At 52.3% G+C, this 57,671-nt stretch carries 37 protein-coding genes (1 of these 37 running past the window's edge); 34 read left to right on the top strand and 3 right to left on the bottom strand.

Annotated features, from left to right (window positions below):
• Window positions 1-2,247, top strand: partial view of a choice-of-anchor Z repeating domain-containing protein gene (locus PXY01_RS07555; RefSeq protein WP_127568933.1) — the 3' portion only. 648 nt of this gene lie to the left of the window's left edge; only the last 2,247 of its 2,895 coding nucleotides appear in the window; its start codon lies beyond the left edge, outside the window; its stop codon occupies window positions 2,245-2,247.
• Between the two features lie 76 nt (window positions 2,248-2,323).
• On the opposite strand, the gene PXY01_RS07550 is transcribed toward PXY01_RS07555, so the two are convergent.
• Entirely contained in the window at window positions 2,324-4,228 is a 1,905-nt protein-coding gene (locus PXY01_RS07550; protein ID WP_127568931.1) for a glycosyltransferase, read from the bottom strand.
• A gap of 328 nt (window positions 4,229-4,556) precedes the next feature.
• On the opposite strand from PXY01_RS07550, the gene PXY01_RS07545 reads away from it, so the two are divergent.
• The 14 genes from PXY01_RS07545 (at window position 4,557) to PXY01_RS23260 (ending at window position 21,250) form a co-directional block, all read left to right on the top strand.
• Window positions 4,557-4,754, top strand: coding sequence for a cold-shock protein (locus PXY01_RS07545; RefSeq protein WP_015847290.1), 198 nt, complete (start codon window positions 4,557-4,559; stop codon window positions 4,752-4,754).
• Window positions 4,755-4,925: 171 nt separating this feature from the next.
• Window positions 4,926-6,137, top strand: coding sequence for a flagellin lysine-N-methylase (gene fliB, locus PXY01_RS07540; protein ID WP_127568929.1), 1,212 nt, complete (start codon window positions 4,926-4,928; stop codon window positions 6,135-6,137).
• Between the two features lie 177 nt (window positions 6,138-6,314).
• Window positions 6,315-6,860, top strand: a complete 546-nt coding sequence (hpf, locus tag PXY01_RS07535) for a ribosome hibernation-promoting factor, HPF/YfiA family (protein WP_127568927.1) — start codon at window positions 6,315-6,317, stop codon at window positions 6,858-6,860.
• Between the two features lie 262 nt (window positions 6,861-7,122).
• Window positions 7,123-9,636, top strand: a complete 2,514-nt coding sequence (secA, locus tag PXY01_RS07530) for a preprotein translocase subunit SecA (protein WP_127568925.1) — start codon at window positions 7,123-7,125, stop codon at window positions 9,634-9,636.
• A gap of 165 nt (window positions 9,637-9,801) precedes the next feature.
• Window positions 9,802-10,918 (top strand): peptide chain release factor 2 gene (gene prfB / locus PXY01_RS07525; protein ID WP_127568923.1). Its coding sequence is split into 2 segments (ribosomal slippage): window positions 9,802-9,873 and window positions 9,875-10,918, totalling 1,116 coding nucleotides; the frame shifts between segments, so codons are not numbered across the junction.
• Window positions 10,919-11,227: 309 nt separating this feature from the next.
• Entirely contained in the window at window positions 11,228-12,130 is a 903-nt protein-coding gene (locus PXY01_RS07520) for a YitT family protein (RefSeq protein WP_127568921.1), read from the top strand.
• Between the two features lie 261 nt (window positions 12,131-12,391).
• Window positions 12,392-13,444: an N-acetyl-gamma-glutamyl-phosphate reductase gene (argC, locus tag PXY01_RS07515; RefSeq protein WP_127568919.1), complete on the top strand. Its 1,053-nt coding sequence runs from the start codon at window positions 12,392-12,394 to the stop codon at window positions 13,442-13,444.
• Between the two features lie 136 nt (window positions 13,445-13,580).
• The gene (argJ, locus tag PXY01_RS07510) at window positions 13,581-14,804 is read left to right on the top strand and encodes a bifunctional ornithine acetyltransferase/N-acetylglutamate synthase (RefSeq protein ID WP_127568917.1); all 1,224 of its coding nucleotides are present in this window, start codon (window positions 13,581-13,583) and stop codon (window positions 14,802-14,804) included.
• Between the two features lie 27 nt (window positions 14,805-14,831).
• Complete coding sequence (gene argB, locus PXY01_RS07505) at window positions 14,832-15,617, top strand: acetylglutamate kinase (protein WP_127568915.1); 786 nt, start codon at window positions 14,832-14,834, stop codon at window positions 15,615-15,617.
• A gap of 38 nt (window positions 15,618-15,655) precedes the next feature.
• Window positions 15,656-16,873, top strand: a complete 1,218-nt coding sequence (gene argD, locus PXY01_RS07500) for an acetylornithine transaminase (RefSeq protein WP_127568913.1) — start codon at window positions 15,656-15,658, stop codon at window positions 16,871-16,873.
• Window positions 16,874-16,930: 57 nt separating this feature from the next.
• The gene (argF, locus tag PXY01_RS07495; protein ID WP_127568911.1) at window positions 16,931-17,887 is read left to right on the top strand and encodes an ornithine carbamoyltransferase; all 957 of its coding nucleotides are present in this window, start codon (window positions 16,931-16,933) and stop codon (window positions 17,885-17,887) included.
• A gap of 92 nt (window positions 17,888-17,979) precedes the next feature.
• On the top strand, window positions 17,980-19,215 hold the full coding sequence (locus PXY01_RS07490) for an argininosuccinate synthase (protein ID WP_127568909.1): 1,236 nt from the start codon (window positions 17,980-17,982) through the stop codon (window positions 19,213-19,215).
• Between the two features lie 287 nt (window positions 19,216-19,502).
• Entirely contained in the window at window positions 19,503-20,918 is a 1,416-nt protein-coding gene (gene argH / locus PXY01_RS07485) for an argininosuccinate lyase (RefSeq protein WP_127568907.1), read from the top strand.
• A gap of 146 nt (window positions 20,919-21,064) precedes the next feature.
• Window positions 21,065-21,250, top strand: coding sequence for a putative holin-like toxin (locus PXY01_RS23260; RefSeq protein ID WP_373864284.1), 186 nt, complete (start codon window positions 21,065-21,067; stop codon window positions 21,248-21,250).
• Between the two features lie 149 nt (window positions 21,251-21,399).
• Here PXY01_RS23260 and PXY01_RS07480 read toward each other — a convergent pair whose 3' ends face one another.
• Window positions 21,400-22,872, bottom strand: coding sequence for a VanW family protein (locus PXY01_RS07480; protein ID WP_127568904.1), 1,473 nt, complete (start codon window positions 22,870-22,872; stop codon window positions 21,400-21,402).
• Window positions 22,873-23,175: 303 nt separating this feature from the next.
• On the opposite strand from PXY01_RS07480, the gene ftsE reads away from it, so the two are divergent.
• The 12 genes from ftsE (at window position 23,176) to PXY01_RS07420 (ending at window position 42,283) form a co-directional block, all read left to right on the top strand.
• Window positions 23,176-23,862, top strand: a complete 687-nt coding sequence (gene ftsE / locus PXY01_RS07475; protein ID WP_127568902.1) for a cell division ATP-binding protein FtsE — start codon at window positions 23,176-23,178, stop codon at window positions 23,860-23,862.
• Window positions 23,852-24,769 carry a permease-like cell division protein FtsX gene (gene ftsX, locus PXY01_RS07470; protein ID WP_127568900.1) on the top strand — a complete coding sequence of 306 codons (918 nt, stop codon included), beginning with the start codon at window positions 23,852-23,854 and terminating at the stop codon, window positions 24,767-24,769. The genes ftsE and ftsX overlap by 11 nt, the downstream gene beginning before the upstream one ends.
• A 12-nt stretch (window positions 24,770-24,781) precedes the next feature.
• Complete coding sequence (locus PXY01_RS07465) at window positions 24,782-25,996, top strand: murein hydrolase activator EnvC family protein (protein ID WP_127568898.1); 1,215 nt, start codon at window positions 24,782-24,784, stop codon at window positions 25,994-25,996.
• 200 nt (window positions 25,997-26,196) lie between these two features.
• Window positions 26,197-27,663 (top strand): S41 family peptidase, encoded by a 1,467-nt coding sequence (locus PXY01_RS07460; RefSeq protein WP_127568896.1) that lies wholly within the window; start codon window positions 26,197-26,199, stop codon window positions 27,661-27,663.
• A 205-nt stretch (window positions 27,664-27,868) separates the two neighbouring features.
• Window positions 27,869-29,380: a PDZ domain-containing protein gene (locus PXY01_RS07455; protein WP_164744333.1), complete on the top strand. Its 1,512-nt coding sequence runs from the start codon at window positions 27,869-27,871 to the stop codon at window positions 29,378-29,380.
• A 129-nt stretch (window positions 29,381-29,509) separates the two neighbouring features.
• Window positions 29,510-31,699: an alpha-galactosidase gene (locus PXY01_RS07450; protein ID WP_127568894.1), complete on the top strand. Its 2,190-nt coding sequence runs from the start codon at window positions 29,510-29,512 to the stop codon at window positions 31,697-31,699.
• A 626-nt stretch (window positions 31,700-32,325) separates the two neighbouring features.
• Window positions 32,326-32,787: a MarR family winged helix-turn-helix transcriptional regulator gene (locus PXY01_RS07445; protein WP_127568892.1), complete on the top strand. Its 462-nt coding sequence runs from the start codon at window positions 32,326-32,328 to the stop codon at window positions 32,785-32,787.
• Window positions 32,788-32,813: 26 nt separating this feature from the next.
• Window positions 32,814-36,029 carry an MMPL family transporter gene (locus PXY01_RS07440; RefSeq protein WP_127568890.1) on the top strand — a complete coding sequence of 1,072 codons (3,216 nt, stop codon included), beginning with the start codon at window positions 32,814-32,816 and terminating at the stop codon, window positions 36,027-36,029.
• Window positions 36,030-36,480: 451 nt separating this feature from the next.
• Window positions 36,481-38,484 carry an excinuclease ABC subunit UvrB gene (gene uvrB / locus PXY01_RS07435; RefSeq protein ID WP_127568888.1) on the top strand — a complete coding sequence of 668 codons (2,004 nt, stop codon included), beginning with the start codon at window positions 36,481-36,483 and terminating at the stop codon, window positions 38,482-38,484.
• Window positions 38,485-38,532: 48 nt separating this feature from the next.
• A complete protein-coding gene (gene uvrA, locus PXY01_RS07430) occupies window positions 38,533-41,424 on the top strand; it encodes an excinuclease ABC subunit UvrA (RefSeq protein ID WP_127568886.1) in 2,892 nt (963 codons plus the stop codon).
• A 148-nt stretch (window positions 41,425-41,572) separates the two neighbouring features.
• Window positions 41,573-41,851: a spore coat protein GerQ gene (locus PXY01_RS07425; RefSeq protein WP_127568884.1), complete on the top strand. Its 279-nt coding sequence runs from the start codon at window positions 41,573-41,575 to the stop codon at window positions 41,849-41,851.
• 210 nt (window positions 41,852-42,061) lie between these two features.
• The gene (locus PXY01_RS07420; protein ID WP_127568882.1) at window positions 42,062-42,283 is read left to right on the top strand and encodes a hypothetical protein; all 222 of its coding nucleotides are present in this window, start codon (window positions 42,062-42,064) and stop codon (window positions 42,281-42,283) included.
• Window positions 42,284-42,460: 177 nt separating this feature from the next.
• Here PXY01_RS07420 and PXY01_RS07415 read toward each other — a convergent pair whose 3' ends face one another.
• Window positions 42,461-43,429: a sugar phosphate isomerase/epimerase family protein gene (locus PXY01_RS07415; RefSeq protein ID WP_127568880.1), complete on the bottom strand. Its 969-nt coding sequence runs from the start codon at window positions 43,427-43,429 to the stop codon at window positions 42,461-42,463.
• A gap of 286 nt (window positions 43,430-43,715) precedes the next feature.
• Here PXY01_RS07415 and PXY01_RS07410 point away from each other — a divergent pair, with 286 nt between their 5' ends.
• The 7 genes from PXY01_RS07410 to ligA all read left to right on the top strand — a co-directional run bounded on the left by PXY01_RS07410 (window position 43,716) and on the right by ligA (window position 57,371).
• Window positions 43,716-45,419, top strand: a complete 1,704-nt coding sequence (locus PXY01_RS07410; protein ID WP_164744332.1) for a copper amine oxidase N-terminal domain-containing protein — start codon at window positions 43,716-43,718, stop codon at window positions 45,417-45,419.
• Between the two features lie 217 nt (window positions 45,420-45,636).
• Complete coding sequence (locus PXY01_RS07405; protein WP_127568876.1) at window positions 45,637-46,752, top strand: S1C family serine protease; 1,116 nt, start codon at window positions 45,637-45,639, stop codon at window positions 46,750-46,752.
• 31 nt (window positions 46,753-46,783) lie between these two features.
• Window positions 46,784-48,706, top strand: coding sequence for a copper amine oxidase N-terminal domain-containing protein (locus PXY01_RS07400; RefSeq protein ID WP_127568874.1), 1,923 nt, complete (start codon window positions 46,784-46,786; stop codon window positions 48,704-48,706).
• Between the two features lie 138 nt (window positions 48,707-48,844).
• Window positions 48,845-51,355 (top strand): U32 family peptidase, encoded by a 2,511-nt coding sequence (locus PXY01_RS07395; protein ID WP_127568872.1) that lies wholly within the window; start codon window positions 48,845-48,847, stop codon window positions 51,353-51,355.
• A gap of 156 nt (window positions 51,356-51,511) precedes the next feature.
• Complete coding sequence (pcrB, locus tag PXY01_RS07390; protein WP_127568870.1) at window positions 51,512-52,219, top strand: heptaprenylglyceryl phosphate synthase; 708 nt, start codon at window positions 51,512-51,514, stop codon at window positions 52,217-52,219.
• Between the two features lie 370 nt (window positions 52,220-52,589).
• Entirely contained in the window at window positions 52,590-54,974 is a 2,385-nt protein-coding gene (gene pcrA / locus PXY01_RS07385) for a DNA helicase PcrA (RefSeq protein ID WP_127568868.1), read from the top strand.
• A gap of 375 nt (window positions 54,975-55,349) precedes the next feature.
• Complete coding sequence (ligA, locus tag PXY01_RS07380; RefSeq protein ID WP_127568866.1) at window positions 55,350-57,371, top strand: NAD-dependent DNA ligase LigA; 2,022 nt, start codon at window positions 55,350-55,352, stop codon at window positions 57,369-57,371.
• The last annotated feature ends 300 nt before the right edge of the window (window positions 57,372-57,671 follow it).

Below are 57,671 nucleotides of genomic sequence, written 5' to 3'. Positions count from 1 at the left end.
AATGATAATCCGGATACAAGTGGTCCGAACATTCTGCTCAAAGAAATGGCTACAACGTCAAGTCACCACCATTTCGTTCTTGGATCGTCCGGATTGAGTGATATCTATGCGGCGATCGTTCAAGAGATCGGGATGGCAAGCGCATACGATGTAACGGTGACGGATATCGTAGGCAGCGACTTCGAGATCATTCCAGGCTCTTATGATAACAACATTCCTAAGCCAACGGTTGACGGTAATACACTGACTTGGACGTTTAATGAATTGAAGAACAGCACTCTTACTTTCAATTACAAGATTCGTCCAATCAGCAAAACGAAAACAGGCAAGCTTCCTGCCTCGTTAAGCACTTCTATGATTACGTATAAGGACTATGCAGGAGCAAATCGTTCCAAAGCTATTCCAGTTGTGAACGTTGATGTGAAGCTTCCGGCACCAGTCGTAACCTCCGTAACGGAGTCGTCTGGCTCACCAGCAGGCGGAGAAACGGTCACGATTACGGGTCAAAACTTCTTCCCTGGATTAACGGTAACGTTTGGTTCTACTGCTGCCACTGATGTAGTTGTCGTAAGTGATACTGAAATTACGGCTACTGTACCAGCCGGTGCACAAGGCACGGTTGACGTGAAGGTAAGAAACGTTGATGGTCAATCGGCAACAGGCTCTTATCAATATATTATCGATCCGACGATCAGCTCCATTACTCCAACGAACGGTCCACTTGCCGGCGGAACGCTGGTTACGATTAATGGTACCTACTTCATGAAAGGTGCAACCGTACTGTTTGGAGATAAAGCAGCAAGAGTTTCGACTAACAGCGCTAATCAGCTCAAAGTTGTCACACCGACTGCAGATGAGGCTGGAGCAGTGGACGTGACGGTGAATAACCCTGACGGCACGAGCGTAACGCTGACAGGTGGATATACGTATGATCCGGCTCCTTCGACGGATCCTGAAATTACGTCGATCAGCCCTAACTCGGGACTCGTTACGGGCGGCAATACGATCTATGTTAACGGTAAAAACTTTAAATCCGGTATGAAGGTTGTTATTGGGGACAAAGAAGCAGTAACAACTTACGTCTCGACTACACAACTGCGGGCAACGGTTCCGGCAGCTGACCAAGCGGGCACAGTAGATGTTTCCGTCCGTGATCTTAACGATGTATTGTGGACTTTAGAGCAAAGCTACACGTACAACGCAATCGTTTATCCTGAACCAACGATTACGTCTATCGCTCCGACAAGCGGATTGATTTCCGGCGGCAATACGGCGTATGTTTATGGTACGAATTTTGTAAGTAAAGTTTCTAAAGTCTTTGTTGATGGCAAAGAAGCAACAACGACATACGTCAACTCGACAACGCTTCGCATTATTGTTCCAGCTGGAGATGCAGGCGGTCTAGTGGATGTGAAGGTAACGAACGAAGACAAAGAAGCAGTACTGCCACAGGCATATGAATATACAGTGCCGGAAATTTCGCAAGTGACGATTACGGAAATTACACCAAGTCAAAGTGATATTAACGGAGGCATCCTCGCTTATATTAATGGTGAGAACTTTGCTTCGGGTGCAACCGTTACATTCGGCGGTGTCAAAGCATCTGCCGCTTACGTGAATGCTAACCAGCTTCGGGTTACAGTGCCTGCAGTGACCACTCCGGGAGTGGTTGATGTAACGGTAACGAATAAAGATGGCGGCTCGGACACGTTGACTGGCGGATTCGAATATACGCCGTTACAGGTTAAAATTACGGGCCTCAGCCCAGACAATGCTAGCCGTGCGGGCGGTTCCATCATCTACGTGAATGGCTCTAACTTTAATACTTCAGCTGTTGTAAGCATTAATGGAGTAAACGCAACGACAGCATATGTAAGCACTAAGCAGCTTCGTGTAACGGTGCCAGCGAGCACAGCAGTAGGACAAGTGCCGCTCGTTGTGACGCTGTCAAACGGTGAGACGGCTACGACAACGTTCACGTACAACGACTTGCCTAAAGCAGCTGCGCCTACATTGACGAGTCTTTCGTCAACCAGTGTGAAAGTTGGCGGAACGATGTACATCTATGGTAAAGACTTCAAGAGCGGTGCAAAAGCTTACTTCGGTAACGTACAAGCAACTACCGCTTATGTCAATTCGACGACGTTACGTGTAACGGTTCCTTCTGGCAATACAGGTGCTGTTGATGTGAAAGTCGTCAATCCAGACGGTCAAGAGAGCAATACGCTGACCTTCACTTATCAATAATGAAGTAACATGAGCAGCAGAAAGGACTGAGTCGATTAGCGACTCAGTCCTTTTCATACGTAAAGGGATGAAATAACTATAGGCGGAATAGGTTGGCTATAGGGCTCATCTCCGGATATACATGCAAATATTTTTGCGTAAACTGTCGTGCCTGGTCTTGGCTGCAATAGTTGAGCACCCAGCCGATTAAGTCGAAGGATGGAGCTTCCTCTAGAGCTGCCTCCATGAACATCAGGCCTTGATCGACCTCGCCGTTAAGAAAGTGCCATTGACCAACGGCAGAGTAGCTCTCGGGTGCGAGTGCATGGTTGTCTAACAGCAGTGCATACAAGTCGATAGCGATCTCACGGTAGCCGAGCTCATATAGTCGATTGGCCAGATTATTCACCGTCTGCGCATCGGCAATGGACTGGAATAGGCTGGAGTAGAGCTCGTTATACTCATATCTTAGCAATTGAATTAACACTTCACTGAGCAGTTCGGCGCCATCGGAGTTAAGCTCTGCTTGATAGCCAGGGCTTGCCTGTGATTGTTGGTAGAAAGTCCATAGAGCCTGACACTTTTCTGCTCGATCCTCCGTCTGCTTCAGGTAAGAAGCATCCTCATAGATGAGTGCGGCTGTCAGCGCTAATGGAGCTTGAAGCCCTTGGCACTGGTCAACTGAAATGCCCGCTGGTTGATGCTGCAGTAACGCATACGCTAACGCATCGTTCGGCGACAGCGATATCGGCAGGCGCTTGTAGTAATGCTCACTTAGTGACCGACTGCCAGAGCGCAAAGCGGCAAGAAACAATAAAGTGTCACGGTTACTATTGCCGCGATAAAGATTTTCGAAAATATGGATGATACCGGAATCCTGTTCATGCTGAAGCAGAAGGTTCATCAGATGCTGTAAAATTCGATAATTGTTCGGTTGAAGCTGCAGCAGCTGAACCCAATATCGTACCGCTTGAGCGCTGCGCTTCGATTTGAACTGAAGCATACCGAGTAGCTGAAGCGGCATAACGGTTCCATAGGCCGGACGTACCTTCCAGTAGGTTTCAGAACGTCGTGAAGCCGCCTCAGCTATTGCTAGCGCTCGCTCCAAGGAAGCTTGCGCTTGCTCATGCATGCCTAATTGATCGAACAATACCCCTTTGTAATAGTGATAATCCACCCAGTTCGCTCCAAGCCTCAGCCCAGTCTCAATTAATTGGTAAGCTTCGGGAAAGTGATTGGCTCGAAGCTCGGAAGCAGTGAGGCTGTCCATCAAGTGGGCATACCAATTGTCGGAGGGGACAGTTTTCGACCAGCTTGCTCTGTACAACTGCAATGCTTCATCATGCCGATTAGAGCTGTTGTACTGATTGGCAAGCGTATAGCAGTAATAGGGGTCTTGCAGCTTTTGCTCGGTCTTCATCGATTCTAATATACTCAAATTGCGTTCTGACTTATTCTGGCTAACAACTCGCTGCTCGGTATAACCGTCATGATAAATTGGACATGGCAGATCGACAAAAGAGAGTGAAGCCGATCGGGGAGTCAATTGCTCGTGAATCGGACTGCTGTATCGGAGCTTATCATGATTCGGGAATATACGGGCGCCAGGAGATATCATGACATTGTTAGGGTCTGGCGATGTACCCATGAAGTTATGAATAGGCAAAATGAATGCCGTGAACGAGCTCTTTAATAGGGGAGTTTGTTTAAGCGTCTCACGAATCGATTCATGGTCAGACGACTGCACGTATTCGTCGGCATCCAGCACGAGAATCCAGTCGGAGACGGCGTGGCGAAGTGATTCATTTCTGGCTGCGGAAAAATCATTCGTCCATGTGAAGTCAAACACCTTATCCGTATATTGTCTGGCGATTTGCTTGGTCTGATCCGTGGATCCTGTATCTACAACGATAATCTCATCGACAAGCCCCTGTACGCTATCAAGACAGCGCTGAAGCACTTTTTCTTCGTTCTTAACGATCATACATAGAGAGATAAGCATAAGAAGTGTTCCTCCAATAAACAGCTAATATATCGTTATATCGGTATTTCATTCGTACTAGTGTAGCAGAATTTCGAGGTGCAGTGATTGGCATGCCAGTCTATCGCAAGCGAGGTGCGTGCTGCAGCGGCGGGGGAAACCGGACGAGACTCACATGATTTAGATGGATCATACATAAAGTGTAAGATGGAGGGTTATTTGCAAATAGAACTGTAATGAATTCGCTTTCAAAAAAGTGATTGACAATTATATGAAGTCGAGTTATATTCAAAATGTGGGCCTTACTCAAGGCCGGTCACAGCATTTGAAGATGAAGGGAATGTTACGCATGCAAGGTAAAGTGAAATGGTTTAACGCAGAGAAGGGCTATGGATTCATCGAGACGGAACAAGGCGGCGACGTATTCGTCCACTTCTCCGCGATCCAAGCTGAAGGCTTCAAAACGCTGGAAGAAGGCCAAGCTGTAGAATTCGACATCGTCGAAGGCGCACGCGGTCCACAAGCTGCTAACGTAGTAAAACTGTAATTATTCGGCTCGATGATCGGGCCAACTTCATAGATGGTGTCATCACCAGACATGAACGACGAAACCCTGGGTAACCAGGGTTTTTAATTTTTTATAGAGCACTGTACATTCAGAAAGACTTTAAACCGAAATAGTAAGTACAGAAGGATGGCTGGAGGGGGGGGATTTGACATGAGAACAATGCTTCCGCAATATATGAGGCAGTTTACATGTACCGGACCTGAATGTGAAGATACATGCTGTGCAGGTTGGAGTATATTGGTTGATAAGAATACATATAAGAGTTACCAGAAAGTGTCGGAACCGACGTTGAAGCAACGATTGAGACAGAACGTCAAACGTATTGAAGGGTCTTCGTCCGATCTGAATTATGCTGTCATGAAATTGGACGGGAATGGAAAGTGCGCGTTTCTGTCGGAGGATAAGCTTTGCAGTATTCAGGCAACACTGGGCGAGAGTTATTTAAGTCCGACCTGTGCGAATTATCCGCGAACGATTAATATCGTAGATGACACAATAGAGCAGAGCGCTAGAATGTCATGTCCAGAGACAGCTAGACTCGCTCTCCTGAACCCCAATCCGATGGAGTTCGATATCGTTGACTCCGATCGGAAATATAAAGCGACTAATCATCAGGTTAGAACAACCTCAATTGATACGATTGAGAACTACTTTTGGGACATCCGAATATTTGTTATTTCGCTGCTCCAGAACCGGACGTATAAGTTGAACGATCGGATGATGATTCTTGGATTATTCTGCGAGAAGCTGGATGGAATTATAAGCAGCAACAAGACTGCGCTCATACCTTCCTTAATTGAGGAGTTTAAAGGAAGTATAGCCAATAACAGCTTCGCGTCTATCCTGAAGCAAACGCCTCAAGCTCATCATATATCCATGCATTTGTTAAGCAAAATGATTGAGCTAAGGAGTGGAAAGGGGCAATTAGCTGCTCGCTATAAGGTACTTCTAGATGAGGTAATTAGAGGGTTCGAACTAGGGAGTAATGATACGGAATATATTCTCCGTCGCTATAAAGAAGGGCTAGAGATCGTATTCGCTCCTATTCTGAATGAGCATGAATATATATTCGAGAACTACATAGTTAATTATGTGTTTGAAAGTCTGTTTCTATATAAGAAGGGACTCTCTCCGTTCCAGAATTATATTCAATTAGTATCATTCCTGTCGATCATGAAATTTCATATTGTCGGCAGAGGCTTAGAGCGCGGCACAGTGAGTCCGGAAGATTGTGTGAACATCATTCAGATTTTGTGCCGATCGTTAGAGCATAATGAGGGCTTCCTGAAGCAATTGGTTAGCTTTGTGGAGGAATTAAAGCTGAACCCGTTAGCGTTAATGGTCATTTTATTAAAGAACTAATACAGCAATTTATGAAATGTGTGAAAACACGGCGCTTACGAAGTGTCGTGTTTTTATGCATATGCAGCATGGAGTATTCTACAATTATTTTCAGAAAATTCACAACTAACAGAAAATACTGGTGTTCGAGACTCCGCTCATATGTTATAATGAGGTCAAGTAAAGGAGGAGTGCCCCATGAAATACAACGTTCGAGGTCAACAAATCCAAGTGACGGAAGCGCTTCGCGAATACGTGGAGAAGAAAATTGCCCGCCTGGAGAAGTATTTTGAAGCACCGATCACCTCCGAAACCAGCGTTACCTTATCGGTAACCAAAGGATATCACACCGTAGAGGTTACGATACCGCTGCCGGGCGTTATGCTCCGTGCGGAAGTTAAGAGTGAGGATATGTATGCTTCGATTGACGGCGTGGTGGACAAACTGGAGCGTCAAATCCGTAAACATAAAACGAAAGTGAATCGCAAGTACCGTACCGAAAGCGGCTTAAGATCGTATTTCAAAGAATCGGGCTCGACTGCAAGAGCATTGGATGAGGAAGAAGACTACGAGGTCGTTCGGACGAAGCAGGTGACGCTGAAGCCGATGGATGTCGAGGAAGCGATTCTGCAAATGAATATGATCGGCCACAGCTTCTTTGTCTTCGCTAACGCGGATACGAAGGAAGTAAACGTTGTATATAGACGCAACGACGGCAGATATGGGCTAATCGAGCAGAGCTGATTGTCGGGTTCATGCTCCTAGCTGAACAATATGGACAGCCTCTTTTCCATTCAGGAGAAGGGGCTTCATTACGTTTAGAGGACAAAATTCATCTGTCGGATGCTGGAAACTAATGCAAGCGGATTGCGACAAGGTTCTCAAACTGTTACAATTTAGGCATTGAGAGAAAGCGTAACCGCCCTCATAACATCCGATTGATGTCGGCGGTCTGCAAGGAAGAAGCGTATTGAATAAGGTACGATGAAAGGTAGGGCGGTTGCTGATGCTCGGATTGGTCAAAAAAATATTCGGCGATGCGAACGAACGCGAGATTAAGCGTTGTATGAAGGTCGTCGAAGAGATTAACTCGATAGAGCCTCAATTTACAGGGCTATCGGACGAGGCGCTGCGCGGGAAGACAGCAGAATTCCGTGAGCGCCTTGCGAAAGGTGAGGAGCTTGACGATCTGCTGCCGGAGGCGTTCGCTACGGTTCGCGAAGCGGCGAAGCGTACGCTTGGTATGCGTCATTTCGACGTGCAGCTGATCGGCGGTATGGTGCTTCATGAAGGTAAGATTTCCGAGATGAAGACAGGTGAAGGTAAGACGCTCGTCGGTACGCTGCCGGTTTATTTGAATGCATTGCTGGGCAAAGGCGTTCACGTTGTTACCGTCAACGATTACTTGGCACAGCGCGACAGCCAGCTGATGGGTCAAGTGTACGAGTTTCTCGGCTTGACGGTTGGCTGCAATCTTCATGGCCTGTCGCACGCTGAGAAGCAGGAAGCTTATGCTTGCGACATCACATACGGTACGAACAATGAATTTGGTTTCGATTATTTGCGCGATAATATGGTCCTTTATAAGGAGCAGATGGTACAGCGGCCTTTGTATTATGCCATCATTGACGAAGTGGATTCCATCCTTATTGACGAAGCAAGAACGCCGCTTATCATTTCCGGACAAGCTGCGAAATCGACGGAGCTTTATTTTGCAGCCGATCGTTTCGTCAGCCGTTTGAAGGAAGAAGAAGATTATACGGTTGACATCAAGCTCCGGAACGTTACGCTGACGGAAGCCGGCGTGGAGAAGGCAGAGAAGGCGTTCGGCATCGATAATCTATTCGATCATGCCCATGTTCTGCTCAATCACCACATCCAGCAAAGCTTGAAGGCGCATGCGATTATGCGTCGTGACGTCGACTACGTCGTACAGGATGACGAGGTCGTCATCGTCGACGAGTTCACGGGTCGTCTCATGGCTGGACGTCGTTATAGCGACGGTCTGCATCAAGCGATCGAAGCCAAGGAGCAAATTAAAGTACAGAACGAGAGCATGACGCTCGCAACGATTACGTTCCAGAACTACTTCCGGATGTATCGCAAGCTGGCCGGCATGACCGGTACGGCGAAGACAGAAGAAGAAGAGTTTAAGAAAATTTATGGCCTTGAGGTCATTCAAATTCCGACCAACCGTCCGAACATTCGGAAGGACGCGCCAGATGTCGTGTACAAATCCGAGAACGGCAAGTACAAAGCGGTTGTCGAAGAGATCGTGAAGCGCCACGCGAACAAGCAACCGGTGCTCGTTGGTACAGTATCAATTGAGAACTCCGAGCGCGTATCCGAAATGCTGAAGAAGCGCGGGGTCCCTCACAAGGTGTTGAACGCGAAATACCATGCCGAAGAGGCAGAGATCATCTCGCGCGCAGGCCAAGCGGGCGCGGTTACGATTGCGACGAACATGGCGGGTCGCGGTACCGACATTCTGCTGGGCGAAGGCGTAGCCGAGTTGGGCGGCCTGCATATTATCGGTACGGAACGGCATGAGAGCCGTCGGATCGACAATCAGCTGCGCGGTCGTGCAGGACGTCAAGGTGACCCGGGTTCATCACAATTTTATCTGTCGCTTGAGGACGAGCTGATGCGCCGGTTCGGCGCTGAGAATATAATGGGCATGATGGAGCGTCTCGGCTTTGACGAGGATCAGCCAATCGAAAGCCGTATGATCTCGCGTGCGGTTGAGTCTGCGCAGAAGCGGGTCGAGGGCAACAACTTCGACATGCGGAAGATTGTCCTGCAGTATGACGACGTAATGAACCAGCAGCGCGAGGTTATTTATAAGCAGCGCCGTGAGGTACTGAATTCCGAGAACATCCGGACGATCGTGACGGATATGATTAAGCCGGTCATCGAACGTATTGTCGAAGTTCATTGCGCGGAGGACATTCCGGAAGATTGGGATCTGCAGGCAATCGTAGATTATGCGCATAACAACCTGCTCCAAGAAGGTACATTGACGGCTGAAGAGCTGTGGGGCAAAGAGAAGGAAGAGATTATTGAGCTCTTGAACAGCAAGGTCGAGGCACTGTATGACGAGCGCGAACAGCAGATCGGCGTTGAGACGATGCGTGAGTTCGAGAAGGTCGTCGTGCTCCGCGCTGTAGACTCCAAGTGGATGGATCATATCGATGCGATGGATCAACTCCGTCAAGGTATCCATCTGCGCGCGTACGGCGGTACCGATCCGCTTCGTGAGTATCAATTCGAAGGCTTCGAGATGTTCAAGGAAATGATCGAGAACATCCAAGAAGAAGTTGCGAAGTATATTATGAAGGCGCATGTTGAGAACAATCTCGAGCGCCAAGAAGTGGCGAAGGGGCAGACGGAATCAGGCGGCGGTGGCGAACCGGCGGCGAAGCGTCCGGCGAAAGCTTCTGAAGCGGACCGAATCGGCCGGAACGACCCATGCCCTTGCGGCAGCGGCAAGAAATATAAACTTTGCCACGGCAAAGCGTAAGCTTAAGCGGATTGCGGGTATCATCCCGCATGGCAATGCGTATAGCAGCACTTTCAGATGGCGGACGCGCGAAGAGGATCGCGCTGTCCGCCTCTGTTCACGTCCGGTATTGCACGGCATATCGTGTAGAGGGTCCGGGAATTATGATTTTGAGGTGAAGCAACCATGTTGGACGTTAAGGTAAAGCAAGACCTGCGCGATATGGCGAAGCGACTCCAAGAGCTCAGGGGGTCTCTTTGACTTAGATCTTAAGCAAGAGATGATCGCGAATTTCGAGGAGAAGATGACGGCGCCGGATTTCTGGGATGATAACGATAAGGCGCAATCCGTCATTTCGGAGCTGAACGCAATTAAATCGACCGTAGAGAAGTACGAGAAGCTGACGGCCGATCATGAGGATCTGATGACGATGCTGGAGCTGGCAGAGGAAGAAGGCGACGAATCGCTTGAGGCCGAGCTTGCGGAGAGCGTAAGCGGGCTTGTCGAACGAATCGGCGAATTCGAATTGACGCTGCTGCTCAGCCAGCCGTATGACAAGCTGAACGCGATTCTCGAGCTTCATCCGGGCGCAGGCGGTACGGAGTCGCAGGACTGGGGCCAAATGCTGTACCGGATGTATACGCGCTGGGCGGAGAAGAACGGCTTCAAGGTCGAGGTGCTCGATTTTTTGCCAGGTGACGAGGCGGGCATTAAGAGTGTTACAATCTCGATCAAAGGGTATAACGCATACGGCTATTTGAAAGCGGAGAAGGGTGTGCACCGTCTCGTCCGCATTTCGCCGTTCGATGCGTCGGGACGACGTCATACGTCGTTCGTGTCTTGCGACGTCATGCCGGAGATCGAGGACGACATTGAGATCGAGATTCGGCCGGATGATCTGAAGGTTGATACGTACCGCTCCAGCGGTGCAGGCGGCCAGCATATTAACAAGACGGAATCAGCGATCCGGATTACGCATATTCCGACGGGCATTGTTGTGGCTTGCCAGACGGAACGCTCGCAAATTCAGAACCGCGACCGCGCGATGAAGATGCTCCGTTCCAAGCTGTACGAGCGTAAGATCGAGGAGCAGCAGAAGCAGCTGGCCGAGATCCGCGGCGAGCAGTCCGACATCGCCTGGGGCAGCCAGATTCGCTCCTATGTATTCCATCCGTACAGCATGGTCAAGGACCATCGTACAGGCGTGGAGACAGGCAACGTCGGCGCTGTCATGGACGGGGACCTGAACGCCTTCATCGATGGCTATCTGCGCAGCCAGATCAGGCAGGAGCCGGGGGAATAGAATACGGAGTGCGTATAACGCTCTCCCTGCACAGAACTTCTTGGGCGGCTCGACCTCCAAGAAGTTGCTTAGGAGTGAAAGTAACCCGACAGGTGGTCAACCTGTGGCGGGTTACTTTTTTTATTGCAAAATGATTCGCTTATATTGTCGTAGGCGTACGTATAACCTTTCGCCACATGCGAGTGTAACAGCTCGCATGTGGCTTTTTTATTTTATACTGCTGCATACATTTCCAGCAGTATGCCGAGCGATAATAGAACGAGGCACATATTATGGTCCTACATACCCGACCAAGGAGGCGTCTACATCATGAAACAACCTGCATCCACCTCCTCATCGAAGCCGCGCCGCCGGTTCACTGGCAGCGGGCCGTCCGATCCGCGCGCGCAAGCTCTCAAGAGCATCGTTCAGCTGCTCGCTGGTGCATTCATTATTGCCATAAGCTTCAACTTGTTTCTTGTTCCGAATGGTATCGCCTCCGGGGGCATATCAGGCTTGTCTATCATTGTTCAGCAAGTGCTGGGTATCCAGCCTGCCTATACGCAATGGGCGCTCAATATACCGCTCTTCTTCGCCGGCTGGTGGCTGCTTGGCCAGAAATTCGCATTAAGGACGCTGCTCGGATCGATTGTGCTGCCTCTGTTCGTGCTGCTGACAGCGCAATGGCCGCCGCCAACCAGCAATGAGCTGCTCGCGGCTGTATACGGCGGAGTAGGCGTCGGTATCGGTCTGGGGCTTGTATTCCGGGGGCGCGGCTCGACCGGGGGCACCGACTTAGCCGCGCAAATTTTGCACAAATATACGGGCTTGTCGCTCGGCATCACAGTCGTCTTCTTCGATGGGCTCGTTATCGTGCTGGCAGGCATTTTTATTGCACCGGAGAATGCACTCTACGCCCTGATCGCTTTATTCGTAACGAGCAAGACGATCGATCTCGTCCAGACGGGACTGGCGCTGTCGAAGGTCGCCTTTATTATTAGCGACAAGTCGGAGGAGCTGGCCGGAGCGGTGCTGACCGATCTTGACCGGGGATTGACGGAGCTGGAAGCGCACGGCGGCTACACCGGCCAGAGACGGATGGTGCTGATGGTCGTCGTCAGCCAGAACGAGGTGGCGAAGCTGAAGCAGCTCGTACGGACGGTCGATCCGAAAGCATTCGTCATTATTAGCAACACAGCGGAAGTGGTCGGGCAAGGATTCAAAATGGAATAACTAAAAATGTGATAACAGCGCGGCTTCCGCCGCGTTTTTGTCGTTGTATTTATATGAATGCGGATGTATAATAATACGAAACAATGAATCGAAACGGATTTTCCACTTTGCAGCTGAAACATGGTACAATGAGGAATTAGGAATAGCCCTAAACGTCTTAGTCCTGTCACGGTCACCAGTAGCGCTGACTGTATCGCGGCAGACTATACGATACTATAACAATTAGATTATCGATTTCGATAACGGATGGGAGAGGCGTTAATGAGCACGAATAAAATAAATGCAGCGATCATCGGCTCGACCGGCTATGGCGGTGTAGAATTAATCCGTTTGCTGGCCAGCCACCCGCATGTCGAGGTGACGTCGGTTACTTCTTCTTCTAGTGAAGGAACGCCTATTGCAGAAGGGTATCCACATTTGACAGAGATCCGTACTGACCTGCTGGACGGGATCGATCCGAAGGCGATTGCCGCGAAGGCGGACGTCGTGTTTCTGGCGACGCCTGCAGGCGTTGCGGCGAAGCTGACGCCGGACCTTCTCGAAGCGGGACTGAAAGTGATCGATATTTCCGGCGACCACCGGTTGAAATCAGCTGCTCTCTATGAGCAGTGGTATAAGAAGACGCCAGCTGACGAGAAATATCTCGAACAGGCTGTCTATGGCTTGGCCGAAGTATACGGCGAACGCGTGCAAGGCGTCGACCTGCTGTCGAACCCGGGCTGCTTCCCGACCGCTACGCTGCTCGGCCTAGTACCGGCTGTAGCGGCAGGATGGATCGATCCGGCGACGATCATTATTGATGCGAAGTCCGGCGTATCCGGTGCGGGCCGCGGCGCGAGCCTCGGTACGCATTACTCTGAGCTGAACGAGAATTTCAGCGCGTACAAGGTGAATAAGCATCAGCACATTCCGGAGATCGAGCAGGTGCTGTCTGACATTGCCGGCAAGCCGGTGACGACGACGTTCACCACGCATCTTGTACCGATGACGCGCGGCATTATGTCCACGATGTATGCGACGGTCTTAGGTAAATATAAAGATGCCGATTTCGTCGAGCTGTACCGCCAATATTATGAGGGACGCAAATTCGTTCGGGTGCGCGGCGTCGGCCAATGGCCGAAGACGAAGGAAGTATGGGGCTCGAACTACTGCGATATCGGCTTTAGCGTGGATGAGCGTACGGGTCGGGTGACGATCATCTCCGTCATCGATAACCTCGTCAAAGGCGCAGCAGGTCAGGCGATTCAGAACCTGAACCTGATGATGGGCTGGGACGAATCGCTCGGCCTTAACTTTGTTCCGGTTTATCCATAAGTTCCAAAAAGGCTGTGGCGACCTGCTCATAGAGTCAGGGAGCAGCCACTCTCTATAACATAGATGCGACGAACCAGATAGTGGCGAACTATGATGGGACGTCTGCCATTTGCACAATCAAAGGAGAAGAAGAAAGATGGCACAATTCGAAATCGTAGCGGACGGCTCCGTTACGACGCCCCGCGGCTTCCGAGCAGGCGGCTTGCACTGCGGCCTCAAAAAAACGACGCGTCATGACTTGGGCGCTATTATATGCGAAGTGCCGACATCGGCAGCCGGCGTCTATACGACGAATGCATTCCAAGCGGCGCCGATACTCGTGACGAAGAACAGCATTGGCGAGGAAGGGCTGCTGCGCGGCGTTATCGTCAACAGCGGCAACGCGAATGCCTGCACCGGCAAGCAGGGCGAGGCTGACGCTTACGAGATGCGCGCGAAGTTTGCGGAAGCGATCGGCGTTCCTGCCGCACATATCGCTGTTGCATCGACAGGCGTTATCGGCGAGAACCTGAAGATGGACTGCGTACGCAGCGGCATTGAGCAGCTTCCGGCGAAGCTGTCCGCTGACAAGGCGGGCGCGAACGATTTTAACCAGGCGATTCTAACGACCGACCTCGTCGAGAAAACAGCGTGCGTCAAGCTTGAGCTGGATGGCAAGACGGTGCATATTGCAGGCGCGGCTAAGGGCTCCGGTATGATTCACCCGAACATGGCGACGATGCTCGGCTTCGTGACCACGGATGCGAACATTGGCAGTGCGGAGCTGACGCAGCTGCTTCGCCAAGCGACCGACCTGACGTTCAACATGATTACGGTCGACGGTGACACGAGCACGAACGATATGCTCGTTGCGATGGCGAGCGGCCTTGCGGGCAATGAGAAGCTGACGCCGGCCCATGCGGGCTGGGACGCTTTTGCAGCTGGTCTCCGTTATGTGTGCGAGGTGCTTGCCAAAGCGATCGCGCGTGACGGTGAGGGCGCAACGAAGCTCGTCGAAGTACAAGTGCGCGGTGCTGTAAGCGATGATTCGGCACGGGCTATTGCGAAGACGGTTATTGGCTCGTCGCTTGTGAAGTCGGCTGTATTCGGTGCAGACGCGAACTGGGGCCGTATTATTGCAGCAGTCGGACGCGCGGGCCAGCCGGTCAACGTAGACACGGTTGATATTCGCCTCGGCGACATCGTGACGCTGGAGCAGTCCCGTCCGGTCGGCTTCGATGAGGATGCGGCACTCGAATATTTGAAGGGTGACACGGTCGTTATTCACGTCGACCTGCATAACGGCGAAGGCTCGGCAACGGCATGGGGCTGCGACCTGACGTATGATTACGTCCGGATCAATGCGGCTTACCGGACATAAGCGAAGGGCGAAGGAGAACGGACGAATATGGATCAACGGTTTGTCATGAAATGCGGCGGCAGCACGCTTGCGGCGCTGCCGGACAGCTTTTTTGCAGAGCTTAGAGAGCTTCAACAGTCGGGTGTCCGTCCGGTTATCGTGCACGGCGGCGGTCCGGCCATTAACGATACGCTCGGCAAGCTCGGCATCGAGACGGAGTTCGTGAACGGGCTTCGCAAGACGAGCGATGAAGTGCTCGACGTCGTCGAGATGGTGCTGGCAGGGAAGATTAACAAAGAAATCGTACGTAAAATCGGACAAAATGGCGCGAAGGCGCTCGGTCTATCCGGCGTCGACGGCAAGCTCATACAAGCGAAGCCGGTCGCGAACAGTCATGAGATCGGCTTTGTAGGTGACGTTACGGAAGTGAACGCGGCTGTCATCGAAGGCGTGATGGCGATGGGCTATATTCCGGTCATCGCTCCAATCGGCATTGACGATGCAGCACAGCGCTACAATATTAACGCGGATACGGCGGCCGGTGCGGTTGCGTCGCATCTCGGCGTCGAGCGGATGATTGTTGTTACAGACGTGCCAGGCATTCTGAAGACGGTCGATGGCGAGAAGCAGGTGCTGCCAACCGTTACGGTGGCGGAGATTGAAGAGATGATCGCAAGCGGCGAAATTTACGGCGGCATGATCCCGAAGGTTCGGGCGGCGATTCAATGTATTCAAGGGCGTGTAAGTGAAGTTGTGATCGTTAAAGGCGACGAGCCGGGCGTTCTAACCCGTGCCGTGCTTGAAGGCGGTATTGGGACGCGTATTGTGCGTTAGGTTATATTTTGCTAGGGCAAGTGAGAGGAGCAGTGAACATGAGCGAAGCGGTGAAGAAAGCGTCAGCTCAGAACGGACTAACGGCGGCGGGTGATGCGCTGCTGCCGACATACGCCAGATATCCAATTTCGCTGGTGAAAGGCGAAGGAAGCTGGGTATGGGATGATCAAGGCAACAAATATCTCGATTTCGTCAGCGGCATTGCCGTGACGAACTTAGGCCATGCTCCGAAGCGGGTGAAGGAAGCGCTTGTGAAGCAGCTGGACGAGCTGTGGCACGTCTCGAACCTGTTCCATATTCCGAATCAGGAAGAAGCAGCACGACTGATTACGGCGAACAGCGGAGCGGATGCGGTCTTCTTCTGCAACTCCGGCGCAGAGGCGAACGAAGCGGCGATCAAGCTCGCGCGCCGCTACCAGCAGAGCGTGCTGGGCAACGGTCGTTATGAGATTGTAACGTTCGCGCAGTCGTTCCATGGACGGACATTGGCAACGCTGACGGCAACGGGACAGCAGAAGGTAAAGGATGGGTTCGCTCCGCTTCCGGAGGGCTTCACCTACATTCCTCTGCACGATTTGGCGGCGCTTGATGCAGCTGTAACCGATAAAACGGCTGCTGTTATGCTCGAGCTTGTCCAAGCGGAAGGCGGCGTATTCCCGGTTGACCCGGCTTACCTGCACCGGCTCGTGAAGCTTTGCCGCGAGCGCGGCGCGCTGCTTATTATCGATGAGGTTCAGACGGGCATGGGAAGAACGGGTAAGCTGTTTGCGCATGAGCATTACGGCGTTGAACCGGATATTTTCACCATGGCTAAGGGTCTCGGAAGCGGCTTCCCGGTTGGCGCAATGGCGGCGAAGGAGCAGCTTCGCTCGGCATTCGGTCCGGGCAGTCACGGCTCAACGTTCGGCGGAACTCCGATCGCGACAGCAGCGGTGAAAGCAACGATCGAGACGATTGTTGAAGAGAACTTGCCGGAGCGTGCAGCGAATCAGGGCGAATACTTGAAGAGCCAGCTTCGCTCGAAGGTTGCGCATAACGATTTTGTGAAGGACGTTCGCGGTCTTGGCCTGCTGATTGGCATTGAATGTGCGGAGCCGGTCGCTCCGATTATTGAGGAAGCGCAGCAGAAGGGCTTGCTCGTGCTATCCGCAGGACCGAATGTGCTGCGTCTGCTGCCGAACTTGCTCGTATCGAAGGAAGAGATTGACCAGGCGGTAACGATTCTGGCAGAACTGCTGAACAAGCGGCTGAAATAGGCGGCATATCGATCGACAGCAATGGCTCATTGCTGACGTTATAGGAGGTATTAGACGATGCAGCATACATTGAATGAGGAATTGGCAGTATCGCTCAAGGGACGTGACTTTATCGCCTTGGCAGATTACTCTCCGGAGGAGATTCGCTACCTGATCGATCTAGCGATTGAGATTAAGCGGAAGCAGAAGGCCGGCGAAGTGTATCAACCGCTCAAAGGCAAGACGCTCGGCATGGTGTTCGAGAAGTCGTCGACGCGTACGCGCGTATCGTTCGAGGTCGGTATCTATCAGCTGGGCGGCCAGGGGCTGTTCCTTAGCCGCAACGATCTGCAGATTGGCCGCGGCGAACCGATCTGGGATACGGGCCGAGTGCTGTCCCGTTATCTCGATGGCATTATGATCCGCACGTTCGCGCACAAAATCGTCATCGATCTGGCGCGCAGCTCGACGGTGCCGGTCATTAACGGCTTGACGGATGCAGCGCATCCTTGTCAAGCGCTGTGCGACTACCAGACGATTCTGGAGCACAAGGGCAAGCTTGAAGGACTGAAGATCGCCTACATTGGCGACGGCAACAACATGACGCACTCGCTGCTCATGGGCGCCGCAAAGCTGGGCATGAACATGTCCGTCGCATCGCCGGAGGGCTACGAGGCGGACCCGGATATCGTCGCTCAGACGAAAGCGGTCGCTTCCGCAACAGGCTCTGATATTCAGATTTGCCGCGATCCGCGTGAAGCAATTGAAGGCGCGGACGTCGTCTACACGGACGTATGGGCGAGCATGGGCTTCGAAGCGGAGCAGAAGGAGCGCGAGATCGCGTTCGCGAACTATCAAGTGAACGAAGACCTCGTGAAATACGCGAAGAAAGACTATCTGTTCATGCACTGCCTGCCGGCGCACCGCGGCGAAGAAGTGAGCGAAGGCGTTATCGACGGCGCGCATTCGATCATTTATGACCAAGCAGAGAATCGTCTGCATGCGCAGAAGGCCATTATGGCTGCCATTATGTAAGCAGCATCGGATGCGGTCGGCATCTCCTGTAGTGCCGCAACCCGCGCCGATTGAGATATTATTATTTCGATCATAGAGGAGCGTTAGCAATCATGGCAAAACAAAAAATCGTCCTTGCCTACTCGGGCGGACTAGACACATCGGTTATTCTCAAATGGCTCAAAGAAACGTATGATGCTGAGATCATTACGTTCACGGCTGATATCGGTCAACGTGAAGAGCTTGACGGCCTTGAGGCCAAAGCGCTCGCAACCGGCGCATCGAAAGTGTACATCGACGATCTGCAGGATGAATTTGCCAAAGACTTCATCTTCCCTATGTTCCAAGCTGGCGCGCTGTATGAAGGCCAATACCTTCTCGGTACGTCGATTGCGCGTCCATTGATCGCTAAGCGTATGGTTGAAATTGCACGCGCTGAAGGCGCAACGGCTATTGCGCATGGCGCGACGGGCAAAGGTAACGACCAAGTCCGCTTCGAGCTGGCAGCAGCAGCACTCGCGCCGGAGATCGAAGTGATCGCTCCTTGGCGCAGCGAGCAGTTCCGTAATGAGTTCCCAGGCCGCGCTGAGATGATTGCTTTCGCCGAGAAGCATGGTATTCCGGTGACGGCATCTGCAGCGAAGCCGTATTCGACAGACCGTAACCTGCTGCATATCAGCTTCGAGAGCGGTATGCTCGAAGATCCTTGGTTCGACGCAAGTGCAGATTCGTGCAAGGATATGTACGTTCTGAGTGTATCCCCAGAGGATGCGCCGGACCAGGCTGAGTATGTCGAGCTGACGTTCGAGCAAGGCAATTGTGTAGCTATTAACGGCGAGAAGCTGAGCCCGCTCGGCGTTATGAATAAGCTGAACGAGCTGGGCGGCAAGCACGGCATCGGCCGTGTCGACATGGTGGAGAACCGCTTCGTAGGCATGAAGAGCCGCGGCGTGTACGAGACGCCAGGCGGTACGATTCTGTTCACGGCTCACCGCAAAATGGAATCGCTCACGATGGACCGCGACGTCATGCATCTGCGCGACAGCTTGATCTCGAAATACGCTACCCTCGTTTATAACGGCTTCTGGTTCGCTCCTGAGCGCCTTGCGCTGCAAGCGCTTGTTACAGAAAGCCAGAAGAACGTAACGGGCGTCGTTCGTCTGAAGCTGTACAAAGGTAACGTAATCGGCGCCGGCGTTCAAAGCCCGGTCAGCCTGTACAACCCAGACATTGCGACGATGGAAGCCGATCCGTCCCAAGCATACAACCAGGATGACGCGACGGGCTTCATCCACTTGAACGCACTTCGTCTGAAAGTAGCGTCCGGCGTAGCGCAGAATAAACAGTAATGGATCATGCATGCTGGGGGGATAGCCGGATATGAAGCTCTTAGCTTACGTATCCGGGCTCTCCCCGCGCGAGTAAATAACATAACAGCAAGGATGGAGATAAGGGTCTTGTTCCGGACTCTTATTTCTGTGTATAAGGGGCGGGAAGGCTGTATTCCCCGCATTACTGTATTTGATACAGTAATCGCCGCAGCTTTGACGACTGATCTCCTACAGCAGTTCGCATCTGACCTGCGCCGTCTGTCAAGCAGCCTTGCCGTCAATATTTGTAGAGGAGTGTTTCAAGAGTGAGCAAATTGTGGGGCGGACGCTTTACCAAAAAAACCGACCAACTGGTAGAGGAATATACGGCTTCGATTACGTTCGATAAAGAGCTGGCAGAAGAGGACGTGCAGGGCAGCTTGGCGCACGTTACGATGCTCGGCAAGCAGGGCATTCTTCCTGAAGCGGACGTCGAGACGATCAAGGACGGCCTTCATCGCGTGCTTCAGCGCATTAAGCGCGGCGACTGGGAGTTCGATATTGCGGACGAAGATATTCATATGAATATCGAGAAAGCACTGATCGACGATATTGGGCCGGTGGGCGGCAAGCTGCATACAGGCCGGAGCCGTAATGACCAAGTGGCGACGGATATGCACTTGTACCTGCGCAAACGTGTCGTTGAGTTCGTCGATCTGCTGCACAAGCTGCAATCCGCGCTGCTTGAGCAGGCGAAAGCAAATCTCGATACAATCGTGCCAGGATACACGCATTTGCAGCGGGCGCAGCCGATTCTGTTCGCGCATCATCTGATGGCGTATGTGTCGATGTTCGGCCGTGATGCAGAGCGTCTGCAGGACAGCTACAAGCGTATTAATACGCTCCCGCTCGGTGCAGGCGCGCTGGCGGGCACGACGTTCCCGATCGACCGCCATTTCGTGGCACAGCAGCTTGGCTTCGACCGCGTGTACGAGAACAGCTTGGACGCTGTCAGCGACCGCGACTTTATTCTTGAATTTCTGTCGCATGCGTCCATCATCATGATGCACTTGTCCCGTCTGTCGGAGGAGCTCATCCTCTGGTCGAGCACAGAATTCCGGTTTGTTGAGCTGGACGATGCATTCTGCACAGGCAGCAGCATTATGCCGCAGAAGAAAAACCCGGACGTGCCAGAGCTTGTCCGCGGTAAGACGGGCCGTGTATACGGCAACCTGATCGGTCTCTTGACGGTGCTCAAGTCGCTGCCGCTTGCGTACAATAAGGACATGCAGGAAGACAAGGAAGGCATGTTCGATACGGTTCGTACGCTGCAAGGCGCTCTGCAGTTGTTCGCTCCGATGATTAAGACGATGAAGGTTAACAAGGATGTCATGCGCCAAGCGGTCAACCAAGACTTCTCGAACGCGACCGACATTGCCGACTTCCTCGTTGGTAAGGGCCTGCCGTTCCGTCAAGCACACGAAGTAATCGGCAAGACGGTGCTGTACTGCATCCAGCAGGGCAAATATTTGCTGGACCTGACGCTGGACGAGTTCAAGCAGTTCTCGCCGCTGTTCGATGACCGCATTTATACGGTGCTGCAGCCGGAGAACGTCGTTAACGCCCGCAACGTATACGGCGGTACGGCGTCCACTCAAGTAAGCGATGCGATCGCCCGTGCGGAGCGCGAGCTTGACGCAACGGCCGCTTGGGTGACGGAATTCGCGGAGAAGAGCCGTTAACCATTAACGGGGTGAATCATTAATTACACCAATTTCAAGAACGCTTTGCCCTTGACGGCAAAGCGTTTTTTTTAATGCCAATCGTCATGTAAGGCATAGGACGCGATCGATCAGAAGGCGTCATTTTGGACTAATTTAACGAACGTATGTTCCCATATAGATGGAATGTTGCTATAATTGGAGAACAGTCAATAGGACAGCGAACAAGTCCGGTGCCAAGGCTGAGGCCCTCGGAAGGGGGTGATAGGATGGAAGTGTACCAAGCGTTAACGCTGATGATATCGTTCGCTATGCTGGTTGTAACGCTGCTAGCCTTTCACAAAAAGAAATAGACCGCCCCCTTGGAAGGCCGCGGTCTATCCGGTGCATCAGTGCCCAGCAGAAGCCGCCGTTACAACGGTTCGCTGCCTAGGAAGAGCGGTCTGGCCACCGCTCCTTTCACTATGTTTTAGTGTAACACGCCGCCTTGTGCGCTGTCAGCCTACGGGGCGGTGATGCCGTCCTCAATGATTTCCTCTTTCGGCTCAGCAGGCGTGCCGGGCCCCTTCTTGCTGTCGGATTCCTCGCCTTTGCCCACGCTGACGAGCGTCGGCTCCGCTTTGTACGTGTCGCGGGAGATTCGTTTGCGGGATATTTCTACCCCATCCTTATACATTGTGCGGTATGTCTCTACCACATAGCCGGGCTTACCCTGCTGTACGATGATCCGACTGCCCTTCGGGAGCCGATCGTTGACCGTTTCTTTAATAGTCGGCTTGATCGTGCTTACGGTCTTTGACTCGATGTCATAGCGTACATTCTCAGGCATCGTCCCGAACAGCTTAACGGTTAGCTTCTTGTTCTCGACGACGGTGCGAATAATAAGATGCTTGCCCGTCGTATTGCGGAATCGAAAGTTGATGCCCCCTTCCGAGAACGTCGCGTCCTGACCGAGCGGTAAGTAGCTGACCGGAATCGAATGGTTGCGCCGCTCGACAATATCGATGCCGACCCGAAGTACGGCATTATACAGCGTGCTTGACACTTGGCATATGCCGCCGCCGATGCCGGGCACAAGCTTTCCGTTCTGGATAACCGGCGCTTCGCGATAGCCAAAGCTTCGCTCCGTTGCTTTGACGATCTTGCTGTAATCGAACACCTCACCGGGCGCGAGCTTCGTATCATTCAAGCTTTTCGCTGTTGCCGTTACGTTGAATGCGCGTCCTTCGGCGCTCGTCGTGAAGTCCGTTGTGAATGACATAATCATCCGGTCAATACCTTCTGCTTTCAGCTTCTCCAGCGTGACCGCTGGCTCTACTACTTTGATCGGCAGGGCGGCAGTGATCCTCCGCTGCAGCACCTTCCGGAGCTGCTCTGCTGTTGTAGGCGGATTCGTCTGCAGTGAGCGGACGCTCTCGTCGAGCTTCTTCCGTAAGGTGTCGACATCGATTCGATAGGCAACCTGATGGGGAGTATACACAATTCGATCGTTCTCCGTAATGATCCGCTTGGCATCCACGGCAGCGCTGGTGTCGATCCATCCCCATTGCTTACGAATTTCTCTATCGACTAGCGAGGAGTCAGATGAATAGCGGATGTCCAGCGTTTTGTCGAAGGAATACCGATAGCGGGCACGGTCGATGATGCCGCCGGCGCGCAGCTGCTCGACCGCCGCCTTCGCTTCGGATATATCCACGGTATAACCAAGCTCTTTCAGCGTCCAAGATCTTGTGTCCCCCTTAGCACCGGCATCGTTAGCGGTTATGGCTGCTTGCTGCTGCTCCCAATTGACCGCGTATTGAGACAGGAGGGAAGCTGCATTATCGATGTCCAAGCCGCCAATCGGAATGCCGCCGGCTGTCGTTCCTTGTGGAACGGTAGAGTCATTCGCATAGATCCATATTGCTCCCCAGCTGACTGAGCCGAGAAGCAGCACGCTAATTACGACGATGAACGTAATATGAACCCGTTTCATTCCAGTTCAGCTCCTCCCTTCACAATCCCTCGAGAACATAAATGGATGGCTCACTTTCGATTGGGCGCTCCTATAAAGATATGCTTGGTACCTGCCTAAACTTGCTATCAATGAATGAAATGCTGCTGCAAAGTTGTGAGCTGCGTCAGAGTATCAGTTACGGTCGACAATCTTCGAATCGCTCGTTTGTCGAATAAATTTTGGATTAGAATTGTTAAAAAATGAGGAAAGCGACGGGTTTATAGAGGATTTCGAGTCTTCCTGTCGAAATAGTAGCGTTGACAACTTACAGGATGTGATACCGTGATTGAAATGCAGGATATCTGGAAGACGTATGCTGATGGCACACATGCGCTTCGCGGCGTCTCCGTCCGAATAGATCGTAATGATTTCGTATATCTGGTCGGTCCTTCAGGCGCAGGCAAATCGACGTTCATGAAACTGATTTACAGGGAAGAGATTCCGACGAAAGGTCAAATCTTCGTTAACGGCTTTAATATAGGAAAGCTGAAGCCGCGCAAAATTCCGTATGTACGTCGTAATATCGGCGTCATCTTTCAAGATTTCAGGCTGCTGCCAAAGATGTCCGTATATGAAAATATTGCTTTCGCAATGGAGGTCATTGAAGCACCGAAGAAGCTGATCCGCAAGCGGACGATGGAGGTTATAGAGCTTGTCGGCCTCAAGGGCAGGCACAACAGCTTGCCGTCGCAGCTGTCGGGCGGGGAGCAGCAGCGCGTCGCGATCGCACGCGCGATTATTAACAATCCGTCTGTCATCGTTGCGGACGAGCCGACGGGTAATCTGGACCCGGAAACGTCATGGGGCATTATGAACCTGTTGGAGGAAATTAATTTCCGGGGCGCCACGATCGTTATGGCTACGCATAACCGTGAAATCGTCAACTCGCTTCGCAAGCGCGTCATCGCTATCGAGGATGGAACCATCGTGCGCGATGAGGCAAGAGGGGAGTACGGTTATGAAATTTAGAACCTTTCTGAGACATTTGCGGGAAGGAGGCAAAAATATCGTGCGCAACGGCTGGATGTCGTTCGCATCGATATCCTCTATTTTTATCTCGCTGTTTATATTAGGCGTGTTTATTTTGCTGTCGCTGAACGTTAGCAATTTCGCCTCCCAAGTAGAAAGCCAGGTGCAAATTCGCGTATTCCTTCAGTTGAATGCCGATAAGGCGACGATTGAACGGCTGAATAACGACATCGGCAACATGGTCGATGTGAAGACGATCACGTTCGTGTCTAAGGATGAAGGGCTGGAGCTGCTTCGCAAGAATCTAGGTGAGGATGGCGATTACTTGCTCGAAGGGTTCGATAAGTCGAACAATCCGCTGCCGGATTCGTTCACCGTCGAGGTGTTCGAGCCGAAGACGATCGCCGATGTCGCCAACCAGATTAAGGCAATCAATAAATCGGATACTACGAAGCCGATTATGAACGTGAAATACGGGCAAGGAACGGTTGAGAAGCTGTTCAAAGTGACCGATATCGTTCGGACGATCGGTATGGTGCTTGTCATAGGCTTGTCCGTTACGGCGATGTTCCTGATCTCCAATACGATTAAGATGACGATTATCCACCGCCGCCGTGAGATTAGCATTATGAAGCTGGTTGGCGCGACGAACGCGTTCATCCGCTGGCCATTTTTTATTGAGGGCGCTTTGATCGGGTTTTTCTCCTCGTTGCTGACGTCAGGTGTTCTGCTGTTCGGCTATTCGAAGCTGATTGAGACCACCAAGTTCGATCTTGGACTGGCTATGATAAAGCTTGTTTCTTATCATGACGTTGCTTTTCTGTTGACCGTCGCTCTTGTCAGCCTCGGTACGTTGCTTGGCATATGGGGCAGTACGATTTCGGTTCGAAAGTACTTGAAAGTGTAGGTGATATTGCAGGTGAAGAAGTCCGGAATTTGGAAAAAATCCGTCGCCGCGCTGCTGGCGTTAGTCGTGACGGTTGCCGTATGGCAGACGAAGGCCGATGCTCCTGAAGCCGAAGCATCCTCCACGATCAGCGAGATTAACAAACAATTGGAGCAAGTAAAGAAGCAGGCGCAGGAGGCTGCAGCGACACGCCGTTCCGCCGAACAGGAAAGCAAGGAAGTGCTCGCGCAGAAGAATGAGGTGGCACAATCCGTGAACGAGCTGTCAAAGCAGATCGATGAGATCGGGCAGCAGCGTAACAATGTGCAGCAGCAAATCGATAAAACGGAGCAGGATCTGATGGAAGCGGGCCAGGAGAAGGAAGAGGCTTCGGCGCGCGTCGTGGCGCGCAAGAAGATGCTCGATTCCCGCCTGCAGCTTATGTATCAGAACGGTGTCGTATCCTACATTGATGTACTGATGAGCTCGACCAGCTTTACTGATTTCATTGATCGATTCGATGCGCTTCAGTCGATCGTGAATCAGGACAAAGATATATTAGAGCAGCATAAGAAGGATAAAGCACTTATCATCCAGAAGGAAGCAGAGATTAAAGAGAAGTTCAACGAGCTCAGCGCCAAGTATGAGAAGCTCGAAAATTATGAAGCGATGCTCGAAGAGAAAGAGAAGGCGAAGAAGCAGCTTATTGCGCAATTGAACGATAAAATGGCGGAGCTTGAGGATATAAGCGAGGAGCAGGAGAAGGTGATGCTGGAGCTGGCGCAGAAGACGGCTGAGCTTGAGCGGAAGAAGCGCGAGGAGCAGAAGAAGCAGACCGTATTCTACACCGGAGGTAAGCTAGCAGTTCCGATTAAGGATCCATACCGGATTAGCGATCCTTTCGGTTATCGGATTCATCCGATTTATCATACGAAGAAGCTGCATGCGGGATTGGATATGGCAGCCCCTGCAGGCACTAATATTTATGCAGCAGAGTCGGGTGTCGTCATTACGGCAGGCTGGACGAACGGGTATGGCTATACGGTCATATTGGATCATGGCAACGGGCTGTGGACGTTATACGGTCATATCCGGAAAGGCGGCATTAAAGTAAAAGTCGGCGATAACGTGAAACGCGGAGAGAAAATTGCTGAGGTCGGCTCGACGGGTAATTCAACGGGCAACCATCTGCATTTCGAGGTTCGTTTGAACGGAACAGCTAAGGACCCGAACGGTTACTTGAAATAGACGTTGGCTGATACGGCCTGTTCATGATAACGAATGCCGAAGATCGGAGTCACGGAAGTGGCTCCTTTCGTTATATTCGCCGCCTATTTTATCAAATAAAAAGGAAGGGCTTGTCATATACTACTCGTTGTGTTGCTTGCCATGGAATGATTAATGCAGCGGCAGCAAGGCTGAAGAAGGACAGACAAGGTGGTGGCGATATGCATTTTAAGTTACGGACGGTCATAGCGTTCGTGGCAGTTACAATGGCGGTCTCGGTTATTGGGACGCTTATGATGACGGAACAATGGGTTATTACGAGGCTCGGTGGCAAGTCGGCCTCGGAGACGGCTGCAGCCCCGCAAGGCGGCCTGAGCGAGAAGGAGACGGAGAAGCTCGGCGCGGTCATGGATCTGATTGAGAACAACTACTATAAGGAAGTTGAGCGCGAAGAAGTCATCAACGGCGCGATTTCCGGCATGATCTCTTCGTTAGACGATCCTTATTCAGTTTACTTGGAGAAAGAGACTGCGAAGCAATTTTCTGAGTCGGTCGACGGCTCCTTCACAGGAATTGGCGCTGAGGTGACGATGGAGAACGGTAAAGTCGTCGTGATTTCGGCCATTAAGGATTCGCCGGCGGAGAAGGCGGGGCTTCTTCCGAAGGACGTCCTGCTTTCGGTCAACGGTGTGAAGCTGGAAGGGCTGAAGCTAAGTGATGCCGTGGCGAAAATTCGCGGTCCCCGCGGAACCAAGGCCAAGCTGGAAATTCAACGCTCCGGTGTAGGTAAACCGATTAAGCTTGAGCTTGTGCGTGATGATATCGACGTCGAGACAGTCTATGCTTCGATGAAGGAAGGCGGCGTCGGCTTGATCGAAATTCGGCAGTTCTCCGTCAATACGGCAGATCGGTTCAAGGAGGAGCTGAAGAAGCTTGAGGATCAAGGGATGAAGGGGCTGGTCATCGACGTCCGCAACAATCCGGGCGGTGTGCTGCCGGTCGTGGAGAAGGTCGTTGAGCCGTTCATTGCGAAAGGTAGAACGATTGTACAGGTCGAGTCCCGTGACGGACAACGGAAGGCGACGAAATCAGAGGGTGAGGGACGCCGTTACCCGATCGCGGTGCTGACGAATGAAGGCAGCGCTAGTGCGTCGGAAATATTGGCGGGCGCCCTTCAGCAGTCTGCAGGTGCGGTGCTGGTCGGCGAAAGGACATTCGGCAAAGGGACTGTTCAGCTATCGGACTTTAAGACGCTCGGAGATGGCAGCATTGTGAAGATGACGATTGCGAAGTGGCTAACTCCGAACGGGACGTGGGTACACGGTACAGGAGTCGAGCCTGACGTGAAGGTCGATCCGCCGGCCGTGTATAAAGCGGCGAGGCTGTCGCGGACCGAGACGCTGCGCAAGGACCAGCTTGGAGATGATGTGAAGAGCTTGCAGCTGATGTTGAACGCAATCGGGTACGAGACGGACCGGAGCGACGGTTATTTCAGTGCGAGAACGGAAGCAGCAGTTAAGCAATACCAGCAGGCAGCCGGCCTTCCGGTTAGCGGGACGGTTGACGCTGCAACGGCGGATGCGCTCGAGCGGGATGTTATTCAGTGGATTCGCGAGGAACGGAATGACGCTCAGCTGAGCAAAGCGCTTAGCATCGTGCGGGATAAGGTATTAGAGGCGGCTAGTTAGCCGCCTATTATATAGCAACGGGGCATGCCTGCCCACCAATGCTATAACGAGAGCGCCGACAGGCGCTCTTTTTGATATCTAGTGTGGATGGCAGGAATATCGTTACAGATGTCGAAAATAAAGAAAGTTGGTTCCAATCATACAGCAGTCGGTCTATTATCATTATAGTAGGATGACTTATCTTGCAGGCCGAAAGGATGATTTAATGGATGCGGTGAACGAGTGGCTGCGTTTGATCGGAGATGGATTAGTACATGCTCTGGCGCAGCCCTTTTATTATTTGGCGTTATTTGTTATTGCCGTTATATATATACGCGGTACGAATATGGAGCGCAAATTATTTCATGTCCGGCTGCATGCGTGGCCGCTGTTATTCGGGCGGACAATAGCAGCCGGGCTTGCGGCCGGGCTGCTATTGTCCGGCTTGTCCGTGCTGCTGGGCACATCGCTTACGACAGACGCGGTGCTCTGGCTGTGGGGGACTGCTGTGGTGCTGGCGCTGCTGCGTCTGCGATATTTGTGCTTCGCTTATGCGGCTGGTGTGCTGGCGCTGCTGCAGTGGGTGCTTCAGTTCGGGACGCTAGAGAAGCGGGGAGATTGGATCGGCGATGTCGCGGCGTCGCTCCTGGCAGTTGACATGCCATCGGTGCTGCTGCTCGTCGCGCTGCTGCACGGAGCTGAGGCGCTGCTTGTATGGCGGCAAGGTTCGAAATTTGCTACGCCACTGTTCATGGAAGGCAAGCGAGGCAAGCTGATCGGCGCTTACCGCCTGCAGGGCTATTGGGCCGTGCCGCTGCTGCTGCTTGTTCCGGCCGGCTCTGGCGGTATCGAGCTGCCATGGACACCGCTGCTGCCGCTTATTTCCGGTGAATATACGGATGGAGGCGCTGTTGGCTGGTCGTTCGCGGCTGTTCCCATGATGATCGGCTTTACGGAATGGACCCGATCACAGCTGCCGGAGCACAAGGCGAAGCAGACCGCGAAATCGCTGCTCTGGTATAGTCTCGCGGTTGCAGCTGCGGCGCTTGCCGCCGCGTGGTTGCCGGCGCTGCTTCCGCTTGCTGCACTTGCTGCGCTGCTTCTGCATGAGCTGCTCATATGGTCAAGCGGACGCCGAGAATCGGAAGGAACGCCGTTGTTCGTACATGATGGACGGGGGCTTATGGTGCTTGGCATCGTACCGGGAACACCAGCTGCCCAAATGGGGCTGCAGAGCGGCGAAATTTTATATAAGGTTAACGGTATGAGAGTGCGTTCGAAGGAAGAATTGTACGATGCGCTGCACCGCAATTCGGCATTTTGTAAGCTGGAGGTGCTGAATCGGGAAGGTCATGAGCGGTTTGTGCAGCGGGCCCGATACGCGGGTGAGCATCATCAATTGGGTGTTATTCTTGCTCCGGACGACCGTGCTGATTATTATGTGGAGCCGGCTCCGGGATCGCTGCTGAAGCTGCTGTTCAGCGGACGCACTGCACACCGGCGGGAAGCGGGATACGGCCATGGCGGCGGAACGGCCGCCATGGAGCAAGCGGCGGCACTCGCGCAGTCGATGGGCGGCAACGAGCATGCTGCGGCATCTGAGTCTGCTGTACCGGTCGAAGCTTTGCGAAACGCCGATTCGCCGCTTAGCGTGGAGGCCGCTGACCGTGATACAACCGCCGATGCCTTGGCAGGCGATAGCGGACCGGCGCTGCCCAGCCGCTCTCGTCGCAAGTAAGGCTTCCGGGTCGCCGCGCTACATTTGTCCATATGAACATGAGAAACCTCCATACTCAAATAAAGACGGGAATGCCATAATGATTCATGATGAGCATTCCTTTTTTTATGCAAAGGGGGAAATGGACCAATGGCGATACATTATGATGCTTCTAACCGCTTATTCCATCTTCAGACGGCCGGGACGAGCTATGCTTTCGAGCTTGTTGAAGGGCGATATCCTTCCCACGTCTACTGGGGACGCCGTATTCGCGGCCAACAGCTGCATAGGCTGGTTGAGCGCAGCATGCGTCCTTCGTTCTCGCCGCTTCCGGTGCCGGGGCGGCATGACCTTTCATTCGATACGATGCCGCACGAATATCCTGGTTACGGTAACTCGGATTACCGTAGTCCAGCATTCGAGGCTCGTTACAATAACGGGTCGAGTGTAACGGATCTGCAATATGAATCGCATGAGATCATTTCTGGTAAGCTTGCTCTCCCAGGCCTGCCTGCCGTTTACGTGGAGTCGGATCATGAGGCGCAGACGCTTCGCATCAAGCTTCGCGACAGTTTATCCGGTCTTGTGGTTACGCTTTCATATACCGTTATGGAGAAGCTGGATGCGATTACGCGCTCTGTGTCGATATCGAATGAGGGGAGTGAGGCGGTTGAGCTGCGCCGCGTTTTGTCTATGAGCCTTGATATGCCGGACGATCGCTATGATTTGCTGCAATTGTCCGGTGCTTGGTCTCGTGAACGCGACGTTTATCGCAGTCCGCTGCGCCCTGGCATGCAATCGATTGAGAGCAGAAGAGGCTCCAGCAGCCATATGCAAAATCCGTTCATTGCTCTGTTAGAGCATGGCGCAACTGAAGATACCGGCAGTGTGTACGGGGTAAGTCTCGTTTACAGCGGCAGCTTCCTGGCTGGAGTGGAGGTGGATCAGTTCCGCACCGCCCGTCTATTCATTGGCATTAATCCGTTCGACTTCGGGTGGCGTCTAGAAGCAGGGGAGACGTTCCAAACGCCGGAGGCTGTGCTTGTCTACTCGCCGGACGGACTGGGCGGCATGTCCCGGATCTATCATGAGCTATATCGTACACGTCTGTGCCGTGGTCAATATCGTGATGCCGAGCGTCCGGTGCTCGTGAACAACTGGGAGGCGACCTATTTCGACTTCGATGCTGACAAGCTGGAAGCTATTGCGTCGGTAGGCAGTGAGCTTGGTATAGAGCTGTTTGTGCTGGACGACGGCTGGTTCGGACGACGCAATGACGATACGAGCTCGCTTGGCGACTGGTTCGTGAACGAGCAGAAGCTGCCGGGCGGGCTGCAGGATGTGGCTGGTCGGATTAACAAGCTTGGCATGCGCTTCGGTCTATGGGTTGAGCCGGAGATGGTGTCGCCGGACAGTGAGCTGTACCGCGCACATCCGGATTGGTGCTTGCATGTGCCGGGCCGTTACCGGACGGAGGGCCGTCAGCAGCTTATTCTCGATCTGAGCCGGCCGGACGTACAGCAGCATCTTATCGAGACGATCTCCGGGGTGCTGAACAGCGCTCCGATCTCCTATGTCAAATGGGATATGAACCGCAACATGACCGAAATCGGCTCCGCTCTTCTGCCTCCGGAGCGGCAGCGGGAGACGGCTCACCGCTACATGCTCGGGCTGTACAACGTACTGGAGAAGATAACGTCAGCATTCCCGAACGTTCTGTTCGAGAGCTGCTCGGGCGGAGGCGGACGGTTCGATCCAGGCATACTTTATTACATGCCTCAGACGTGGACGAGCGACAATACGGATGCGGTCTCGCGCCTTCGCATTCAATATGGCACCAGTATCGTGTATCCGGTCAGCGCGATGGGGGCGCATATTTCGGAAGTGCCGAACCATCAGGTAGGCAGAATCACTTCGCTTGAAACGCGCGGTCATGTAGCGATGTCAGGTAATTTCGGCTATGAGCTTGATCTCACCAAATTCTCCGACGAAGACAAAGCGATCGTGCGGAATCAGATCGCGGAGTACAAGGCGATTCGCCCACTCGTTCAGTTCGGCGACTTCTACCGCCTGCACAGTCCATTCGAGGGCAATGTTACGTCATGGATGTTCGTATCTAAGGATCGGACCGAATCGATGGTCGTATATGTTCAAGTGCTCAACGAGCCGAATGAGCCTCTTGGCCGATTAAAGCTCAAGGGGCTTGATCCTTCGCGAGATTATCGCCTCATCGGCACTGACCGCATCTATGGCGGCGACGAGCTGATGTATGCCGGCATCGCCGCTCCGCGCTTTAACCGCGATTTTGGCAGCGCTATGCTTCGATTTGTCGCGGAATAGAAAGCAGTTTCAGCCGCTCCGGTCTAGGGGCGGCTGTTCTGCTTCTCCCTCTTTTTGCAATGGTGATCATTAATATGGCTCCTCTATTACCTACTTCTTCATACGTGATCGACTGGCCTTGACCACTTTTTCTTCTTCCTCTTTGCTCATAACGAAGGAATGGGCGTTTCGACCTTCCTCAATACAACCTTCGGCCTCGACCCGCGCCTTACCCCCCCCACCTCAGATCTCAACCTTCAGCTTACACCCTACACCCCTTAACTCTCTGACTAAAATCTTCAGCCCTTATCCTTCAGTTCTCACACTCTGCACTCCTTACCCCCAGCTCAACTTCCTCGGCTCTCTTTCTGCTGCTTCCTAATTCTACCGGCCCTATATTCGCTTGCATTGTCTTCAAACCTCTTCCCTTACCTTTCTCAATCTTCGATTCGCGTCATCCAGTGCATCTGTACTGCTCCTGTTTTTCGTAGCCTTGCACCTAATTTTCATCATCTATGTTCACATTTTGTTCGATTGACCATACTGGGTATTTTTGTTATAGTTCGATAGTGAAACTGTTTTATAGTGAAATGGTTAGATTGTCGAATAATCGAGAAAATCAATGATACAGAAAGGAGCGAGATACGATGGACAGTGAGACACTGCATCAGATGATCGAACGATACAATGCGGCATCCTTCACGGTGAATCGGAGGCTGAACGCCTTGATTCGGGATATCGTCCCTGACGATATTACGCCTGATCAGTGCTGGGCATTGCGTTATTTGCGAGAGAACGGCCGCACGACTTCATCGGAGCTGGCGGATATATTTTGTGTAGCTAAGAGCTCGATCACAGCTATTATCACCCGGCTGTCCGATAAGAAGCTGATTGACCGTATACCAGACGAGAAGGACCGTCGTGTGACCTACTTGGCGTTGACGCCGGAGGGCGAGGAGATCACAAGGTTGTTTGACCGTAAGCTGGGGGATCTGCTGAGTCAATTTTTGGTGTTCTTCGATTACAAGGAAGTGCGCACGTTCATAGAGACTTTTGAGAAGCTGGCTGCCGTGCTTGTTCATACGCAAGGGCAACCGGAATCGAAATAGAATCGTGAAGGCAGGGATCGAGCAGGATGAGAACGATTATAAGAATGCGATGGCTTGTGCTGATTATATGGGTCGCGGCGCTTGCAGGCTTACTGTTCTCCGCTCCCGATATGGCGCAGCTCGTAAGGGACAAAGGACAGGTTAACGTACCGGACGGCTATAGCTCGACCAATGCGGCTAAGCTGCTTGAAGGGTTGAAAGGTGATGGAGGCGGGGATACCGGGCTTTCGACTGTGCTTGTGTTCCATCGTGACGGCGGGCTTGACGCTGACGATATGGCGCAGGTGCAGGAGGCAGTTGAACGGTTGTCGAGTGATGGGGAGCAGTACGGCGTAATGTCGGTTACGTCCCATTTTATAACGGAAGAATTGAAGGATCAGATGGTGTCTGAGGACGGGGAGACCGTCATTGTACTGGCGAGTGTCGAGTCGGAGGGCAGACTGCCGAAGGAAATGAGCGATGCTCTCTATAAAGCGATGTCTGACGTGAAGGCCGAGCATTATATTACCGGCGGGTGGGTCATTGGCGAAGACGTCGTCCAGAGCTCGCAGGAAGGGCTGAAGAAGACGGAGCTGATTACGGTCGGCTTCATTCTTGTCATTCTATTTATTGTGTTCCGTTCAGCGGTAGCTCCGATCGTGCCCTTGCTGGCCGTCGGCTTCAGTTATCTTGTGTCGCAATCGATTGTTGCATTCCTTGTTGAGTACTTGGACTTCCCGCTGTCTAACTTTACGCAAATCTTCATGGTGGCGGTTATGTTCGGTATCGGAACGGACTACTGCATTCTGTTAATTAGTCGATACAAAGAAGAGCTGGCTCATCGCAGCGATCGGACGGAAGCGATCGTCGAAACTTACCGGACGGCAGGGCGCACGGTGCTGTTCTCGGGTCTGGCTGTATTCGTCGGCTTCGTGGCGATCGGCTTCTCAACATTCGTGCTGTACCGCTCGGCGGTCGCGGTTGCGGTAGGTGTGGCCGTCATGCTGATTGCATTGTTCACACTTGTCCCGTTCTTCTTGGCCGTATTCGGCAACGCGCTATTCTGGCCGGCCAAAGACTCGCTGGAGCACAAAGAAAGTCGTATGTGGGGAGCGGTCGGCGAATTCTCGCTCAGACGGCCGCTCTGGGCGCTCGTCATTCTGCTTGCGCTGACGGTGCCGGCACTAACGGTGTATAAAGGATCTATTTCGTTCAACTCGCTGGATGAGATCGGCGATAAATATGATTCGGTCAAAGCGTTTAATCTGGTGGCGGACAGCTTCGGACCAGGAGAGACGCTGCCGACGACGATCGTCATGAAGGCTGACCAGCCGTTGGATACGACGGAGGGACTTGCGGCGGTTGAGCAGGTTAGCCGAGAATTGGTGAAGGTCGAAGGCGTTCAGACGGTGCGCAGTGCTACGAGACCGATGGGGACGGCGCCGGACGACTTCATGGTGGCTTCTCAAGCGAGCACGCTGGAGGACGGTCTGGGACAAAGCGGTGACGGTCTTACAACGATCGGAAGCGGATTGTCCGAGGCGAGCAAAGCGCTGAACGAGAACGCGCCGAAGCTTGCAGAAGCAGCGGACGGCGCAGGTAAGCTTGCGGAAGGGACAGCGGCATTGAAATCCGGCGTCGCTGAGCTTGGAGCAGGCCTGAAGCGGATCGAGCAGGGCATTAAGGATGGCTCGCTTGGAGCTGGACAGTTGAAGAGCGGACTTGAGGAAGCGCATCAGAGCGCAGTCCAGCTTGCCGATGCTGCGAAGAAGCTGAGTGACAGCTATAGCGGTCTGGGTACTGGCTTGCAGCAGCTGCAGGGCAGCTATTCGAAGCTGGCTGAAGAGCAAGCGAAGCTGGCGGACGGTCTTGCGGCGGTTAGCACAGAGCTGGAAGGACTCGGTGACCGATATCCGGAGCTGCGCAATGACGATGCGTTCACTAACGCTCTGGGCACTGTCGACAATCTACAGAGGAATGCGACATTGTTGAACGAGCAGCTAAGCATGCTGAACGGTCAGCTTGGCGGCGTTGTCGATGGAATCGGTCAAGCGAATGAGGGGCTAAGCCAAGCGGCGGCCGGTCAGGCGGCGCTCGCTGCAGGCTTGCAATCGCTGGCGAATGGGATCAGCGAGCTGAAGACAGGACTGGAGCAGGCAGCAATCGGCCAGAGCACAATCGTATCGAAGCTGCCAGGCGTAACGTCTGGTCTTGATGAGCTGGCGGCTGGTCAGAAGGAGCTTCAATCCGGATTTCAAGAATTGAACCGCCAGCTGTCTGAATTGACCGGCGGTCTAGAGCAAAGCGTCGATGGCTTGAAGCAGGTGACCGACGGATTGGGATCGGCAAGAGGGTATTTGTCCGAGCTGTCTTCCGTGCCGAACAAAGATATTACCGGCTGGTTCGTACCGGATGAGGCTGTAGAGGATGCGCAGTTCGCGCAAGCGCTTGACGCTTACATGTCGCCGGACCGGATGACGGTCAAATTCGATGTCATCTTCAACGGCAACCCATATGAGCTGGAGACGATGTCGCAGATCGAGGCATTGAAAGCGGCGGTAGCCCGCGGGCTGCAGGATACGACATACGCTTCTGTGGAATACGCGGTCGGGGGTGTAACGAGCAGTAACCACGATTTGAACGGCATTTCGAATGCCGATTATTCCAAGACGGTCGTGTACATGCTGATCGGAATCGGCATCATTCTAATCGTGTTGTTCCGGTCGATTGTGATGCCGTTGTATGTGATCGCCTCGCTGCTGCTAACCTTCTATACCTCGCTGGCGGTATCGGAGCTTATCTTCGTGCGTTGGCTCGGCTATACGGGAGTCAGCTGGGCGGTGCCGTTCTTCGGCTTCGTCATGCTGGTGGCGCTCGGAGTGGATTACAGCATTTTCTTAATGGATCGGTTCAAGGAGTACCGCCATTTGCCGCCTTCGGAAGCGATTCTGCTCGCGATGCGGCGGATGGGGACAGTCATTATGTCGGCAGCGGTCATCCTCGGAGGCACGTTCGCAGCGATGCTGCCGTCAGGTGTCATGTCGCTGCTGCAGATCGCGACGATTGTGCTGTGCGGCTTGTTCATGTACGCGCTCATTATGCTGCCGCTGTTCATTCCAATCATGGTTCGGATGTTCGGCGAAGCGAATTATTGGCCATTCATGCGGCGCTCAGAGGATTCCTCCAGGGGAGGCTCATCATCTAAGCGTCATGGTGGAATCGGGCATCATGGCTCCGGTCGACCGCAGGATACAACGGTATAATACGTTCATAGGGCAGTCCAGAAAGTCAGTGAAAGCTGACCGACGGACTGCCCTTTTTCACATGCGGGGCAAACGAGCTATTTGCGCGAAAAGACTGCACGAGGTGCAGGCTTTTTCGGGCTATTGTTCGCAAACGGCTATTATTGCAGCGGATGCAGAATTCTGGAATCGAAGCAATTGAGCAGATGGCTTTATACAGCTTGTATCCGTTCATCTGACTTTGGGAAGGTTCGAATCCTACGTGTATGCGGCATCGAGGTGCCGCATATTCCAAATTGCATCGGCAACTGGAAAACGATATAATGGATGGGAACACACATTCGAGTTTCTTAATGATGAGAGACGACTTCAATCGGCTGCTGTCTATTGAGGCAGGCCTGTTGGGCATACAGATTAATAGAACATTATTTCTTTCGTTATAAATTAGAAGTTAGGGAGGTGAGCGGCCTGCATGGAGACTGTTGAAATGCTGAATAAGCCGTTCAAGCTGGTGAGCCAGTATAAGCCGCAAGGCGATCAGCCGGAAGCGATCCGCGAGCTGGTCGAAGGCGTTCAGAGCGGTAAACGGTATCAGACGCTGCTAGGTGCGACGGGTACGGGGAAGACGTATACGATCGCCAATACGATTGCGCAGCTGAACCGGCCAACGCTCGTCATCGCGCACAACAAGACGCTGGCTGCGCAGCTGTGCAGCGAGTTTCAGGAGTTTTTCCCGGAGAATGCGGTATCTTATTTCGTCAGCTATTATGACTACTTCCAGCCGGAAGCCTACATTCCTTCGACAGATACTTACATTGAGAAGGATTCGAGCATTAACGATGAGATCGACAAGCTGCGTCACTCCGCGACGAGCTCCCTGTTCGAGCGGCGGGATGTTATTATTGTTGCCAGCGTATCGTGCATCTATGGTCTCGGTTCGCCAAGCGAATATCGAAGCCTTGTGCTGTCGCTGCGAGTCGGGATGGAGAAGTCGCGTGACGCTATCTTGCATAAGCTTGTCGATATCCAATACCAGCGGAATGACATCAATTTTATTCGCGGCACTTTCCGCGTTCGCGGCGATATTATCGAGATCTTCCCCGTTGCGAACAATGAGCGAGCGCTGCGTGTAGAGCTGTTCGGTGACGAGATTGAGCGCATTACCGAGATTGACGTACTGACCGGCGAGATTATAGGCGAGCGCGAGCATGTGGCCATTTTCCCGGCGTCTCACTTCGTTACGCATGAAGAGACGATGAAGCGGGCGCTTGTCAACATCGAGAAGGAACTGGAGGAGAGGCTCGCGGAGCTGCGCGACCAGGGCAAGCTGCTTGAAGCGCAGCGGCTGGAGCAGCGGACGCGCTACGATATCGAGATGATGCAGGAGATGGGCTTCTGTTCTGGGATTGAGAACTATTCCGGACCGCTTACCTTCCGTGAGCGCGGTTCGACGCCGTATACGCTGCTGGACTATTTTCCGGATGATATGCTGATCGTGATCGACGAATCCCATGTGACGCTGCCGCAGATTCGCGCTATGTATAACGGTGACAGAGCACGTAAGGAAGTGCTGGTCGAGCACGGCTTCCGGCTTCCGTCTGCATTGGACAATCGACCGCTACGATTCGAGGAGTTCGAGGAGAAGGCGGGTCAGATGATTTATGTTTCCGCGACTCCTGGACCTTACGAGCTGGAGAAATGTCCGACTATGGTGCAGCAGATTATTCGTCCGACGGGCTTGGTCGATCCGCCGATTGAGGTGCGTCCGACGAAGGGGCAGATCGACGATCTGCTCGGAGAAATTCGGGATCGGGTAGCGAAGGATGAGCGCGTGCTCGTGACTACGCTGACGAAGAAGATGGCGGAGGATCTGACGGATTACTTCAAGGATGTTGGCGTCAAAGTACGGTATATGCACTCGGACATTAAGACGCTGGAGCGGATGCAAATTTTACGAGATTTGCGCTTGGGCACCTTCCATGTTCTCGTCGGCATTAACCTGCTTCGTGAAGGGTTGGATTTGCCGGAGGTTTCGCTTGTTGCGATTCTTGATGCGGATAAGGAAGGGTTCCTTCGCTCGGAACGGTCGCTGATTCAGACGATCGGCCGCGCGGCAAGGAACGCGGACGGACGCGTCATTATGTACGGCGACAAGATTACGGACTCGATGGATCAAGCGATCAAGGAGACGGAACGGCGGCGCGCGATTCAGCTTGCATATAATGAGAAGCATGGTATAACGCCGCAAACCATCCGTAAGAAGATCCACAATGTCATTGAGGCGACGAAGGTTGCCGAGCAGAAGGCCGATTATTTGACGGGCACCTCGGGCAGCAAGCTGACGAAGAAGGAGCGCCAGTCAATCATTCAACGGCTGGAGGCGGAGATGAAGGAAGCGGCGAAGAACTTGCAGTTCGAGCGTGCTGCTGAGCTGCGCGATGCGCTGCTGGAGCTTAAGGCGGAGATGGACTCATAGGGGCGGTATAGGCCTCATTCTATAGAGGGAAGAGAAGGTGGAGCAGGAGTGGCAAGCGATCGGATAGTCATTAAGGGGGCACGCGCCCACAATTTGAAAAATATCGACGTCACGATACCGCGCGATAAATTCGTCGTGCTTACGGGCTTAAGCGGTTCCGGCAAATCATCACTCGCTTTCGATACGATCTATGCGGAAGGGCAGCGGCGTTACGTCGAGTCGCTGTCCGCTTATGCCCGCCAGTTTCTCGGACAGATGGAGAAACCAGACGTCGATTCGATCGACGGGCTGTCGCCGGCGATCTCGATTGATCAGAAGACGACGAGCCGCAACCCGCGCTCGACGGTCGGAACGGTAACGGAAATTTACGATTATCTACGGCTGCTGTTCGCCAGAATAGGCAAGCCGCATTGTCCAGACCACGGCATCGAAATTACGTCGCAGACGGTTGAGCAGATGGTTGATAGGATCATGGAATTTCCAGAGCGGACTCGGCTGCAAATATTGGCTCCGATCGTATCGGGTCGTAAGGGTGAGCATACGAAACTGCTGCAAGAAGTCCAGAAGCAGGGCTTCGTCCGCGTGCGGATTGACGGCGAGCTTCAAGAGCTGGGCAACGAGCCAATCCTGCTGGAGAAGAACAAGAAGCACTCGATTGAGGTCGTCGTTGACCGGATCGTCGTGAAGTCTGACATTCAGACGCGGCTCGCGGATTCGCTGGAGACGGCGCTGAAGCTGGCGGACGGCAAAGTGATCGTTGACGTAATGGAGAAGGAAGAGCTGATGTTCAGCTCGAATCTGGCTTGTCCGGAATGCGGCTTCAGCATCGATGAGCTGGCGCCGCGCATGTTCTCGTTCAACAGTCCGTTCGGGGCTTGTCCAGAGTGTGACGGCCTCGGGGCGAAGATGATTGTCGACCCGGACCTGCTCGTTCCGGATAAGTCGAAATCGATTGAGGATGGCGCGTTCGAAGCTTGGGCAGGCAGCACTTCGACGTATTATCCACAGTTTCTTGCTGCAGTGTGCCAGCATTACGGCATTCCGCGCAATGTACCGGTAAGCGAGCTGAGCGACGAGCATATGAAGAAGCTGTTGTACGGCACCGGCGGTGAGCTTGTAAAATTTAAATACGAGAACGACTTCGGCCACCGGAAGGAAGCGCTCGTTGCGTTCGAAGGCATCGTGCACAATTTGGAGCGTCGGTACCGCGATACCGCTTCAGATATGATGCGTGAAGCAATTGAAGAGTATATGAGTGCGAAGCCTTGCGGAACGTGTAAAGGTCATCGTCTGAGAAAGGAAAGCTTAGCGGTTACGGTCGGACAGAAGAATATCGCGTATGTGACCTCGCTGTCGATCGGCGAAGCACAGCGTTTCTTCAGTGAGCTGGAGCTTAGCGATAAGGATAAGATGATCGCGAACCTTATCCTGAAAGAAATTAATAGCCGGCTCGGATTCCTTGTGAACGTCGGTCTTGAATATTTATCGTTAAGCCGGGCTGCGGGCACATTGTCGGGCGGCGAAGCGCAGCGTATTCGGCTGGCTACACAGATCGGTTCCAGTCTGATGGGCGTGCTGTATATTTTGGACGAGCCGAGTATCGGCTTGCATCAGCGGGATAATGACCGCCTTATTAAGGCGCTGGAGCATATGCGCGATCTCGGCAACACGCTGATCGTCGTCGAGCATGATGAGGATACGATGCTGGCGGCTGACTATATTATCGATATCGGACCAGGAGCGGGCATTCATGGCGGTCAAGTCATCTCGCAAGGCACGCCAGCTGAAGTAATGGCCGATGAGAAATCGCTCACCGGCGCTTACTTAAGCGGACGGAAGTTTATCGAGGTTCCGCTGGAACGGCGCAAGCCTGCTGATAAGTGGCTCGAGATCCGCGGCGCGAAGGAGAACAACCTGCGCGGACTGAACGTGAAGATTCCACTCGGCGTGTTTACGGCGGTTACCGGCGTTTCAGGCTCCGGCAAGTCGACCCTCGTGAACGAGATTTTGTATAAGACGCTGGCGCGCGATTTGAATCGAGCGAGAGTTCGCCCAGGCGAGCATAAGGAAATTCGCGGCCTTGAGCATTTGGAGAAGGTTATCGATATTGACCAGTCGCCAATTGGACGTACGCCGCGCTCGAACCCTGCAACGTATACAGGAGTATTCGATGATATTCGTGACGTATTCTCCAATACGAATGAAGCGAAGGTGCGAGGCTATAAAAAGGGCCGGTTCAGCTTCAACGTGAAGGGGGGCCGCTGCGAGGCGTGCCGGGGCGACGGTATTATTAAGATCGAGATGCACTTCCTGCCGGACGTCTATGTGCCATGCGAAGTGTGCAAGGGCAAACGGTATAACCGCGAGACGCTCGAAGTAAAGTACAAAGGGAAAAATATTGCCGAGGTGCTTGATTTGACGGTCGAGGATGCGGTTGAGTTTTTCCGGAACATTCCGAAGATTCACCGGAAGATGCAGACGCTGTTCGACGTCGGGCTAGGCTATATGCGTCTCGGCCAATCGGCAACGACGCTGTCGGGTGGCGAAGCGCAGCGCGTTAAGCTGGCAGCTGAGCTGCATCGCCGCAGCACGGGCAAGACGATGTATATTCTCGACGAGCCGACGACCGGTCTGCATGTCCACGATATTGACCGTTTGCTGCAGGTGCTTCATCGCTTGGTCGACAGCGGCGAGACGGTGCTCGTAATAGAGCACAATTTGGACGTTATCAAGACGGCTGATTATTTGATCGATCTAGGACCAGAAGGCGGCAGCGGAGGCGGGACGATTGTTGCAACAGGCGCGCCGGAAGCCGTCGTGAAGGAGGACGGCTCATATACCGGCCGTTATTTGAAGCCGATTCTTGAGCGTGACCGGGAACGGACCATCAAGCGGCGGCAGGAAGCGGAGCAATCGGTCGCTGCGGGTGCAGCGGAGTAATCGATAAGGAGATTAGTCGAAGGTGACTGATCTCCTTTTTTTGTTCACAGCTACCCTTTACTTGACCATACCAGTAACGATTAGCTCTCATAACCTATTATCGAAGAGATAGCTTTCGTAAAGATTGGAAGAGAGAGGATGCTGTTTAATGGGAGAGGCAAAAGGTTGCGTCGGGCGGAGGAAACGGCGAGACCGGACTGGAGGCCGGAATGCTAGCTTTCGGCGGTGGATCAAGTCTGTTAAAGGGAACTTGGCGACCTTTTATTTGACTTATCCGAACAACTCGCAATGGAATGCCCGTACGGTCCAAGGTGTTATCGTGTCATCAGGCAGCGATTATGTCATTATCATGGATGAAGCGACCGGACGTACCGAGATGCTGCTGTATCGAAACTTGGATTACGTTACGATTGACTTGATCTACTAAGAATCGAGCGGCTTATTAGTGACTGCATCATTTCGGCGGTTTTGGCAATAATATATGTCGATTGTGGATGCATCTTTGTATTAAGGATTGGCATTTGAGGGAAAATGTTGACAAAAGTGTTACGGTTGGCTGGTAGGACTTGCATGAATGGGGGCTAGCCGCTAACATAGGAATATGATAGGTGACGTGTGACGAAAAGGAGGTCATCCCATGTATCTTGCAGAAGAGGCGGCAGCAGCCGCAACGTCGAGTAACATCAATACGTTCGACTGGTTTATGCTTGCTTTTACGGTGCTAATTGCGATTGGCCTGGTTCGACTGTTAACGGCAAGACCGAAGAAAAACGTATTCGCAATTGGGTTCGCGACGATTTCCTTGCTTGTATTCCTGTACTCCGATTTCATCATGATTACGGAAAGCTGGATGAAGTAAGGTCGACCTTGTACAGTCTACATAGGGAACCGAATTTACGGGGGTAAGAGAGCGGAGCAGCGGTTGACGCAGCTTCGCTCTCTTTCATTGAGGAGAACATATAAAAGAGGGTTGCATCTTGAGGCATCATGGTTGTCATGACGCTGAAGGGGCAGCCCTTTTGTAAGGTTTAACCGATTATACCCACCACATCTCACCGAGTGGCTCACGGATAAGAATTTGCTGCAGATTGTGTACGGCTTTCGTGAAGCCTTCATCGACGGACATCAAGCCGTCTTCATGCTCGATGCTGACGACATAGTCGTAGCCGACAAGACGAAGCTCGCTGATGATGTCCGCCCACGTCTTCAGATCGTGACCGAAGCCGACGGTACGGAACTGCCAAGCGCGGTCAAGCATTTGCGTGTATGATTGCATGTCGGTTACGCCGTGCATGTTCACGTTGATCGGATCAATGGTTGTATCCTTCGCATGGAAGTGATGGATCGCGCCGGCGCGTCCGAGAATACGAACTGCCTGCACCGGATCGATGCCTTGCCACCACATATGGCTCGGGTCGAGGTTAGCGCCGATCGCTTCGCCTGCCGCTTCGCGGAGACGGAGTAGCGTTGCCGGGCTGTGTACGGAGAAGCCGCCGTGAAGCTCAAGACCGATTTTGACATGGCTTGCTTCAGCCAGCTTGCCAATCTCCGTCCAGTACGGAATAACCTTCGCTTCCCACTGCCATTTCAAAATTTCTTGATAATCGTTCGGCCATGGCGCTACCGGCCAGTTCGGATATTTGGCATCCTCATGGTCGCCCGGACAGCCCGAGAAGGTGTTTACTACAGGGACTTCCAGACGGTTAGCCAGCTCGATCGTTTTGCGGATGACGGCGTCATCGGCAGCTGCGAGCGGTTTTTGCGGATGAAGCGGGTTTGCGTGGCAGCTCAGCGCACTAATGATAAGACCGCGCGACTCGATTGCTTGCTTGAACGCGCGCAGTTTGCCTGCGTCTGCCAGCAGCGTGTCGGGGTCACAGTGTGCGTTGCCTGGGTAGCCGCCAGTACCGAGCTCGACGGCATCAAGTCCTTTGGATGCGATATAGTCAAGGGCTTCCTCGAATGGTTTATTAGCGAACAAGACGGAGAATACGCCAAGCTTCATATGAAATAACCTCCCGAAAATATGATTTCATGAACACGCCATAAGCAAGCTTACTAATGTGGCCCCATTATAGCATGCTCTGATGATTGGCCGAAAGCGCTTACGGCCCTGATGGCTAAATCACATAGGAACAGGGCAAATGCTGATGAACGAGGAAATAGAAAACGGTTTTTGCCGTTGTGTCGAGAAACTACACCTCTTATACAATTGTGACAATTTTACTCGAAAAAAGAGATTGTAATCCGTTAATAGGGATTATATTCTAATGGTGCTAAATGGATGTAAAATGACAATTGGCAGCATCTCGGCGACCATTAATGGTGCCGCTGCAAAAGTACAGCCGCCGGTAAATTCAAGCGGCACGACACTTGTTCCGTTGAATGCCGTTGCGAGAGCGTTCGGAATCGTTCTATCTGTGCAGAAGGATAACATCAATCTCCAGTACGACTCGCTTACTGTTGCTCTTTCGGTCGACAGTAATGTCGCAAAGGTTAATGGTGAGAAAACACAATTGGCGTCGGCACCTAAACGTGTTAATGATGTTACCATGGTACCTGTGACCATATTCAAGCAATATTTTGGTGCTGCCATCGCATTAACAGGCAACAGCATTACAATAAAGGGAAGTAAAAATTCCGGATATACCCAAGTCGGTGACAGCTACTACGGCTGGAGCATGAACTATCCTATTGGGATGGAGATTAGATCTCTATCCGACATGGGGGATAGTGTCGGTTGGTATGACAGCATTGGAAATAGGCTAATGGATTTGAATGTAGTTGGTTTGGTTGACTTGGAATATAAACGAAAAATAATTATTGGCGATGACAAAATATTAGAGAAGACATCGACCGTTATACAAGGCGTGACTTTCGATATATGGGTGACGCGAGACCAATTTGGACATTATTACGAATATCGTTTTACAAAGAAGGGCAATAACGTTTATATCCTTTCGGCAGGGGGCAATACAACAAATAATCGTGAAGCGCTTCTGAAGTATAAGTCCCAGCTCGACAGCTTCCGTCTAACCTTCTCGAAGTCGGATAAAAAGCTGAAGGATATTACGAGAATCAGAAATGGCATGATTAGGTTTGAAGATATGGAATATGGACTGCAAGTGGACTTGCCGATGAGTTGGACACGGTCTAAAGATGCTGACGAATCTTTATTTGAGGGGGAAGACGGAAGTCTCGAAGTCTTTGTCGTTTCGGCAAGCGTAGGCGAGACGGCGATGCAGTGGAGCGCTCGATCGGAAGAGAAGCTGAGCGATCAATACGTTGATGGCTACTTGAGTAACGTGGATCGGTATTCTATTTCCTTTAACAAAGGGCAAGGCTACGTGCTTCAATACGATTATAAGGTGGAGGAAGAGAAGTGGGTGCGGGCGTATACCATCTACTACATTTCAGGTGATCATAAATACGAGGCATTGCTGACCTTTCCGATCGGTAACTTTGTAAACAGTAAAATCGATAAAAGTAAGAAGCTGTTCGATGCTATTGCAGGCTCTATGACCTTCGATACAAGCTACGTGGATAACAATCTGGGATATATCGAGGATAAGGCAGCTCGTGACGGTGAGTTCGTAAAGATAAAAAGTAAGGCGTTCGGTTATACACTTGAGATTCCTGCTACATGGCATAACTTTGGCGAGGATGTGGACATCGGCTTTGTTAATGTACAAATTCCTCACGACGGAATTTTTCAAATTTCAGTCGATCCTGAAGAGGAGGCTGATGAGTGGGTGCAACAATTGTTAAGCTTGGGTTTTCGTAAAACAGAGGTGGAGGTTAACGGCGTTCCTTTTATCCGCTTGGACAAGGATGATGATGTTATTGAGGGAGTGCCAGCTAGAAGTACGGTATATTTGGTAAAGCATAACGGCAGCACATATCACTTCTATTTCAGTATCAATCATGCAAACGATACTTCTTCTTTCCGCGATGACGTAGAGAGAGTCATGCAATCGCTCACGTTCACGTACTGATCTTTTGCAATATAAAAATGTAAACCGCTTAATCTATTAGAGCCTTTGAATTTCACTTTCAAGGCTCTATCTTTACTTCTTCTCTATTCCCTATAATGAAAATATTAGGATAAATTTAAAAGAAATGAATTGTAGAGAAACTGGTAATATAGTAAAGTTCTATTTGTATTAATCTACTATCGGGTTAAACTTAAGGTAATAAAGGGGGGATTACCCAATGTCAAAAGTATTGCTACGGCTGGCAGCAGCGGCAATCGCCGTTATGATTTTTGCGGTTGGAACTGCCTGGGCTGCAGGCGGCTCGGCAAGCAATGTATTATCGTTTGACGCCAAAATCATCAACGGTGAGGTCTATGTCAAGGCGAGTGCGGTTACGAGTACTTTCGGTGGTTCAGGGACATACGATTCGAAGACGGGCAAGTACAGCTATACGCCGGCTAATCAGGTAACAGACGTCGTGAAGAAAGTGTCGCCTTCTGTTGTAGCGATAATTGGCAAGGTCAAAGGCTATGACAATCGCAATGCACTGGCGCATGGGACGGGTGTCGTATGGAAGTCGGATGGGCAAATCGTCACGAATGCTCACGTCGTCAAAGATTTAAGCAGCATTGTAGTGGTGACGGCCGACGGTAAACAATTTAATGGGAAAACGTTGTATATCGATGAAACAAGTGACCTGGCGGTTGTCAAGGTGAACGCATCGGGGCTGAAGCCGGCTGTATTCGCTTCACTGCCGCTCAATATTCAAGAGGGTGAGCAGGTTGTTGCGATCGGAACGCCGGTATCGTTCTCTCTAAGAAACACAGCAACGAGCGGTATTCTGAGCGGTATGAATCGTTCGGTGTCCTCGTATTACCAGCTGCTGCAGACGGATGCTGCGATTAATCCGGGTAACAGCGGAGGCCCGCTTGTCAATATGAAAGGTGAAGTGATCGGCATCAACTCGATGAAGTTTGTCAGCGATGATGTTGACAATCTTGGGTTTTCGATTCCGATGGATACGGTGCAGTATGTGTTGAAGCATTTCACGAAATATGGCAAGGTCAACCGTGCTTCACTCGGAGTTGAATTGGAAGAAAGCTGGTCGGCAATCGTTGGGCTGCCGACGACCGATCCATTGACGGTAACGAAAGTCGTGAGCGATGCCGCCAAAAAAGCAGGTATAGCTGTTGGCGACGAGCTCTATTCGGTTGCCGGCGTACAGGTATCTTCTATCGTCGAAGTGAACGAGCTGCTTAAAGGGTATTTGCCGGAGCAAACTGTCGAAGTTACGCTTCTTTCCGATGGGGATCTCGTCACGAAGAAATTGAAGCTTAGCCAATGGAAGCAATAACACGAACTAACGTTCAAGGAGAGAGTCCCTCATGTCCAAACGACTGCTTGTCATACTGACTGTAATAAGCATGCTCATGAGTATTCCTTTAACTGCAGCATCTGCAGCAGCAACAGCATCATCATCGTCCGAGGCTCAAAGCGTCAAAATCGAGCTTTCGGTCGGCAGCTCGACAGTCAAAATTAATGGAGAAGCATCGACGATCCAGAAACCAGTGAAGGTGAACGGTACGACGCTCGTTCCACTCAGCGTCATCACGAAAGCATTCGGCGCTAAGCTGAAGCTGGAGAACAACAAAAAAATTACGCTGACGTTCAACTCGACGACTGTCGTGCTTACGATCGGCAGCAATAAAGTAACAGTGAATGGTAAAGTATCGACGCTGCCGGCAGCGCCTACAATTGTGAATAGCGTAACGATGGTTCCGGTTCGTGTCATTGCGCAGGCGTTCGGTGCCGATGTAGCCGTAAGCGGCAACAAGATTACGATAACCGGGAAGACAGCAAGTGAGTCCAGCCAAGGTACGAAGGGCACAACAGCGATTGATTCGGATGCTGGAAAGACGAAGATCGGGGACAGCTATTGGGGCTGGAGCATGCAGTATCCGACCGATCTTACGCTCTTGTACCAATCCGACAATGGCGATTGGACGTCATGGACGGCCGGGACGGATGATCCGAACCTGATCGTCGGCATCGAAGATGTCGAAGAGGAACTGTCGACAGATGAGCTTCGTGAGTATATTGAAGACTACTTCGATAATGATGAGATTGTGATGGAGAAAAAGACGATCTCGGTTAATGGCACATCGTTTGAACGTTATGTGACGAAAAGCCGTTCCGGATGGTTTTATGAATATCGTGCCGTTCAGAAGGGCAAACGGATCTACATCGTGATGGCGGGATTAAAGGCGGAATCACGTGAAGCACTGAACAAATACCAGGCGCAGCTAGACAGCTTCACACTTTCGTTCGATTCGTCCGACCGCAAACTGAAAGATGTGACGAAAGTCGTTGACGGCATGGTAACCATTCACGACAAAGATTTCGGTCTGCAAATCAAGATGCCTGCGAATTGGCATCGTCTGGAGCAGGCGACGAGTCCGTTCTTCTACAGTGATGAGGGATTTATCGGTCTATCCATTTATTCTGTGAATGCAGGCGAGACAGCTGAGCAATGGAGAGCAAGCGAACGTACGAAGCTGGAAAACCGATATGCGGAAGGGTATTTGAAGGATGTCACTGAATCAACCATTAACTTGAGCAACGGTCAAGGCCAGGTATTGAAATATAAATACAGCTTGAATCAAAAGGAATGGATAACCAATTACGAAATTTATTTAATTTCCGGTAATCATAAATTCGAAATCGACTTCAGCTATAATAATGACAAGCCTGCCAGAGAACAGCAGCTGTTCAATACGCTTACGAGCTCTCTATTGCTCGATACGGCATATATCGATAACAACTTCGGAATTATGGACGACGAAGGCGAGCTCGAGAATGCTGTAATGAAGAAGTCGAGCAAAGAGTATAGTTATTCGATCTCTATTCCGAAGGCGTGGTCAGGGATTAAAACTAATTTCGACGCTGATTTCGTAAGTTATATGACTCCTTATGGCTATTTCGGTATTAGCGCGGTTACAACTGATTATACCTCCAGCGACTACGCGGAAGGGATCAAAAAGTATGTTAACAGTAATGATTCGGACGGCTCGTTTGGCGATAATGTTAAATCGTTAACAACTGAGACGATTAATGGATTGAACTATCATGTAGTAGAGACGGAGACGCTTAAAGCAGAAACTCCGTACAATTATATCTTCTATATTGTCGACAATCCTAATGATGATGGCCTTATTATTATTAACGTAGATTTGAGAAAAGCGAACGATACGCAAGCTAACCGCGACAAAATTGCCAAAGTAATCGAATCGTTTACTTTCACGAAGTAAATCATGATCTAATTTATTGATGAAGCGCCGCTCTCGGTCTTAGGCCGAAGGCGGCGCTTATTTTTCCCGGTGGAATCAGGGGGTTCGCTCTGGTACACTTAGAGCAATAGAAAGCTTAAAGGATGGCGAAGCCAAGCAATGACGAAACAGATGAAGCGCAGCGACGTGGAGCTGCTGGCGCCTGCAGGCGATTGGGATTGCATGCGTGCGGCGGTAGCCAACGGAGCCGATGCGATATTTTTTGGCGTAGAGAAATTTAATGCACGGGCAAGGGCGAACAATTTTCAAACCGACGAGCTGCCGGAAATTATGGCGTTCCTGCACAGCTACGGGGTAAAAGGCTTTTTGACGTTCAACATTCTCGTATTTGAGGACGAGTTAGAGGATGCGAAGAAGCTGATTGAGGCTTGTATCGATGCAGGTGTCGATGCAGTGATTGTGCAGGATCTCGGTCTTGTTAAGCTGATTCGGGAGATGTCACCGGACTTTCCGATTCATGGCTCGACCCAGATGACGATTACGTCGCCGGAGGCTGTCGAGTTTACAAAACCGTTCAACATGGAGCGGGTCGTGCTCGGCCGGGAAAACAATTTGAAGCAAATCCAGAAAATTGGCGAGCAGGCGAAGCTTCCGATGGAAGTATTCGTGCACGGCGCGCTATGTGTATCGTATTCGGGCCAATGCTTAACGAGCGAAATGTGGGGCGGCCGTTCGGCGAACCGAGGCGAGTGCGCGCAAGCTTGCCGTCTGCCATATGATTTGATGGTGGATGGCGTACAACAGCCGATGGGCGATGTGGCTTATTTGTTGTCGCCGAAGGATTTGGCTGCGATCGATATTATGCCGGAGCTGATTGAAGCGGGGGTTACTTCGTTCAAGATTGAAGGACGGCTCAAAAGCCCGGAGTATGTTGCGAACGTCGTCAGCAAATACCGCAAAGTGATTGATAACTATTTTGACGGACTAGATACAACGCCTTCGAAGGAAGAGGTACGCGAGCTGCAGCAAAGCTTCTCTCGCGGATTTACGCACGGCTTCCTGCATGGGACGAACAATAAGCAGCTTGTGGACGGTACGTTCCCGAAAAGCCGGGGCGTCTATCTCGGACGTGTCGAGCGCGTGCTCCGCGATGCTGTCATTTGCCGGATCGAAGCGCCGCTTAAGCGCGGCGACGGTATCGTCTTTGATGCCGGCGATCCGACGAAGAAGGAAGAAGGCGGACGTGTCTATGATCTGCGTCGGCAAGGCGTGAAGATTGAGGGTGAGGCGCAGGAGGGCGTCGTGCTGGAGATTGTGCCAGGACGTAATGACGTTGATCTTCGCCGCGTAAAGGCTGGCGATAAAATATGGAAGACGAGCGATCCCGCGCTCGATAAGCGTCTGCGGGCTACGTTCGAGACGGACAAGCCGTACCGTGTGTTCCCGATGCACGTTCGCGTAAGCGGCCGTGCGGGCGAGCCGATGGTAACGGTATGGACGGATGTGCAGAAAGGCACGACGGTTACGGTAGAATCCGAGATGCCGCTGGAGACCGCTCTTAAGCGCCCTATGGATAAAGCGCTTCTTCAAGATCAGTTCGGCCGTTTAGGCGGCACGCTGTATCAGCTTGAGTCTCTGGAGGTCGAATTGGAAGGCGATCTGATCGTGCCGGTTCGCGAGCTGAACCGGATTCGCCGCGCAGCGGTCGAACAGCTGACGGTGGAGCGTCCGAAGCCTCCGATGTATACGAAATATGATGTTGATATTTTTGCCGATGCGAAGCGGGGTCATTCAGATCCGGCGAAGAAACCGGAATTGACAGTGCTTTGCCGGACGCTGGAGCAGGTGCAGGCTGCGGTTCATACGAGCGCTGCGATGATCTATGCGGACTTCGAATTTATTAAGCAATTTCCGGCTGCGATTGAGATTGCCCGGCAGGCCGGAAAGCCGATTGCGCTTGCGACGCCGCGCATTCATATGCCGGGCGAGAACGGCTACCATGCGAATATTTTGAAGCTGAAGCCGGATGCCGTTCTCGTGCGCAACACTGGAGCGCTCTACTATTATTTGCGTGCCCGCGCTAGTCAGGCGCCAGGTGAGCCGTTCCCGCGGATCATTGGCGATTTCTCGCTGAATATTGCGAATCATAAGACGGCCAGCCTGTTCACGGAGGTCGGCTGTGACCTTGTGACGCCGTCGTACGATCTGAACGTTCAGCAGATGGTTGACATGCTCCGCTATGCGGATACGTCGAAGCTTGAAGTTGTGCTGCATCAGCATTTGCCGATGTTCCATACGGAGCATTGCGTATACTGTACCTTCATGAGCGAGGGCACGAACTATACGAACTGCGGCCGTCCATGCGAAGAGAAGCGGGCATCGCTGCAGGATCGGATCGGCATGTCACATCCGGTGCGCGTGGACGAAGGCTGCCGCAATACGGTTTATAATGCGATTGAGCAATCGGGAGCGGAATATTTGACGAACTTCATCGACCTTGGCGTCCGCTTGTTCCGCATCGAGTTCTTGGAAGAAACAGCCGAGAAAGTACGCGAGGTCATGGAGCTGTACGAGGATGCACTTGCGGGCCGTATCAGCGGTACACAAGTATGGCGCAGCCTGAAGGCCATTAATCAGTTGGGCGTTACGCGCGGCCAGTTGGTGAAATAACAACGCATTGCCGGGTTACGTCTTATGATCATGCCCGGCTTCATCACACTGTGCAATGGATGCCATGCACAAGGTGAAGGGTCGTACGTTTGACACGCTCTGGCCGTTGTCCTAGACTGATGACATGACATCAACAATGGGCAGGAGAGTGGCATTATGGACGGGGCGTGGTATGCTAGCTGGCGGCACCTATTCAAGCTCGACCCGGATCGTGAGCTATCGGATGAAGCGCTGGATGCGATATGCATGTCAGGCACAGACGCTATTATGGTTGGCGGCTCGAGCGGCGTAACCTTTGACAACACCGTTGAGTTACTGTCGCGAATACGTCGTTATGCGGTAGATTGCGTGCTTGAAGTAACGAGTCTTGAGGCGGCTGTGCCGGGCTTTGACTATTATTTCGTCCCACTTGTGCTGAATGCAGAGAAGGCGGAATGGCTTATCGGCAGACAGTCAGAGGCGGTGCGCGAGTTCGGTCAACTTATTCCGTGGGAGATAACAGCTGGGGAAGGATACCTCATTCTGAACGGTGAAGCAACAGCAGCGAAAGTAAGTGGTGCGCGGTCGGATATGACGGAGGATGAAGCTATTGCCTATGTGCAAGCAGCCGATCGGCTGATGCGTCTGCCAATCGTGTATATTGAATATAGCGGCACGTTCGGAGACATGTCGCTCGTGAAACGGGCAACGAAGAGCGTCTCGCAGGCAAGAATCATATATGGCGGCGGAATCGACAGCGTCGAGCGGGCAGCTGAAGCAGCTCGAGCGGCACATACGGTTATCGTCGGTAACGTCATTTATTCCGATCTGGAATCGGCACTGGCAACGGTACAGGCAGTTAAGGAAACAAGCTTAGTTGTATAACGGTAGAGGAAGACGAGACAAATGTTCGTGCGAATGATGGAGAGCAGCCCGCGCGAACGATAAAGACAAGACGGTTTTCAGACAGAAAGCGTTGAAGTGGATGCGAAGAGTGACGAAGGAACTCCAAGACGTGCCGGTCAAGCGCTTCTCCTGTTGCTGGAAAGCCGTCTTTTTTGTGCTGCCTGAACGAAAAATTGACACCGCTTCGGTGGTTGAATAGACTAGACATACAAGGCGAACAACGATGCGAACACAAGACGTTAGGAGCGGGTCATTTCGCGGCATGGATGTGCCGAAATGCTGGCCGTGCCGAGGTTTGAGCATCGCGGCCGGTTAGGCCTAGCCGAATGGCAAAGGAGTTAACGATACGATGTTTAATTCAATGGATATTGACGCTGCAGTCGAGAAGCTGAATCCGGAGCAGCGGGCGGCGGTGCAGGCAACAGAAGGACCGCTGCTTATTATGGCGGGGGCAGGAAGCGGCAAGACGCGCGTGCTGACGCACCGGATCGCTTATTTGATCGAGAAGAGACGTGTAGCGCCGTGGAGCATTCTGGCGATTACGTTTACGAATAAAGCGGCTCGTGAGATGCAGGGGCGTGTCGCCCAGCTAGTCGGACCTTCGGGCAGCGATATATGGGTATCGACCTTCCACTCGATGTGCGTGCGCATATTGCGCAGAGATATTAGCCGCATCGGCTTTACGTCGAGCTTCTCCATTCTGGATTCGGCCGATCAATTGTCCGTTATTCGCAACATTATGAAGGAACAGAATATCGACACGAAGAAGTTCGAGCCGAAAGCGGTGCAGTCGGCGATTTCCAGTGCGAAGAACGAGTTGCTCACGCCGGACAGGTTCTCGGCGAAGGTTGGCGATTATTTCGAGCAGATCGCGGCGAACGTCTATGAGGCCTATCAGAAGCGGCTGCGCGCCAACAACTCGCTCGACTTCGACGATTTGATTATGACGACGATTCAGCTGTTCAAGGACGAGCCGGACGTGCTGGAGTTCTATCAGAACAAGTTCCGTTATATTCACGTCGATGAGTATCAGGATACGAACCGTGCGCAGTATATGCTGTGCCGTATGCTGGCAGATAAGCATCATAATATTTGCGTCGTCGGCGATAGCGATCAGTCGATTTACCGCTGGCGCGGTGCGGATATTACGAATATTTTGAACTTCGAAGAAGACTATCCCGAAGCGAAGACGATTCTTCTTGAGCAGAACTATCGGTCTACTTCGAACATTTTGAACGCTGCGAATGCGGTTATCGGCAATAATACCGGCCGCAAAGCGAAGCGTCTGTGGACGGACCGAGGTCCAGGCGATGAGGTAACCGTCTATCAAGCGGATTCGGAGCATGACGAAGGCTACTTCGTAACGGGCGAGATTGCGAAGAACGTGAAGGAAGGGCGCCGATATTCGGACCATGCAATATTGTACCGGACGAATGCCCAGTCCCGGGTGATCGAGGAAATTCTGATCAAATCGGATATTCCATATCAGATCGTAGGCGGCATTAAGTTCTATGATCGCAAAGAGATCAAGGACATTCTCGCTTACTTGCGCCTTATCTCGAATCCGGACGACGATATTAGTTTGGTGCGGATTATTAATGTGCCGAAGCGGGGAATCGGTGATACGACCGTTGGTAAAATTGCGGAGGAAGCCGCACGGCGCGGCATTTCCATGTATGCAGCGCTCGGCACGCTGGACGAGTTCGGCGGTCTTGAAGTTAGCGGCAAAGCAAGGACAGCGCTCGTTCAATTCCGTGATATGATCGCCGATTTACAGCGTATGGTCGATTATTTGTCCGTGACGGAGCTGACGGAGAAGGTGCTTGAGCTGTCAGAGTACAAGCTTGAGCTGCACCGGGAGAATACGCTTGAGTCGAAGGCTCGCATCGAGAATATCGAGGAGTTTCTGTCCGTGACGCAGGAGTTCGAGAAGAACAATGAGGACAAGTCGCTTGTTGCGTTCTTGACCGATCTAGCCCTGATTGCGGATATCGATACGATGAACAAGGACGACGAGGAGGAGCAGCCGCAGGACGCCGTCATTCTGATGACGATGCACAGTGCAAAAGGCTTGGAGTTCCCGGTCGTGTTCATCATCGGTATGGAAGAGAGCGTCTTCCCGCACAGTCGGGCGTTCATGGACAACGAGGAGCTTGAAGAGGAACGCCGTCTTGCTTATGTCGGCATTACGCGGGCGGAGAAGAAGCTGTATTTGCTGTGTGCCCGCATGCGGACGCTGTTCGGCCGTACCGCGACCAACCCGCCTTCGCGATTCATCCAGGAAATTCCGGATGAATTCAAGACAATAGCCTCGCCCGGCCGCACAATTGGCGGCGGGCTTGGCTACAGCGGCGGCGCGGCAGGCGGATGGGCCGCCGCGCGCCGCGGGGGCGCCGCAGCGCCAGCCAGCCAGCCGACTGGCGGCTTCGGCTACCGCGGCGGCGCCCCAAGCGCCGGACGCGCCCCTGCAGGCGGCGCGCCTGGCGCAAGCAGCGGCGTGAGAGTCAGCTCGCCGCTTGATGCCGCCGCCAAGGCGGCGGGTGCAGGAGCCGCAGCCGGCGGCTCCGGCGACGCGTTCAATGCGGGCGATAAAGTTGCCCACAAATCGTGGGGTGTAGGCGTCATCGTCTCTGTCAAGGGGGCCGGCAAAGACACTGAGCTGCAAATTGCATTCCCGGCTCCGATCGGCCTGAAGAAGCTGCTAGCGGCTTTTGCACCTATTACAAAGGTGTAGCAAGCGCCACAGGAGTAACAAAAGTGCGGCTAACGTGCTAGAAGTGTGCCGTTAAAGCGCCGCAGGAGTAACAAAAGTACCGCTAACGTGCTAGAAGTGTGCCGTTAGAGCGCCACAGGAGTAACTGAAGTACCGTTAGCGTGCTAGAAGTGTACCGTTAGAGCGCCACAGGAGTAACAAAAGTGCGGCTAACGTGCTAGAAGTGTGCCGTTAGAGCGCCGCGGGAGTAACTGAAGTACCGTTAGCGTGCTTAAAGTGTACCGTTAGAGCGCCGTTGGAGTAACAGGTACAGCGCTTATGACGTTGATATTTTAGGCTATCAAGAGTTCAGGCTATTTATCGATTACGATATTAATTACTGGAAGGAGTAAGTCTATGGAGCAGCAGCTGGAACGGATGCGGAAGCTGGCTGACGAGATCGATCGCCACAGCTATAACTATTACACGTTGGACAATCCGACGATCAGCGATGCGGAATTCGATAAGCTGTACGACGAGCTGGTCGCGTTGGAGAAGGAAACCGGAGTTGTGCTCGACCATTCGCCTACACAGCGGGTAGGCGGCGAGCTGCTGAAAGGGTTCGAGCAGCATCGTCATCGTGCGCGTCTATGGAGTCTCGATAAGGCTCAAACTGTAGATGATCTTAGAGCATGGAATCAGCGCGTTACGAAGGCGGTCGCGGATTGGAATGCGCGGAATCCGGAAGCGGAACCACTTCCGAACCCTGCCTATGTCATCGAGTTGAAGTTTGACGGACTTACGTTAAATCTCACCTATGAGAACGGACGGCTGGTTCAGGCTGCTACACGCGGCAACGGTACAGTAGGCGAGGCTATTCTGGCGCAGGTGAAAACGATTCGTTCGGTGCCGCTTACGATTCCTTTTACAGACGGAATTATCGAGGTGCAGGGCGAGGGAATTATGAATCTGTCGGTCTTGGAGGCGTACAATCGTACGGCTGAAGAGCCATTGAAGAATGCTCGCAACGCTGCGGCAGGAGCTCTTCGCAACCAGAATCCTAGAATTACGGCAGACCGTAAGCTTAATGCCTTCTTCTATAATGTCGGTTTCGCTGACAGCGTTTCTTTCGATACCCATCAGCAGATGCAGCAGTTCCTAATCGAGAACCGGTTTAAGGTTAATCCGTATGTAACCTATTGCAATACAATAGAAGAAGTTGAGGCCGAGCTGGTCCGTATTACCGATATGCGTCTAACGCTCGACTATCTCATTGATGGAGCGGTTGTGAAATTGACTGATATGCGCACGCGCGAGGCGCTTGGCTATACCGACAAGTTCCCGCGCTGGGCAGTCGCATTCAAGTTCGAGGCAGAGGAAACAACGACGGTTCTGGAGTCAGTGTCTTGGGAAGTAGGGCGGACGGGCAAAATAACGCCGGTTGCCCGAGTCGAGGCCGTCGAGCTGGCCGGCGTGACGGTGCAGAATTGTACGCTGAACAATATCGGCGACATCGAGCGCAAAAATTTGAAGCACGCGCTCGGTACGCGCGTCTTCATCCGCCGTTCCAATGATGTCATTCCCGAGATTCTTGGCAAGGCGGATGATGAAGAAGGGCACGAGATCGATTTTCCGACCGTCTGTCCTTCATGCGGCACGGAGCTGGAGCAGCGTGGAGCCCATCTGTTCTGCAACAACAAGCTGGGCTGTAAGCCACAGCTAATCGGACGCATTACGCATTTCGCTTCCCGCGATGCGATGGATATTGAGACGTTCAGCATTATGACGGCAGAGCAGCTGTATGAGGAATGTGGCGTACGCGATCCAGCTGATCTATATGCACTGAGCTACGACGATTTGATCAAGCTGGACCGGTTCGGTGAGCGCAAGGCCAACAAGCTGCTCGAGGCGATCGAGAAGTCGAAAGACCGCGATCTGGCGGCCTTCCTATTCGCTTTGGGCATTCCGAATACGGGCAAAGCGACGACGAAGCTTCTGGCCGACCATTTCGGCAGCTTGGACGCTGTCTTGCATGCCTCGGTTGAACAGCTTGTACAGCTGCCGGATATCGGAGGAATTGTGGCCGATAGTATTGTGACGTTCTTCGCCGACCCGCTTGTACAAGCGAGCATCACATCGATGCGCGAGCGCGGGGTGAAGGCTGAGGCAGAACAGCGTACGGCTCCGGCAGGTGCGGCAGACAGTATATTCAACGGGAAAACGGTTGTCTTGACCGGTACGCTGTCGACGATGACGCGTGATGAAGCCGCCAAGCATCTAACGGCGCTAGGCGCTAAGGTAAGCGGCAGTGTGTCCAAAAAGACCGATTTCGTCATTGCGGGAGAAAGTGCTGGCAGCAAGCTGACGAAAGCGCGTGATCTTGGCGTGCAGGTCATTGAGGACGAGACGCTGTTCCGACATTTGATTGGTTTAGAATAGGCTTTGTAGCGTAGAGGACCTTCTCTCTGCCTGTAAGCAGAGAGAAGGTCTTTTTGAATGAGTAACTGGTCAATTTTACAAGTTGTATTTCAGTTGTCTGCGTGGTATATTATTTCTTGTCGCTTCGGACGACAAAGAAAATAACAAACTTCGGAATAATAGTAATGAAGAATGTTGTTGACAATGAAGTTTGATGCTGATATAATGATTAACTGTTGCCGCTGATAAAGCGTCGACGATACAAGTTCTTTGAAAACTGAACATATGGATCACGTCGATCCGAACAAATAGCAAGTCAGC

It is taken from the genome of Paenibacillus xylaniclasticus (assembly GCF_004001065.1).
Classification (GTDB): Bacteria; Bacillota; Bacilli; order Paenibacillales; family Paenibacillaceae; genus Paenibacillus_T; species Paenibacillus_T xylaniclasticus.
The sequence above is the reverse complement of the archived record's forward strand: the minus strand, read 5'-3'. Positions and strand labels throughout refer to the sequence as shown.

Bases quoted from the DNA above. Each gene is read 5' to 3' on its own strand.
- PXY01_RS07550 (WP_127568931.1), bottom strand. From the start codon at position 4,228: ATGCTTATCTCTCTATGTATGATCGTTAAGAACGAAGAAAAAGTGCTT.
- PXY01_RS07545 (WP_015847290.1), top strand. From the start codon at position 4,557: ATGCAAGGTAAAGTGAAATGGTTTAACGCAGAGAAGGGCTATGGATTC.
- fliB (WP_127568929.1), top strand. From the start codon at position 4,926: ATGAGAACAATGCTTCCGCAATATATGAGGCAGTTTACATGTACCGGA.
- hpf (WP_127568927.1), top strand. From the start codon at position 6,315: ATGAAATACAACGTTCGAGGTCAACAAATCCAAGTGACGGAAGCGCTT.
- secA (WP_127568925.1), top strand. From the start codon at position 7,123: ATGCTCGGATTGGTCAAAAAAATATTCGGCGATGCGAACGAACGCGAG.
- PXY01_RS07520 (WP_127568921.1), top strand. From the start codon at position 11,228: ATGAAACAACCTGCATCCACCTCCTCATCGAAGCCGCGCCGCCGGTTC.
- argC (WP_127568919.1), top strand. From the start codon at position 12,392: ATGAGCACGAATAAAATAAATGCAGCGATCATCGGCTCGACCGGCTAT.
- argJ (WP_127568917.1), top strand. From the start codon at position 13,581: ATGGCACAATTCGAAATCGTAGCGGACGGCTCCGTTACGACGCCCCGC.
- argB (WP_127568915.1), top strand. From the start codon at position 14,832: ATGGATCAACGGTTTGTCATGAAATGCGGCGGCAGCACGCTTGCGGCG.
- argD (WP_127568913.1), top strand. From the start codon at position 15,656: ATGAGCGAAGCGGTGAAGAAAGCGTCAGCTCAGAACGGACTAACGGCG.
- argF (WP_127568911.1), top strand. From the start codon at position 16,931: ATGCAGCATACATTGAATGAGGAATTGGCAGTATCGCTCAAGGGACGT.
- PXY01_RS07490 (WP_127568909.1), top strand. From the start codon at position 17,980: ATGGCAAAACAAAAAATCGTCCTTGCCTACTCGGGCGGACTAGACACA.
- PXY01_RS23260 (WP_373864284.1), top strand. From the start codon at position 21,065: ATGTTCCCATATAGATGGAATGTTGCTATAATTGGAGAACAGTCAATA.
- PXY01_RS07480 (WP_127568904.1), bottom strand. From the start codon at position 22,872: ATGAAACGGGTTCATATTACGTTCATCGTCGTAATTAGCGTGCTGCTT.
- ftsX (WP_127568900.1), top strand. From the start codon at position 23,852: ATGAAATTTAGAACCTTTCTGAGACATTTGCGGGAAGGAGGCAAAAAT.
- PXY01_RS07460 (WP_127568896.1), top strand. From the start codon at position 26,197: ATGCATTTTAAGTTACGGACGGTCATAGCGTTCGTGGCAGTTACAATG.
- PXY01_RS07455 (WP_164744333.1), top strand. From the start codon at position 27,869: ATGGATGCGGTGAACGAGTGGCTGCGTTTGATCGGAGATGGATTAGTA.
- PXY01_RS07450 (WP_127568894.1), top strand. From the start codon at position 29,510: ATGGCGATACATTATGATGCTTCTAACCGCTTATTCCATCTTCAGACG.
- PXY01_RS07445 (WP_127568892.1), top strand. From the start codon at position 32,326: ATGGACAGTGAGACACTGCATCAGATGATCGAACGATACAATGCGGCA.
- PXY01_RS07440 (WP_127568890.1), top strand. From the start codon at position 32,814: ATGAGAACGATTATAAGAATGCGATGGCTTGTGCTGATTATATGGGTC.
- uvrB (WP_127568888.1), top strand. From the start codon at position 36,481: ATGGAGACTGTTGAAATGCTGAATAAGCCGTTCAAGCTGGTGAGCCAG.
- PXY01_RS07425 (WP_127568884.1), top strand. From the start codon at position 41,573: ATGGGAGAGGCAAAAGGTTGCGTCGGGCGGAGGAAACGGCGAGACCGG.
- PXY01_RS07420 (WP_127568882.1), top strand. From the start codon at position 42,062: ATGTATCTTGCAGAAGAGGCGGCAGCAGCCGCAACGTCGAGTAACATC.
- PXY01_RS07415 (WP_127568880.1), bottom strand. From the start codon at position 43,429: ATGAAGCTTGGCGTATTCTCCGTCTTGTTCGCTAATAAACCATTCGAG.
- PXY01_RS07410 (WP_164744332.1), top strand. From the start codon at position 43,716: ATGACAATTGGCAGCATCTCGGCGACCATTAATGGTGCCGCTGCAAAA.
- PXY01_RS07405 (WP_127568876.1), top strand. From the start codon at position 45,637: ATGTCAAAAGTATTGCTACGGCTGGCAGCAGCGGCAATCGCCGTTATG.
- PXY01_RS07400 (WP_127568874.1), top strand. From the start codon at position 46,784: ATGTCCAAACGACTGCTTGTCATACTGACTGTAATAAGCATGCTCATG.
- PXY01_RS07395 (WP_127568872.1), top strand. From the start codon at position 48,845: ATGACGAAACAGATGAAGCGCAGCGACGTGGAGCTGCTGGCGCCTGCA.
- pcrB (WP_127568870.1), top strand. From the start codon at position 51,512: ATGGACGGGGCGTGGTATGCTAGCTGGCGGCACCTATTCAAGCTCGAC.
- pcrA (WP_127568868.1), top strand. From the start codon at position 52,590: ATGTTTAATTCAATGGATATTGACGCTGCAGTCGAGAAGCTGAATCCG.
- ligA (WP_127568866.1), top strand. From the start codon at position 55,350: ATGGAGCAGCAGCTGGAACGGATGCGGAAGCTGGCTGACGAGATCGAT.